Source organism: Eisenbergiella porci (genome assembly GCF_009696275.1).
In the GTDB taxonomy this organism is placed as follows: Bacteria; Bacillota; Clostridia; order Lachnospirales; family Lachnospiraceae; genus Eisenbergiella; species Eisenbergiella porci.
This window is the reverse complement of sequence record NZ_VUMI01000050.1, coordinates 1-41,399: the sequence shown is the minus strand read 5'-3', so window position 1 is coordinate 41,399 and position 41,399 is coordinate 1. Positions and strand designations below refer to the sequence as shown.

Sequence of the window (41,399 nt, the reverse complement as noted above, 5' to 3'; positions counted from 1 at the left end):
TACCTCACTGTTTTAATAAGATTTTTTACTAACCCGCAAAGTCAGTAATCTTATTTTACTCTGAGGTATTTTTTTCTCAACCCTCTTTCTCGGAATTCCCTATATTTGAATTATACAGGAAGCTCCTTTACCTGCAATCAGGACACCCCATTTACATATCTGCCATGTGTTATGAAAAGTATAGCATATCCGGCTTTCCTATTCCATGTTTTCCGGCCTTTTCCGTTTTTGCTATTTATAGATCAGGGTAAGAAAATTTACGAGCCATCCGGGAAGCCCCGGATTGTAGGTTAGGATAAAATCCTTCATGGCTTCCTTTGATGTGAGACTGTCCGTCACGGTCATATTCCATCCACTTATCCTGGCGCCCTGCATGCCGGCCGCCGTCTTTCCGCTTACCGACACTCCGGTGGCAACCTCCTTCCCCGCCGCCGCAACTCCGGTGGCATAAATCCCCACACTGGAAATACCGCCTGTCACAATTCCCATCGCAACCACTCCAACTGTCATCGCTCCCAGGGAAATAACCCCCAGGGAAAAAAGCAGTCCCAGAGACAGTACACCAAAACTGAGTACGCCAGCTGAAAAAATCCCCACGCTCACCACTCCAAATGCCAGATTACCCACTGCAATGATTCCCCATGCCGCATCCCTGAGCCTGACCTTCCCGTTTCCGCCTCCGAATTTCACATGAACCAGAGGAAGGCCAAAAACAGAAGCCTTGCTTTTATATTCAAAACCTTCCCTGCAGCCGATAAATTCCTTTATTTCATTCAGGGATTTCTTCATTTCCTCAGTTTCCCGCGATGAAGTCTCCGGCCATCCGGCATCCATTTCCCACTGTCCGCTATCCTGCTGCCTCTTGATATCACTGCCTCCCAGGCCCTTCCCCGCACCGTAGTCCGGTACGTCTTCCACTCCTGGAAATCTTCCGTTCCGGTTTTCACAGTCATCAATCAACAGATAATCCAGGGACACCTGGAACAGTCCGGAAATTGCAATCAGCTTGCTGATTTCCGGCATGGTTTTATCCGCTTCCCATTTACTGACGGACTGCCTTGAGACCTCCAGGTATTCCGCCAGCTGCTCCTGGGACAATCCCTTTTCCCTGCGCAGCACAATCAGCTTATCACAAAATTTTTTCATAAACACTCCTATCCGCCGTCTGATTACGTTCTTCTTTTGCAACAGTTCATATAACTGGGCTGTTACCTTTTTTATAAGCTTATTTTTCCACAGAAGGCCTGTATTTACAAGAAATCAGCATATTGCAATTTGTCACCCACAGGTTGCATCCCTGTAAATCCGGCATTTTCATGTCTTTGTCTAAAAAATAAGACAGGGTCTCTTTTCAGATACCCTGCCCTGCACACCGCCCTTTTGCCGGTACTCATTCATTTTCTTTCCGTGCCGATACGATCAGCATCATCGGCCGGCGCATTTCGTCACGCATCCCCGGAACCGTATCCAGCATTTCCTCCGGCGGCTGCGGCTCCTGGACATCCATAATAGCAAAGCCTTTTTTTATCAAAGTGGAAATATATGTTGTCAGTGTCCTGTGATACTTGATTACAGGCTCCCCCAGGAAAACAGCATTTCTTTTTCCCTCATAATAGTAATTATCCACCGGAAAATGAAGAGGTTTTCCATTTTATCATAAAACCAGTCCTGGCTTCCCTCTGCGGTAAAAACAGGATGCTCCGCAGAAAAAATAAAATATCCACCAGGACGTAAAAATTTTCGGATCTTATCCACAATCTGATCATAATCCCTGATGTAATGAAGTGCAAGGGAACTTAACACAATGTCAAATTCGCCTTCCTCAAACTGCGCATCTTCAACAGGGCAGCACAGATACGTTATATTTTCTCTGCTGTGGCGGTTTTCTGCCTCCTTCAGCATCTTCTCTGAAATATCCACACCCACCACCTGCACAGCGCCGTGATCCGCCGCATATTCACAATGCCAGCCATAGCCGCAGCCAAGATCAAGAACTTTCTTCCCTGTAAAATCCGGAAGCATTTCCTTCAGGGTTTTCCATTCGCCTGCTCCCTCCAGCCCTTTCTTCGACCGCTCCATCTGACTGTATTTATCAAAAAAAACATTCTCATCATATTTATTTTCTTTCAAGATTATCCCTCATCTTCTCTTCCCATTCTTTTTCCTTAAAGCCTGTCAGTATAAAATCCTCCGCCACAATGAGAGGGCGCTTTACCAGCATGCCATCCGTGGCAAGAAGCTTCAGCTGATCCTCCTCACTCATTTCCGGCAGCTTGTCCTTCAGCCCCAGCTCCTTATATTTCAGGCCGCTTGTGTTAAAAAACCTTTTTAACGGCAGCCCGCTTCTTTTATACCATTCCTTCAGTTCTTCCTCCGTAGGATTATTCTGGGCTATATGCCTGTCCTCATAGCTTATTTTTCTTTCATCCAGCCATTTTTTTGCTTTCTGGCAGGTGGAACACTTGGGATATTCTATAAATAACATGGCTTTACACTCCTTTTTACCTATTTTGTTTTTACAGCTGCGGCACAATCACATCCATACAGCAGTTCATCATGCTTATTGCATCACGGGCTTCCGCATTGATTGCAATCACGGCATTTTTTTCAGGAAGCTCAATGGCGAACTGTCCGTACTTACCGTCTGCGCGGTAGGAATCATAAGGGCCTCTCCAGAAAAGATAGCCATAACCATCTTCCCCGTTTTCCACCTGTTTTCTCACGGCTTCCTTCATATATGCCCTGGGAATCAGCTGCTTTCCGTCCCATTCCCCTTCCTGCAGGCAAAGCTGGCCGAACTTCATCAGCTCCGTCACACATAAGAACAAACCGCCCGCGCCGAAGCTATATCCAAAAGGATCCGTTTCCCAGGTCGGCCTTCTGATTCCCATGGGCTCAAACAGCCTGGGCATCAGATAATTTATCAAATCGCAGCCCGCTCTTCTCTGCACCAGGATACCGGCCAGATAAGGCCCCACATTATTATACAGGAAACAGGTTCCCGGCTCCTGTGTGAAAGGCCGGGACAGACTGTAGCGCACCCAATCCTTTTCTTCCATAAACGGACGCTGTTCCCCCATGAGATAAGCGCCGTCCTGTCCGAGGCACATGGTAAGCAAATCCCGCACCGTGGCCTTCTGCAGATTTTCTGAAGGATTTTCAGGGACTTCCTCCCGGAACACATCGCAGAGCTTTTCCTCCAGGCCAAGCAGCCCTTCCCGCTCCGCAATTCCCACCGCTGCGCTGGTAAAGCTTTTGCTGGCGGAATACTGGTTTCTTCGCATCTCCACGTCCCAGTCCCTTTTCAGAATCACCTGTCCGTCCTTCATGACAGCCAGATTTACGATCCTCATCTCTTCCGCTTTGTACTCAATTTCCCTGATATCCATTTTCATATCCCCTTGTTTTGCAGGGCAGAATTTGGTTTTTCCGCCGCTTCCGGCTTTTACCCTTTTTATCAAATTATATATTATCAAACAGGCTCAGCTGCGTACATTCATAGCCCCGCTTATAAGCCCTGACAATGTGCTTCATCTCATAAAGAATCCCGAATTTGCTGCATTCCTGGGTAAATACCTCCCAAAGTGCGGCGGCTCTGGGACTGGTACATTTATAGCGGATCCCATACCTTTTCTGATACCGGGATACATAATCTTCTTCCGGAAAAATCTCCTTCAGCTTAGCATAATACCATTCCCGCTGCCGTTCCCTCATTGTCATGCCAAACGCCGGGTAAATGAATTTTGCCCCGGCCTCATGGGCCTTTCGTACAATGGAAACCACATTTTCCTCATTATCCTCCAGAAAGGGAAGGACAGGCATCAGAAGAATGCCCGTAAAAATCCCCGCCTCACTCAGCCTTTTTACCGCTTCAAAACGGGCGGAGGAGGGGCATACCCCCGGTTCCAATTTGGAGGCAAGCCCATCCCCTGCAGCAGTAATTGTAATCTTGCATAAAACCGGGGAATGCTCTTTGATATCTGAGAGGATATCAATATCCCTCAAAATCAAATCGCTTTTTGTTGCAATCGCCGCTCCAAAACCAAATGCGTCCACCAACTGGAGCGCATGTTTCGTCAGCTCTTCCTTTTTTTCAAAAGGATTGTAGGGATCACTCATAGCCCCCGTGCCTACCACACCGGTTTTTACCTTCCGCCGCAAATCATCCCGTATGATCCGCAGCGCATCCTCCTTGGCCCTTACCGTATCAAAATGATCAATCTGATAGCAGGCGGAACGGCTGTCACAGTAAATACACCCATGGCAGCATCCCCTGTAAATATTCATATTGTAATCAATACCAAACCATGCCGTGGACTTTGTCCTGGTCACAATTGTTTTCGCGGGTACGTATTCCAAATTAAGCCACTCCCATGTACTGCATGCAAAAGCCTACGGCCTCCTCCAGCACTCCGCCAAAGAATCCTGCGCTTTCCGCCGTCATAAAACCCGCAGCCATTAAAGCCGCGCCCAACACTAATACACTGCCGCAAAGCAGTGCCTTTTTCTTTTCCATAGATAAATCTCCTCATAAACAGAACAACCAGTGTAACTGACGGCCTTCTTCAATGATCCGGCCTCTGCCTGAACGGCAAATTTCAGTACTTCTCCTCAATATATTCTTTATATTCTCTTTTTCCGAATTTGTCTATTCTTTTTTACAATTTCCATGCAAATTATGTAACAGTTCAGCCTTCGGCCAAACTGTTACTGCATCCGCCCATGATAAGCGCCTTCGGCGAGGGGTGGATGCCTGCTGCCACCACGTTTTCTCACGGTTTGCGCAGTGAATGCGCAAACCTGCCTGAACTGTTACCAAATTATGAACCTGTGGATTTATAATGTTTCAGGCCGATCCGGAAGAAAATATAACAGGGAAGAAGAAAAAGAAGGGATATTACGGGCATTAACATATAAACCGGACTCTGCTTCCTGTCCATCAGATAAAGAAGCGGATAATATTGAAAAAGCGCCAGAGGAATCACAAAGGTCAGAACCTTGAGAATACCACTGCCATAGACGGAAAAGGGATATTTTCCAAACTCACGCGCCCCGTAGGTGAATATATTCATAAAATTGAGATTCTGAATTGTAAAAAAAGTAAATGTGGCCTTCAGAAGAAAAAGGCTGAAAAATAATATGCTTCCGCAAAGTATCATGAGAAAGAGGGTTACGATTTTTTTCCAGTCCCAAAGGATACCGCTTCCCGGAACCGCGTAGCACAGCACAATTACAGCCTGGATCAGCAGGCCGAGACGTGTGAAATCCATATTGGGAACCAGTATCTGCAGAATAATGTTTCTCGGGCGGACGAGGGCGCGGTCAAATTCACCATTTCCCATAATTCTTGGAAATACGGCCAGGCCGCCGCCGAACATTTCTCCAATGGCAAAAGCCATCATTACTACGGCAAAGCACAGTAATACCTGGTTATAGTTAAAATCATCAATAGCATTTACCCTGGAGAAAATAAAATACAGCCCAAAAAAGGAAGTGAAGGCCGTAATAAACTGCCCCAACGTTGTCAGCAGAAAAGAAACCCGGTACTGCATCTGGCTTTTCAGATTCATGGCCACCAAATTCATATAAAGCTTCATACTTCTCACCCTCCCTGTACCACGACTTTTTTAAGAGACGCCCTCATAAAAAGCTGTCCGGTTAAAACCAGGGCAGCCAGCCAAAATAGCTGGAAAAAGACACCCTGCATGGCATCCATACCGGTCAGCTTTCCGCAGAATATCTGCAGCGGCATATTCTGCATCGCCGCAAAGGGAAGTACCCTCACCACAGTCAGTACCTGATCCGGAAAAAATGGGAGCGGTATCACGCCGCCAGACAAAAATGTGGTGATCGCCGTCACTATGATTTTTATCCCTCTCTGCGATACTATGTAAAAAAGCGAAACATACATCAGCATGGCAAAGGCTACCACAACGCCCAGGGCAAGAGCCGCGGATATGAAGAAAAGAAGGATCTGCATCAGATTCTGGGGCAAAGCCATCCTGTACGGCTTCGGAAGGAGCGCCGCAATCAACAATACCGGCAGGCTGTTCACAGACATAAACGCCACCCGGTTCGCCGCGGACTGGGAAAACCAGCGGCCGTACAGCCCCATTGGGCGCACAAGCTCATAGGCTATGGAACCGCTGCCGATAGCCGTATAAATTTCCTCATCACCAAACACCACTGAATACATGAGAAATAATATCTGCTGCATCCAAACATAGGATACGGTCTGCGAAAACTCCATTGGAAAGGCATTTCCCGCAGTGCGGTAAAGGGCGGTATATGCCAGGATTTCCATAAATGCCCATGCGAAGCTTTTCAGAATTTCTCCAAACGCAGCGGCCCGGTACTGCAGACTGTTGATAAAACGGATGCGGAACACCGTAATGTATTTTTTCATGATGGTACTCCTTTTGATGGGGATGATTTAGAAGGTTTACTTTATTTCGGGGGATCTTTATCATACGCGTTGCGGTGATATTTTTCAAGTGATTAATAGTAGATAAAGGCAGAAAATAAAAAATTAAATTATTTTAAATATTGAAGTATTTTTTACGATATATTGCAAATCAACGTGAATAGTGCTATCATAATGATATAGAAGGTGCTACCTATAGACAGTTGTCCCATTCATTGAATTTGACTAGAAATAACCTCCAATCTTTCTCAGGGACGTGGTTGTTATTTCTTTGCTTCTATGTAAGCTATCAAAAGTGGAATTATGATTGCAAGAATGTAACAGTTCAGTCTTCGGCCGAACTGTTACTGCATCCGCCCATTATAAGTCGCCTTCGGCGAGTGGCGGATGCCTGCTGTCACCACGTTTTCTCACGGTTTGCGCAGTAAATGCGCAAACCTGCCTGAACTGTCACACAAGAATTCTTTAATAGCAGAAAAGATCTTGCAGAAAAGCGATAAAAGTGTTAATATATTTACATAAAAGGTGCTACCGATAGACGGTTGCCCCATTAAAATTTTAGCTGAAATAACCGCCAATCTTTGTTAGGGACACGGCGGTTATTTCTTTGCTTCTATGTAAGCTATCAATAGCGGAATAATGATTGCAAGAATCATTAACACCAGCGATAACAGTTCAAAGTCGCTCATTATCCATTCCCTCTTTCGTATCATATTCCTGAAAACAGGTTTCTATGTAATCAGAGGGTCACAAAGGATGCTGGCATCCTTTTCCCTCCGTAAGAGGGCAACCGCCTACCGTGTAGGGTAGCACCGTTTATAGTATATCAAAAAATAATAAATGAAACAATAACTATATCTATAAAATGTTTATAAACAATTACTTTGGAGAGTATTTTATATTATTTTCTATATTTCTTTCTATTAATCTTCCCCCATCCTTAAATCCTTTTTTTATCCAATCTGACAAAGCAACTGCTTCTAAAACCTCTTATTACTGCCTTTTCAAAAATCATTTCCAACCATCCCGCCCCCAACAAAAATAAGAAGCCCTATACCGTCAATCCAAACAGTACAGGGCCTCATACCATACATACGCCAGCCAGCGCACGTTTCCCATCAGCTAAACCTTTGCCAAAACTCTCAGATTTCCCCATTCAAGGAAAACTCTCAGCACTCCCCATTCAGTGAAAACATCAGCGTATCCCCCATACGCATCTCAACCTCCAGCTTTGTCACATTATGTCCGTAATACCTCTTCTCATACACCTCAAAGGGGCTGCATTCCTTTTTGAAATAAACCGTATGCTTTCCCTTATAAGAGGCATGGACCATCACAAAATTCTTATTGGCATAAAGCACATCATCATCCTTATTGTAAAGATGGCATCCGGCATACTCCGCCAGGGAAGCCAGCAGCTCAGACCGCATAATCTGGGGCGCGCAGTACACACTCGTCCAGCCGTCCATCTCCTTCAACCCATAAGCAGGAAGTCCCAGCTCGCAATAAGTGCCCAGAATCTCCGCCTCCGGATCATCAATATAAAAACCAGGATTCATATAGGCAGGCAGAATTACATTTTCCAGCCATACATTGGAATGCACATCCCTGTCAATATAGCCATACCTGCGATCCTCCACCGCGTACCGCACCGCCGGATGATCTAGCCTGCTTATCTTAAACCTGGGCGAACATGTATGATCAATCCGCCCCGTCTTAAACCCGGTCAGCTGCTCTATATTTTCATTGCACATCACAGCTTCTGCATCCGGGTTAATGAAGCCCGGCGCATACAGCCAAAGCACTACCGCATGATTTTTCCTGGCCTTCCGGATAATTGCTTCTCTTTCCTCATCCGTCAGCCGGAAAACATTCATCATCACATATAGCTTATAATCCGGCATATCGTCCCTGATACAGTCATTATGGAAATAATAATCCACCGGAGCGCCGATCCTTGCCAAATCGGAGGTTCTGTAATAATCCAGCATCAGCGTATTCGTATACATGGAAACCGTATGGCAGCTCTCCTGATCATAAATCAGGGCAATTTCATTTTCTTTATTTCTGTCCAGCCCATAGGCAAAACGCGCGATTTCCTCCTGCCTGCGAAACAGCTTATAAATCTCCTCATGCTGATAACGCCCGCCTTCCGCATGCTGATCAAACCACCATGCATAAATATCCTCGCACAGCACCCGTGCAAAATCCCTCTTCAAAGTTACAATACTGTCCCTCACATCATACAGCCCCATGGCATCCCGGTAAAAGCTGTCCTCCAGATGCGTCCTGCTGTCCTCCTCCGCCACAAACATCTGTCCGCGGAGCCTGAAGGAATCCTGCATCTCACGCTGCGCCACACAGCCGCCCGGCTCCCGGTTGTTATAGACCCCCGGCGCCGCCAGAAAATCCACATACCCGCAGTCGAGTATCGGAAGCGTGGAAGTAGCCGTACTGCTGTTAAAGAAATCCGTGCAACCATAAGAGCCATAAAACGCCCCTACGATTTTCCCTGCATAACGCTCCTTCAAAAGCCTGGCAAAATAAATGATTGCATCCGCCGTAACCTCATGGAAAGCGTCATAAAAGTCTGCCACATACCTGTAATCCTCCATATTCAGGAACACCCCAAGATTGGCAGCCTTCTCCGCGTCCATATCAATATTTTTCCCAATAATACGGTCCGCGCTCTCATAATACTTCATGGCATCCATGATGCCCTCTTCCATGAAAATAAAATACTGCTCCTGCACATTGGGAATCACCGGCTTATCAAAGGAAGCATCCTCCCTCTTCCAGGCTTTTTTCAGCTTTTCCTCCGAACCATATCTTTTTTTCAGAAACTCTCCATAAAACTTCACAAATGCAGGAGAGAAATCTCCATACTTATTTTTCGTTCTGTCACAAAGTACATTTACCGGATACCACTCCGAGGTTCCCCCCGCCGCCAGAAAATATCCGATTACCCTGTCTGCAAACGGAAGAGAATCCACCTCATCACAGAATTCCTTCAGCGCTTTTCCCGCCGCCTCCCTCCACTTTTCGGAAGCAAACGAATACATTCCCGGAATCTCATCCCGATGCACCTCAGAAGCCAGGATTGCAGGCTCATGGCTTCCATCCTGATAAGTAATCAGCTCATCCTTATTCTCCTCCATCCAGTCAACCGGAGGATGCAGTCCGATTCTCACAATAATATAAGCATCCGGCACCTCATTAAGAAGCGTCCGGGCGTTCTTTACAAACGCCTCCATCCCGCTGTCCTCATGCTGCTTTATTCCGGATTCATCCACAAAATCCCGCCCCGGCCTCAGCCAGTCCGTATTTGTCATCAAAAAGAAAACCTCCAGCCCCGACTCCCCCAGCCGTTTAATATATTCAGCCTTATGAAACCGCGTAGTCATAGCCATCGGCGGATATGCCCTGCCGTCAATCACCAAAGCCGGACTTCCATTCACCTTCTTAACCTCAGCAAAACTCATCTAAAGCCCCTCTCTTTCCTTCACATATCAGGCGCCTGAACTGTTACTTTCTTTATTCCTTTACAGATCCTACAGTGATCCCCTTTACAAAGAACTTCTGTAAAAACGGATAAACAACCAAAATAGGAATAATGGAAATAAACAGCTGTGCGCTTCTTACCGTTTTTTCACTGAGGCTGGACAGCAAAGCCAACTGCTCAGGAGTCATATTTGTCATAGTCTGGTTATTATTGATAATCTGCGTTGCCAGATAGGTTGCCATAGGATAATTATTCGGATTGTTCATATAGAACATTCCATCGAACCATGAATTCCAATGGCCGATCATGGAAAACAGCAGCAGCGAAGCCAGGGACGGTTTGGACATGGGCAGAATCACCTGAAACAGCGTCTGCCAGTGATTGGCCCCATCCACAAAGGCCGCCTCCTCCACCGCCCTGGGCAGCCCCCTGATAAAGTTCATCATGATGATTACATTCCAGATATTCATGGCGCAGGGAAGGATCAGAACCCAGAAGCTGTCCAGAAGATGCAGGTTTTTAATAATCATGTATGTAGGGATCAGGCCGCCGCCCAGGAACATGGTTATGGCAAAATACACCATATACCAGGTACGTCCCCTGAAATGAATCGGGGAACGGGAAAGCGGGTAAGCAGTCAGTATGATCAGAATCATATTCAGCGCCGTACCTATCACAACTCTTCCGCCTGCAATTCCCACGGAATGGAAGAAATCCTTCTTTTTCATCAGATATTCATAAGCGGAAAGGGAAAACTCCACCGGAATAAAGGTTACACGCCCTGCCATAGCGGCATTGCTGCTGCTTAAGGACATGGCAAGGACATGCAGAATCGGGAAAATACAGGTCAGCGCCACAAGCGTCAGGACGACCGTATTAAACACCTGATAAACATAATAAGAACCGGAACGTTTGATTTTCATCTGCCTGCCCCCTTTTAAAATACACGGTAATCGCTCTTTTTATAGAGAATCAGATAACTGGTTCCCACAAAGATCAGCGAAATTACCGATTTAAACAGTCCCATAGCCGCCGCGGCTGAATACTGGTGACTCGTCATACCAAGCCTGTAAACCAGGGTATCCAGAATATCCACAGTCCTTTCAACGGTAGGGTTATACATAATCAAAATCTGCTCAAATCCAGCATTCAGGATATTTCCCAGGCCAAGTACAGTAAGAACCGCCACCATGGGAAGTATGCTGGGAAGCGTTACATGAAGCACCTGTTTCCAACGACCCGCGCCGTCAACCTGGGCAGCCTCGTAAAGAGTAGGATCCACATTGGTGATAGCCGCCAGCAGCAGCACCGTATTATAACCCATCCCCTTCCATACATCTGAACCGATAATAATCGTTCTAAAGTACTTGTTGCTTACCAGGAAGGCCGTGGGCTCCATGCCGAACAGATGCATCATTGTGTTGTTGATAATACCGTCATAAGCAAAAATCTCAAGAATCATTCCCGCAAGTATCGCCCAGGAAAAGAAATAGGGAATGAATACGATTGTCTGCACAGAACGCTTGAACCAGCTTTTTGTTACCTCATTCAGCATCAGCGACAGTATCAGAGGCACCAGTATGCTTAATATGATTTTAAAAAAAGAAATGATCATAGTGTTTACAAAAGCCGTCCTGAAGCTTGGCATTGTAAAAATATACTGGAACTGCTTCAGTCCCACAAAGGGAGACTCCCGAAAGCCCATCAGGGGTTTAAAATCCTGAAATGCCATAACCAGGCCAAAGATTGGCAGATATGCAAAAACAGTGGTAAACACCACCGCCGGTATCAGCATGACATGAAGCTCTCTGGTCCTGTACAGGCTCTTTTTTTTCTTTTTCACTTTTAATTCCGTTTTCTGCTGTGCCATGGACATTTACTCCTCTCCAAGCCGATAAGGAAAATGCCATATTTTACATGTAAAATATGGCACACTTCCTTATTTGGGCTGCATTTTAAAACTATTTATTATTCTGATACCATTCATTTACTTCTTTTGCAATTTCATCGCCGCCCTGTGCTTTCCACTGCTCTACGAATTTGTCAAAGTCGGAGACAGGTGTTTCGCCCATTACCATGCTTAAGAAGGTGTTATTGCGCAGCTTGTCAAGCTCGGCTTTCCTGGATATCATTGCGGGTGTTGTAACATAAACCTCATCATAAATAATGTCTGCTGTTTCGATGGTATGAATCATATTGGCAACGCCGCCGTCCGGGGCAAGCCGGCTGAAATAGGTTCCCCAGGCAACTCCGTCATCCGGGTTTTCTTTATAGTTCAGATAAGAAGCCCAGGAACCCCAGAACTCATTATTCTTTGCTGCATCTGCCTCTGTAATTTCCGTCTTTCCCTCCTCTGCCAGCTTGTTGATAACCTCAAAGTTTGTTCTTAAGCAGGTAGGGGAATAGATACGGTAAGGAAGCCATGTATAAACGTAGCTGTGCCATTCTGTTTTTTCTTCCTCTGTCATTGCATTCTGTTTTTCAGGATTGCTGTTTTCAAGCGTATACTGTAAGGACCAGTACATCATCTTGAATACGGCTTCCGGATTCTTGCAGTCGCGCCCAACCACTACAAAGTTATTTACCGGATAACGGTCAACCATGACAGCGGGCTGCTTTCCATCAGGGGAAAGATTGGGCCCAATTACCCAGTTGGATTCGGGATGCTCCACCTTATTGGTATTTAACGGCCAGTTGGGAACCCACCAGGATGCGGGAACGATTGCATATTTCCCGGCCACGATGTCGTTTACAATCGGAGAATCCGCTGCCCAGATATCATATGCGGCAAAATCCTTCTGGAAATAGCCTTTGTTATACCACTCGTTCAGCTTGGTCAGAGTGGTCTTTATTCCTTCATCAATACCTGCATACTGCAGTGTTCCGTCTTTATCATACCAGCCATCGGCCCATGTCTCATAAGCATGGAAGAAAGGCTCAAAATCTGCAAGCTGCGCATCTGCGTAATTCTTGCAGGCAGGGATTACAGGTCCGCCGATCTTACCGTCGCCGTTATAATCAACTTCCATCAGCTTGTCACAAAGCGCTTCAAACTCATCTATTGTTTTGGGAAGCTGATCAACGGATGTAATTCCCACACTCTCAAGCTGAGTCATATTATAAATCATCTGAGAGGTCGTCTGCGCAGGATCCGTGCCCATGGGCAGACCATAAATTTTTCCGTCTTTTTTCGCAACATTGATGAAATTTCCGTCATAATTGAAAATGTTGTCCAGATCATCACAACGGTACTTCTCGTAATACTCAGTCAGATCCGCAAGGCCGCCCTGGCTTGCCAGGTCTTCAAAATCGTTGGGATTTACCATGAATACATCCGGCAGATTTCCGGCTGCCAGCTCGGCGCCGAACTTCTCTTCGTACTGATCCGCATTCACGATCCAGTCATAAATTAGGTTAATGTTCATTTCTTCCTTCAGAAGCTTTACTGCTGTAGACGTTTCAGGCGTGCAATCCGTAGGTGTTTTGGGATCCTCGGATTCCCTGTACTGAAGTACGATATGGATGTCCACCGGTTCTTCATAAGGCTCCAGCAGAAGCTCCTCCGCGCTCTTTGCCGACTCACCGGAATCTGCTGGCGCAGCGGTGTCATTTGCACCTGAAGCTTCCGTACTTGCAGCATCCGCTCCGGCCGAAGCGCCGCCGCCTGATGAAGCGGACTTACTGTCTCCGCATCCGGCCAGACATCCGGCTACCATAGCTGCTGAAAGAAGTACTGCAATCAATTTCTTCTTCATACTTTATCCCCCTTATTATGATCGTTTATTTACTGTTTATAATTATATCAATTATAATTATTATTTTAAGGTTCTTTTGTACATAAAAACGGGATAATTGTATTTTTTCATTTTTTCAAATACAATTATCCCCTTTTTGTAATACAATTGTGCACTTTTACTATTTAAATAATAATTTCATTTCTTTTTTAGTTATTTTCACGGTACTGTCTTGGATTTTCTCCCGTTCTTTCCCTGAAAATCCTTCGGAAATAGTGTTCATCCATATAACCAACCTGACTTGCAATCCAATAAATGGGTTGTTTTGTCTCCACCAGGTATTTTTTTGCCGATTCAATACGCATATCATTCAGATAAGTCACAAATGTCTTTCCTGTAACCTTCTTAAAATTCTTGGAAAAATGGCTTTTGCTCATACCGGTCAGACGGAGAAGCTCCTCCAGCGTAATATCCCTGTCCATATGCTCCCTGATATAATTCATGGCCTTATGTATGGCCTCCATCGTGCCGATTTCCTCATCGCCTTCCCCAATCTTTTTCAGCACCAGGCCCCGTACTTCATCAAACCATTCCCGCCACTGATACCACCACCTAAAGCCGCCCACCTCCTCAAAATATCTGGTAAAATCCTTCCCGGAGAACTCCGACCAGTACAGGCTGAACTGATAAAAAACAGCCGTCCTTTCTTCCCTGGAAAGCGCCGCGTGACGGATTTTGGCCATTCCCGCTTCATAGCATTCCTCATGTAGCATGAACTCCATCCGGAGGCTTAAATCCAGAAGTTCCTTCCTGGAAGCCCCGGGCTGCTCCTGCAGCAGCTCCGGATATAGATATGCATAGGTAAAACAGGAGGGCTTTCTATCCTCAAACAACTTTCCCGCCACCACCGTTTTCATCAAATCCTCCAGCTGATCATAGGGAACCCCTTTTACCTGTTTGATCTCCAGGAGCGAGCATCTGTCTGCCCCGAAATCCTCTATCAGGGATTTCAGCCGGATGATATTGCACTCCCCGGAAAAAAGAAGATGAGTCTCACTTAAGAATTCAAAAGGAATATTATTCTTTTCCAGAAGCTTAACCGCCTCTCCTCCCTGCTCCTTTTCCTCCGTCTCCCAGACATAAACCTCATTATAAAGCACATTCCTTTTGCCAAGCTGTGTATGGCGCATCGTCTCCTGATAACGTATTTTAATCCCGTTCATCAGGGCGTCCACGTTCTCCTCCTCTATCTGCGCCTTTGTGATATAATCCAGGATCCCGATTCTCACGGCCTGCTGAATCAATTCAAATTCCTGGTGCATGGTGAGAACTACGATCTGGATTTTCGGACTGACCCGCTTCACCTCCTGAAGAAAAGGAATCCCGGAAAGCCCCGGCATTTCCAAATCCGAAAAAAGAAGATCCACCTCTTCCCGCTTCAGGAATTCCACTGTTTCCTCCCTGCTTCCCGAATCACCCACGATCTCCATACCGAACCTTTCCCAGTCAATCAGTCCGATAATCCCCCGGCGGACCAGTTTTTCATCATCCACTACAAATACCTTAATCATTTTACTGATGCCCCCTCTCAGATCTGTCCGGGCCTGCGCCTATCTTTGCCGCCTCAAATGGAATTTGGATTTCAACCACATTCACCCCGTCCTCTGTCCGTTCCGCCCGCAGTCCAAATCCGTCCCCAAACCGGTTTTCCAGCATACGCGCCACATACTGCAGGCCGATTCCATTGGAAGAGATATCATTCTTCTGAACGAGAACCTCCTTAATCTTTTCCGGATTTATCGGCGTCCCGTCATTTTTTACCAGAACCGCAATTTTTCCATTGGCAAGCAGCTCCACCTCTATCCAGATATCCCCCTGGTTCAGTCCACTGTGCAGGATAGCATTTTCCACAATGGGCTGCAGAACAAAACGCGGCATATCCGCTTCCAGAATTTCCGGATGCTTCCCTGTATCCATATGGAATCTGATATCATACTTCAGCTGCTGAAGCACAATATAGGCGCTGACTGCCTCCAGCTCACTTTTCAGGGTGGTTTCCCTCGTTTTTGACATATTATATAAAAGCAGCTTATTCAGAGCCGTAATAAAATGAACCATCTCCTTATCCTTTTTCCCCGCCGCATACCATTTCAGCGTATCCAGCGTGTTGTAAAGGAAATGAGGGTTTATCTTCCCCAGCATCACCCTGATCTCCAGCTCTGATCTCTTTTTCTCCTCCTCCTGCACCCGGTTCAAAAGAAGAAGGATGTTGCTTTTCATCTTATCAAGCAAAGCAAAATTATCATCAAACTCCTGGATATTCATCTGCTCCACCTTGGTTTCCACGTCATTGTCCGATGCGATCAGCTGAAGCCTCTTTTCAAACTTTGTAAAAGGAGTATAAATACTCCTCCACTGCAGGACCGAGGCCAGAATACAGGCAAAAACCGCCAGAAGAGTGACAACGCTCAAATTCAGCGCCATTCCGTAAATCTGTCTGTAATATTCCTTTACGGGAACCCACAGATGGATTTTCCAGCCCCCTTCCTCCGTCCGTTCATAGGTTTTATAACGGCGGGAATTTTCTGAAAGCTCTTTTTTACAGGACTGAAGATCCGAAAAAAGAGGGACCAGGTTTTCATCTGAGCAATACATGGTACGCCCTTCCGCCGATTCAATCAGAAAAACGGTATCCATGCCCATCACACTGCCCGGCATCAGCTTTTGAAGATACTTATACCCGGATTCCAGATAAATATAGATATCTCCATACTCCTGTTCCACTTTATAGGTACGCAGAAGTGAAAGACAAGGATAAGAGGCCACCTTTGACTTTGACTCATGCGGCCCGTAGAAGTTCATTTTCTGCCACTGGCAGAGAAAATACTCGTCCCCCGGAAGCTCCCCGTTTGCAAGTGAGGTCTGGTTTATTTTGACAGGCGCTTTCCCATCCTTAGGGACAACAATATACGTAAGATTTCCTATGGATGGATTGGCGATCTCATAATTGGCGATCTGCTCCCTCAGATAAATCAGCAGATCCCCCTTTTTAATCGTATCCTCCTCATCAAAATACAAATGAAGATTCTTACCCACAGTACCATCAGCTTCCAGCAGCCAGGAAATAGAATTCATACTGTTCATAAGATCCTTCATATCACTTGACACCTTATTCAGGCTGTTATTAATTTCCTCATCCACATCATTATGGTTGATCCTGTAAAACTGCAGCAGAATCAAAACCTCCACCACAAGAAGAGGAACCAGCATCCCAAAAACCCAGACCTTAATGATCCGCCTAGCAAAAGACTTCGAAGCCTTCCTCTTCCCCTTCCCCTCATCACGCATCCTCAAACATCCTCCTCCGCCCCAGAATCAGCACATTCCCCTAAATTTATTTACAGTATAACATAACCCCCTGTCCCGTTCTACCAGAATATCCTATACGCCCCAATTTCTGCAACTGTCCAATTTCTTCCTATTCACCGCCAAAATCCTCTTTGTTTTTTTAATGGCTATCCGGGTCACGCTGGCGCATTTGTGTGATATAAGCGCCATGCTCTGTTTACTGACATACGACAATGTTCCAACAGAATGGGTCGAAGACATTGAGAATGATATTTTATGTGCAATTAAAGAGGCCAGCCGGATCCGGCCATAACATACAAAAGGAATCAACTCCGGCTGTTAAACAGCAGGGGCAATTATGAGGGCGTGGAAAAGGCCTCTCAGTCCGAGAGGCCACAACTCCCCTTATTCCTCACGAAGCATTTCCACTACGCTTTCTTTATCCGTCACTTTAATCGTAATATAAGGCACCACAATTCCGATAACCACCATAAAAGGCAGAACCATCATCATCGGCCAAATAATGAACCGGTAAGTGGTAAACCAGAAAATTACGAAGTTGCCGATAACTACATAAGAAAACAAGGTTCCCAATACAAGGCTGAACAGAATCACGCCTGCCGCATAATATCCGCCTTCCATGCATACCATTCTCCGGATCTGACGCTCTGTCATACCGATAGCCTTTAAAGCGGCAAATTCCTTTTTCCTTGTAATGATACTTGTAATACAGGCATTCACAAAGTTCAGTATGCCGATGATGCCAATAATCAGTGCAAGGACACTACCGACCATTGTGAATGTGCCTTTCAGGTTTTCAAAATTCTTCACATACTTTACTTTTGATTCCCCTTTTTACAGGATCACTGTTTTTCCGCCGGGAATACCTGAAATAAAGAGCCTTTTCCGGGTTCTGATTTGAGGCTGATATAGCCTCCCTGCCTGGCAATGATCTCCCTTGCCAGGTACAGCCCCAGGCCGATGCCCTTCATGCCGTTTACCCTCTCCGAACGGTAGAACCGCCGGAAAATTGCCGCCTGCTCTTCCTCCGCAATCCCGATTCCATTATCCTGAACCAATACCGCCGTAAAGCTGCTGTAGGGCTTTAAGGAAATTTGGATAACACCGTTTTCATCCGTATATTTCAGCGCATTCTCTATGATATTTGAAATGGCCTCCACCGTCCATTTCAAATCATAAAATGCCTCTACGCTTCCGGCTTCCTTATAACCGGGATCAAATATGATCTTTTTCCCGATCCTATTGCCATAGCTTCCTTCCAGGCTTTCCATCAGCAGGGCAATATCCTGCATCTGCGGATGCACTGCCACAATGCCATTTTCCAGACGGGACATTTTAACCAGGTTTTCTATCAGAAAGGCCATCCTGTCATTTTGATCCACGATCTGGTTAACCAGATGCTTTTCTTTTTCCTCCAGGTCACATTCCGCCAACAGGCCGGAATACAGCTTGATGGTTGTAATCGGCGTTTTTGTCTGATGGGAAATGTTGCTGATCAGCTCTTCTATTTTTCCCTTGTCTTCCTCCACCTTCTTTCTGCCAAGAAAGCTGGATGATATAAATTGATACATTTTATTCTACAGCATTGATAATCTCTGCTCATCAAAGCTTTCTTCCTGAAAATTACCGTCTATGGCGCTGTCTATCATCTGTTCCAGCTTCTTATATTCCCTGAGAACATAAAGGATAAGATATACAGAAAAGATAAGAAGAATTACCGTTATGATCAGGAGCGCCCCTAAAATATAGGTTATATAAGGACTATTTAAAAGAAATGACATGCCGTTCCTCTCAGTCTGCCTGGAAGCGGTATCCGATCCCATAAACCGTCTGAATATAACGGGGGTTCCTGGGATCCTCCTCCAGCTTGTCCCGCAGCCTTTTTATGGATACGGACAGCGCATTTTCGTCTACAAAATCACCGTCGCTTCCCTATACCTTTTCCATCAGGGTTTCTCTGCCCAGAACCATATTTTTATTTCTCATCAGGGTAATCAACAGCTTCTGCTCCGTTTTGCTCAGCAAAACCTCCTCATCCCCCCGGTAAAAGCTCTGTTTCTCCAGGTCTGCCGTAAAAGGCCCTTCCTTCAGAAGCGTAACGCTGTCTTCAGCGGACTGATATCTTTCGGCCCTCCGTAAAGCGGCCATAACCCGTTCCCTCAATACCGCAAGGGAAAAGGGCTTGGTGATATAATCATCCGCCCCTGCCTGGAAGCCCGTGACCTCATGAAGCTCCGTATCCAGGGCTGTTAAAAAAATAACAGGATCATTTCTTCCTTCTTTTCTGAGCCGGCGGCAGATATCAAGGCCGCTTCCATCAGGCAGATTAATATTCAGAAGGACCAGATCAAAGAACTCCGTTTCCAGCATTTTACGCGCTTCCTTAGCGCTGTGGCAGCAACGGAATACAAAGCCGTCCTGCTGCAGTACAAGGACAATTCCTTCAGCCAGCGCTTTATCATCCTCAACAATCATTTTTCATTTATTTTTACCACCGTATTTCCCTGTTCTGTGCTTTCTGATGGACGAAGCCGGTTTTAAAGACTCACCGCCCGTATAAAAACCACCCTATGAAATAAGCAGATAACTTAATGGTTATCTGCTTATTTCTTCCGGACATCTGCTGTTTTCAACTGCAGATGCCGCTTTCTCTTTTTTTATTGGAACTTATAATTATTCATCCTCTTCTTCCGTAGGGAAAATCAGATTTTCATCTTTGTCCGCGCTGCTTACATATCTTTCTTCCTCCGGAATATCCTCCATGGCATCATCCGGATTATCGAATTCCTGGCTTCCATCAGAAACTCGCTCTCTTACCTTGGCTATCTGCGCTACCTTCACGCCCTTATCCAGATTGATCATCTTCACGCCGGAGGTGATTCTTCCCAGAATGGAAATATCCTCTACCCTCAGCTGAATGATAATTCCTTCGGTGGTGATCATCATGATCTCATGATCGTCATTTGTGGCTTTCACGCCCACCACATAGCCCGTCTTCTCTGTAATCTTATAGCACTTAACGCCCTTTCCGCCTCTCTTCTGCACGGAGAATTCTTCAAGATAGGTACGCTTGCCCATACCGTTCTCGGACACGATTAACAGGGAATCGCCCTGGCTGTCAAGCTGCATGCCCACGATTTCGTCGCCGTCGTCCAGGTTCATGCCGATAACACCCATGGACATTCTTCCGGTCGCCCTCACATCAGTTTCCTTGAAGCGGATACACATGCCATGTCTGGTTACCAGGAAGATTTCCGTATCCGCGTCAGTGATTTTAACCTCAATCAGTTCATCGTCATCGCGCAGATTGATCGCCGCAAGGCCGTTTTTACGTACATTGCTGTATTCCATAACCGGAGTTTTCTTCACGATACCGTTTCTGGTTACCATGAACAGGTTCTTATTGTCCTCATAATCCTTCACAGGGATAATGGCCGAGATCTTTTCTCCCGGATTCAGCTGGAGAAGGTTAATGATGGCCGTTCCCCTGGCCGTCCTGCTTGCTTCGGGGATTTCATAGGCCTTCAGCCGGTACACCCTGCCGTAGTTGGTAAAGAACATGACATAATGATGGGTGGTGGTCATCAGCAGATCGGCGATGAAGTCCTCCTCGATGGTCTGCATTCCCTTAATTCCCTTGCCGCCGCGGTTCTGGGATTTGAAATTATCAACGGTCATACGCTTGATATAGCCCAGATTGGTCATGGCAATTACGGTGTTGTCCCTGGGGATCATATCCTCCATGGAAATATCATACTCGTCATAGCCGATGCGGCTCCTTCTGTCGTCACCATACTTCAGGGCGGTTATCTGGATTTCCTCACGGATAACACCCAGCAGCAGCTTCTCATCTGCAAGGATCGCCTTCAGCTCCGCGATCTTTGCCAGCAGCTCCTTATGCTCATTTTCCAGCTTCTCTCTTTCCAGACCTGTCAGAGCGCGCAGCCTCATATCTACGATGGCCTGCGCCTGTGCATCGGAAAGTTCAAAGCGGTTCATCAGGTTTTCCTTGGCAGCCTGGGTATTCTGGCTGGAACGTATGATGCGGATCACTTCTTCAATATGATCCAGGGCAATCAGCAAGCCCTGCAAAATATGATCCCGCTCTTCCGCCTTATTCAGATCATACTTTGTCCTTCTTGTTACCACATCCTCCTGGTGCTTCAGATACAGCTTCAGCATTTCCAGAAGGTTGAGCACCTTAGGCTCATTGTTGACCAGCGCCAGCATAATAATTCCGAAGGTATCCTGCATCTGCGTATGCTTGTAAAGCAAATTCAGGATTACGTTGGCATTGGCGTCTCTTCTGAGTTCAATAACAATACGGGTTCCTTCTCTGTTGGATTCATCCCTCAGATCGGTAATTCCTTCAATTTTCTTCTCTTTATGCAGCTCCGCGATCTTTTCGATCAGACGGGCCTTGTTCACCATATAGGGAAGCTCAGTTACGATAATCTGGCTCTTACCATTGGGAAGCGTCTCAATATCGGTTACCGCGCGCACCCTGACCTTTCCCCGGCCGGTACGATAGGCTTCTTCCGCTCCCCTGGTTCCCAGGATAATGCCGCCCGTAGGAAAATCGGGCGCCGTTATGATCTGCAGAACCTCTTCTATATCCGTATCCCTGTCTTCATTTACCCGATTGTCAATCAGCCTGACAACCGCATTCACTACCTCCCTTAAATTGTGGGGAGGGATATTGGTAGCCATACCTACGGCAATACCGGAGGTACCGTTTACCAGAAGATTGGGATAGCGGCTGGGGAGTACGGTGGGTTCCTTTTCCGTTTCATCAAAGTTGGGTACGAAATCTACCGTATCTTTATTGATATCAGCCAGCATCTCCATGGAAATCTTGGAAAGCCTGGCCTCTGTATAACGCATGGCGGCCGCACCGTCGCCGTCCTCGGAACCGAAGTTTCCGTGTCCGTCAACCAGCGGATATCTTGTGGACCACTCCTGGGCCATATTAACCAGCGCCCCGTAAATGGAGCTGTCGCCGTGGGGATGGTACTTACCCATAGTATCGCCGACGATACGGGCGCACTTTCTGTGCGGCTTATCCGGACCGTTGTTCAGCTCTATCATGGAATAGAGAACACGCCTCTGCACCGGCTTCAGGCCGTCCCTGACATCAGGAAGCGCACGGGATGCTATAACGCTCATGGCGTAATCAATGTAGGAATTTTCCATGGTTTCCTTCAGATCGACGTCATGGATTTTATCAAAAATATTATCTTCCATTCTTTAATGACTCTCCGTTTCTCCAGTAACTGTCATCAGATATCCAGATTCTTGGCATACTTGGCGTTCTCTTCAATGAATTCGCGCCGGGGCTCCACTTTGTCTCCCATCAGGGTGGTAAAGGTAAGATCAACCTCAGACTCCGCCTCTTCATCCATATTTACACGGATAAGAATACGTTTTTCAGGATCCATGGTTGTCTCCCAAAGCTGCTCGGCATCCATTTCTCCCAGTCCTTTGTAACGCTGTATCTTGTTGTTCTGATCTCTTCCCACCTCAGAAAGAATATGATTCAGCTCTTCATCGCTGTATGCATACCACTCTTTTTTATTTTTTTCCAGCTTATAAAGAGGAGGCTGCGCCAGATATACATGCCCCTGCTTAATCAGATCAGGCATAAAACGATAAATAAAAGTAAGCAGGAGAGTTGCAATATGGGAGCCGTCAACATCGGCATCCGTCATGATAATGATCTTATGGTATCTGAGCTTGGAAATATCAAAATCGTCATGGATTCCCGTGCCAAAGGCTGTGATCATTGCTTTTATTTCCGCATTGGCATATACCTTGTCAAGCCTTGCCTTTTCTACATTCAGAATCTTACCGCGCAGAGGCAGGATGGCCTGTGTGGCACGGCTTCTTGCCTTTTTGGCGGAACCGCCGGCGGAATCTCCCTCTACGATGTATATTTCACAGTTTTTAGGATCTTTATCGGAGCAGTCAGCCAGCTTTCCGGGCAGGGACATGCCCTCCAGAGCTGTTTTTCTTCTGGTCAGCTCCCTTGCTTTTCTGGCAGCCTCCCTGGCACGCTGCGCCAGAATGGATTTCTCACAGATGGTCTTGGCCACGGCAGGATTCTGCTCCAGGAAATAGGTAAGCTGCTCGCTTACCACGCTGTCCACCGCGCCCCTGGCCTCGGAATTTCCAAGCTTCTGCTTGGTCTGTCCCTCAAACTGGGGATCCTCTATCTTCACACTGACAATGGCAGTCATACCTTCCCGGATGTCTTCTCCGGTAAGGTTCGTCTCATTGTCCTTTAACAGCTTTTTATTTCTTGCATAATCATTAAAGGTCTTGGTTATTGCATTCCGGAAGCCAACGAGATGCGTCCCGCCCTCCGGCGTATTGATGTTGTTGACAAAGCTGTAAACGCTTTCCACATAGGAATCGTTGTGCTGCATTGCCACTTCCACGTATACGTTATTCTTGCTTCCCTCAAAATACATGACATTTTCATAAAGAGGGGTCTTGCTCTTATTCAGGTAAAAAACAAATTCCTTGATCCCGCCCTTATAGTGGAAGGATTTCTCCTGGGGATTCTCTTCCCTGGTATCTCTGAGTATGATCTTAAGGCCCCTGGTGAGAAATGCCATCTCACGCAGACGCTGCTTGAGCACGTCAAAGTCATATTCCGTGGTTTCCTGGAAGATCGTGGCGTCAGGCTTAAAGGTAACCTTAGTACCCGTCTTATCCGGATCACATTCGCCAACAACCTTCAGGGTATAGACTGCCTTTCCCCTTTCATAACGCTGTCTGTAAACCTTGCCTTCCTGGCAGATCTCTACCTCCAGCCAGTCAGAAAGGGCATTCACTACGGAAGCGCCTACTCCATGGAGACCTCCGGATACCTTGTATCCCCCGCCGCCGAACTTTCCGCCCGCATGAAGGATGGTAAATACCACTTCAACAGCGGCAATGCCGGCTTTATGGTTGATACCGACAGGAATACCACGTCCGTTATCTATAACCGTAACGGAATTATCCTGATTAATTGTAACATCGATGGTATCACAATAGCCGGCAAGAGCTTCATCCACCGCATTATCTACGATTTCGTAGACCAGATGGTGGAGTCCCCTGCTGGATGTAGTACCAATATACATACCAGGTCGTTTGCGGACCGCTTCCAAACCTTCCAGTATCTGTATCTGATCCGCGCCATATTCGCTGTGGCTTTCTGTGTTTTCAGTACCCATATATTCCTCCATTTCACTGCAAAAGGCCAAAATTAAACAAAAAGAGCACAAATAGATAGAAAAGCCTACAGACCCTTATGATCAGGCCCATAAGTTTTTCTACCTGTTTGCCTATTCTATTTTATTATATCATGAATTTGCGTTGTCCACAATAGACAGAATATCGACCGTTTCCGACTGTGAAGTCATACATAACAGTTCAGGCCTGTCCGGACTGTTACAGCTATACCGCGGCGATGGTTCCGCTCGTAACCTTGAACACTTTATTGATTTCAAACCGGTTATTGATAAATTCATCCAGACCGGTACAGGTAATAATCGTCTGAATATTCCCTATACTGTTCAGAAGATAATTCTGGCGGCTGCTGTCCAGTTCGGACAGGACATCGTCCAGAAGCAGTATTGGGGTATCGTTTGTCATTTTTTTAACGAGTTCGATTTCCGACAGCTTCAAAGAAAGCGCCGCCGTCCTCTGCTGTCCCTGGGAACCAAATCTCCGGATATCTATGTCGTTGGCAATAAAGGCAAAATCATCCCGATGCGGCCCTACAGTCGTCTGCTTCAGCCGGATATCCCTTTCCTGGCCGGCGCGGAGCCTGCTTTCGAAATCCTCCGCGGAAATATCCGGTTCATAGGAGATTACCAGCTTTTCCCTTCCGCCGGAAAGGCTGTCATGGATGCTGCCGATAATCCCGTTCAGCTGCTCCACAAAAGCAACGCGCCTTGCAATAATTTTTTTTCCGAATTCCACCAGCTGAATATCCCATACATCCAACGTCCCCCTCAGGGAGGGATTCATGTACATATCCTTGAGCAGCCGGTTTCTCTGGTTTACTATTTTATTATAGTTGTTCAGGTTATGCAGATACATGGGATCAAGCTGACAAAGCTCCATATCCACGAATCTGCGCCTTTCCGAAGGGCCATTTTTAATGATACCGAGATCCTCCGGGGAGAAAAAAACAACATTCATCAGCCCCAGAAGCTCTGTGGCCTTCTTCAGCTTTCTTCCGTCGATAGCAATCCCCTTTGTCTTATTTTTGCGGAGATGCATGTCGATTTTGATCTCATCCCCGTCCTTTTCCAGATAAGTCCTGATGTGAGCCTCTTCCTCTTCAAAGTTAACAATATCCCGATCCTTTGTTCCCCGGTGGGATTTTGTCGTGGCACACAAATAAACCGCCTCAAGGATGTTCGTCTTCCCCTGTGCGTTGTCCCCGTAAAGAATATTGGTGCCTTTGTCGAAGCTCATATCCAGAAAAGCGTAATTCCTGAAATTAGATAGCTCCAGTGATTTGATTACCATGAAAATTACCCGATACTGCCTTTCAAAACTGCAGCAGCCCATAACGTATAACGTCATGAACTGCCGCAGAAAAATTACTCAATTTTAAGAGTCTGTCCGTTAAATTCAACAAGATCCCCGGGAACCAGTTTTTTACCGCGCTGCGTTTCCACCTGGCCGTTCACCTTAACAAGCCCGTCCTGCACCGCATACTTGGCATCCACCCCGGACTCGGCAAGGCCGGCTGCTTTCAGAGCCTGTCCCAGCTTAATATATTCATCTTTTATTTTAAAAGTCTGCATTTTTATCCTTCCGCTTCCAAAACTGCCGTAAACGTCCTTCCACAGTTACACTGTTGTAAAGTTAACCGGCAGAATCAGATAGATATAATTATTTTCCTCATCCCTGATAAAGCAGGGAGCTTTCGGATTTACCAGATAGATAGTGATTGTTTCGTCGTCAATAACACGCAGGGCATCAATGAGGAACTTGGGATTAAAGCCGATCATGAGATCTTTTCCCACCTTGGTAATATCGATTTCTTCATCCATGCTTCCCACCGTGGAATTGATCTTAAGCTCTATGGATCCGTCTGTAATATTGATAATAATGGGCTTTTTATCCCCTTCCTTGATGAGCAAGGTCGCTCTGTCAATACAGTCAAGGAGCTCTTTTTTATTGATCTCAACCTTGGTTTCATAATCGCTGGAAAGCATCTGATCGATCTTGAAGTATTCACCCTCAATCAGCCTGGAAACCACCGTGGTATTTTCAAATTCAAAAACAATATGCTTATCTGTAAAGAAAATCGTTACGTCCTTATCCGCATCACCGCCCAGGATCTTGCTGATCTCATTCAGTGTCTTTCCGGGAACCACTACTTTTTGGGAAGGGTAGGAGTTCTTCAGATGGATCTTACGGATGGAAATACGATGCCCATCAAGGGAGATCACTCTCATTTCCTCACCGTTGATCTCAAAGAGTTCACCGCTCATCAGCTTATTGTTATCGTTGTCAGAGATGGAAAAGATCGTCTGGCGGATCACTTCCTTCAGGGTATACTGTGACAGGACAATGGATTCATTTCTTTCAATCATGGGAAGATAGGAAAAATCTTCTCCCGATTTTCCAATGATATTGAACTTTGCCTTTTCACAGGTGATGGTTGTTTTAAAATTACTGTCGGTTATGATGGTGATATCGTTGTCAGGCAGCTTCCTTACGATTTCCAAAAAGATCTTGGCATCCAGGGCAATGATCCCCTTTTCAACGATGTCGCCTTCAATAATTGTTTCAATGCCAAGCTCCATATCGTTGGCAGTCAGTTTAATTTCTCCTCCGGTGGAATCAATGAGGATACATTCCAGGATGGACATGGTGGTTTTATTCGGCACTGCTTTGGATACCACCTGAAGACCTGTTAACAGATTGCTTTTGGAACAAACTAATTTCATGTGTGCATAAACTCCCTTCTGCGAATTCACATTAACGTACCGGTTGCCACGCCGCGCGCGATCTTTTATTAATTAAAGTATTTAGTAATATTAAATAGTAGGGGGTGTAGATATGTGGATAACCCTTTTTATTATACATTTTGCAAGGAAAACTGAAAATAATAACTTGTTTAAAACTGACGGACAGGCTGAGGTTAATTGTCAGGATATTCACAAACGTTCTGAACCGCCGTTCCAGGGCATCCTGCCGTAAAAATTCCTATTCACAGCCTGTCCCCATACTGCCCACAGCTTGTCAACTTTTTTTAAACAAAGTTATACACATATCTTCTTCTTGATAATTTCAATGTTATTCTTAAGCTCTTCGTTGGTGGCAAGCTCTTCTGAGATCTTATTGGCCCCGTGGATTACGGTGGTGTGATCTTTTTTACCAAGCAGCTTGCCGATGTTGGCCAGTGAGGTTTCCGTCAAATCCCTGCACAGATACATAACGACCTGGCGGGGCAGTACGAATTCCGAGTTCCTCTTTTTGGAGGTGATGTCTTCAGGATTGACACCATAGTGCTCGGCAACTACCTTAATAATAAGTTCAGGCGTGATCTTGTCGGGCTTGTCCGGATTGATGATATCCTTCAGCGCATCCTCCGCCAGCTCCATCGTGATCTCAGGCTGGTTCTCAATCTTGGATTTGGCGATAATACGGTTGAAAGCGCCCTCCAGCTCACGGATATTGGATTTAATGTTGGTTGCAATATACTGGAAAATGGAGTCGTCGATCTTTTTATCATAGTTCTCCGCATTCTTGCGCAGAATTGCCATCCTGGTCTCATAATCAGGGGGCTGGATATCTGCGATCAGGCCCCATTCAAAGCGGGAACGGAACCTTTCATCCAGGGTTTCCATTTCCTTGGGCGGTTTATCGGAGGACAGAACAATCTGTTTTCCGGCGGCATGAAGGACATTGAAGGTATGGAAGAACTCCTCCTGTGTACTTTCTTTTCCTATTATAAATTGGATATCGTCGATCATGAGGACATCCACCGTACGGTATTTGTCACGCAGCTTGGTCATGGCAGCCGCATTACCGCTTCGGATGGATTCAATTACTTCATTAGTAAAGGACTCCGAAGTAACATAAATAACCTTCATGTCCGGATTCTGTTCCAGGACAAAATGGCCGATGGAATGCATAAGGTGGGTTTTGCCCAGTCCGGCCCCGCCATAAATATAGAGGGGATTGTAAGCGTCACCGGGGGATTCCGCAACGGCAAGACAGGCGGAATGGGCGAATTTATTGTTGCTTCCTACAACGAAGGTATCGAATTTATACTTCGGGTTCAGGTTTGCATTTTCATAATTAATATTAAAGGTGCCGCTGAAGGGGGACTTCAGATCCTCAGCGGAGGACTTGTCCTTCCTGGCGTCCTTCTCCAATATAAAAGAAACTTCATAATAATGATCCATCATTTCTGTGATGGTAACACGGAAGAAGTCTTTATATTTGGAAGAAATATAATTAAGTGCATGTGACTGGTTCGATGTGATAAGAATGATTACCACATCATCCTGTACATCGAAAAACTTCAGTGGTTCTATCCACGTATGATATGAAACATCGGAGAGATCATATTCTTTTCTGATGGTTTCCTTAATTTCATCCCATCTGGCCTCGATTGCCTGCATCCCTAAACCTCCTAAACTAACTGAAAATACATCTATCTTATCTTACTCTAAAAAAATGCAAATATCAAATGTTAATTCTGGGGATAAGATTTTTCCACAGGGTGTGAACGGAAGGGGGTGGAAGTTAACATATTTGGGGTTTGGGATGTGTAAATGTGGATAAGTGGAAAAGTGAAATCAACATATAAACATCCAGATTTTATGCGGCTTTGATAATAATTTTTAAATTGAGAATAAAAATTAAGCTGAGTTTATCCACAAGTTATACACAATTTGTGGATAATGTTATGTTAAGTGGAAAGAATCGTTGGCAGCGTGTGGATTATTTTTCCGGGGCTAGATATTGTATAAAAAATGAAATTTTAGTAACTACATATTGTATTAGTGAAAAACACGATTTTTACCGCCTTTTTTCAGCGTTTTTTTTATTGGGGAAAATGCGCGGTTTTGCTTGACTTGCGGGGTTTCTTCCTATATAATCGGTAATGATATTTTCTGACACAACATCAGAAACCCAAGTGAAGGAGGTGCATCTTTAATGAAAATGACATTTCAGCCTAAGAACAGGCAGAGAAATAAAGTTCACGGCTTCAGAGCCAGAATGAGTACTCCGGGAGGAAGAAAGGTACTGGCAGCAAGAAGAGCAAAAGGAAGAAAGAGATTATCCGCATAGGCCGCAGTTTTGTGGCCTTTTTTTCTCTTTCCAGGAAAGATTGGATGTAGAATGAATTTTTCGGAAAGCTTGAAGAAAAACCAGGATTTTCAGTCTGTTTACCGGAAGGGCAGATCTTATGCCAATAAACTGTTGGTCATGTATGTGTTGGAAAATAACATGGAAAGAAACAGACTTGGAATTTCTGTAAGTAAAAAAGTAGGGAACAGCGTTGTGCGTCATCATGTCACAAGGCTGGTGCGCGAAAGCTACAGACTGCAGGAGAATATATTTAATAGTGGTTTAGATATAGTAGTCATAGCCAGAGCGAATGCAGCTTCGGCTTCCTATGCGGAAATCGAGAGTGCATTGTTGCATTTGGGTAAGCTTCATAAAATTATAAGCTGAATTGGATATGAAAAAGATTGTAATTGCCCTGATTAAAGGATATAGAAAGTATATATCACCAATGAAAAGTACAAAATGTCCTTATTTTCCCACCTGCAGCGAGTATGGGCTTCAGGCTGTGGAGAAGTACGGTGTCATTAAGGGCGGCTTGCTTGCTTTTTGGAGAATTTTGAGATGTAATCCCTTTTCCAAGGGAGGCTATGACCCGGTTCCTTAAAGAGGGCGCCGGTTTAAGGAGGAAATAAGTTTTGCCAGGAATTATTTTGACCAAAAGTGCGACTCCTGTTATCGGGTGGGTTGCCACGTTGCTCGGTTATATTATGGAGGGTATCTTTTATATCCTCAACCTGATCGGGATTCCCAACATCGGTATCGCCATTATCATTTTCACCATTGTTATTTATATGCTCATGCTTCCTCTGACAATTAAGCAGCAGAAGTTCTCAAAGCTGAGTAATAAGATGAATCCTGAGCTGCAGGCCATCCAGAAGAAATACAATGGAAAGAAAGACAATGATTCCATGATGGCCATGCAGAATGAAACGCAGGCCGTTTATGCAAAATACGGTGTTTCACCTATGGGCAGCTGTGTCCAGATGCTGATTCAGCTACCTATTATCTATGCTTTGTATAAGGTTATTTATGCCATTCCTGCTTATATCGGACAGGTTAAGGAGGCGTTCTTCCCCCTGGTGGACAAGCTGATTGCCCAGCCGGGAAGCGCGGAGTTTATTCAGGGCTTCCGTAATGCGGGGATGTATATGAAGCAGTTTTCCAATGAACTGTTTACTGCCGGGGATACAACCTATGTACAGAATACGTTTATTGATGTGCTGAATAAAGCGTCAACTCCGGAATGGGCGACTCTTGCTGAGAAATTTCCCAATTTATCAGCGGATATCGCTGCCACTACGGAAAAGCTTGCTTCCTACAATAATCTGTTTGGCATGAATATCGGGGATTCCCCTTCTTATTATCTGTCCAATGCGATGCAGGCCAGGAATGTACTTCTGATTATTGCAGCGCTTGCCATTCCTGTACTTGCTGCAGTTACCCAGTGGCTGAACGTTAAGCTCATGCCCCAGCCGGAATCCAATGGCGAACAAAACAGCATGATGTCTTCCATGAAGATGATGAACAATATCATGCCCATCATGTCTGCTGTATTCTGTTTCTCACTTCCTGCCGGTGTTGGTTTATACTGGGTTGCCAGTGCTGTGGTAAGAAGTATTCAGCAGGTGCTTGTTAATAAGCATATTGATAAGACTGATTTTGACCAGCTGATTGAGAAAAACAAGGACAAGGCCAAGAAAAAGCAGGAAAAACGGATCAAGCGGATGGAAAAGGCTGGAATTGATCCTAAGACCATAAACCAGTATGCCAGCATGAATACACGTAATGTGCAGCCTTCCACGAAGCCTGTGACAGCTGCAAGCACTTCTTCTAAAAAGCCCGCGGGATCAAAAGCGCCCATGACGGCGGAGGAGAAGGAAGCGGCCGTGAAGAAGGCGACGGAGATGTATAACAAGAACGCGCCGAAGCCCGGAAGTATTGCTGCAAAAGCAAATATGGTTAAGGTTTATAACGAAAATAATAACAGCAGGCCGGAAAAGGACAGCACCGGTAAGAAATAGGATGCAGCAAAGCCGGAGGGCGGACTGCAGTAAGATAAGATGTTATGGAACTGTGAAGCAACGGTTCCTGTGATGATTGCCGCGCCCGGCGGCAGAACGGAGGAAATTATGGAGTTCGTAGAATTTACTGCCAAGACAGTGGATGATGCCATTACCGCAGCATGCCGTAAATTTCTTGTGACCAGTGATAAGCTGGAGTATGAAGTGATAGAAGAAGGTTCTACCGGTTTCCTGGGATTTAATGCCAAGCCCGCGAAAATCAGGGCAAAGGTTAAGGGAAGCGTTGAAGATACGGCCAGAGAATTCTTAAATGATGTATTTGCCGCAATGAAGATGACTGTTGTGGTTGATGTGAAGTTTGATGAAACAGACGGATTTCTTGACATCGATTTAAGCGGCGATGACATGGGAGTTCTTATTGGAAAAAGAGGACAGACCCTCGATTCCCTCCAGTACCTGGTTTCCCTCGTAGTCAACAAGGAAGCGGAAGAGTATATCCGTGTTAAGGTTGATACTGAAAATTACCGTAAGAGAAGAAAAGAAACGCTGGAGAACCTGGCAAAGAACATAGCATATAAGGTAAAGAGAACGAAACGCAGTGTTTCTCTTGAGCCTATGAATCCGTATGAAAGAAGAATTATTCATTCTGCCCTTCAGAATGACAAATATGTTACAACCCACAGTGAAGGGGAAGAACCTTTCCGTCACGTTGTAGTTACCCTGAAGAAATAAACAGGGACAGAGGTAGATGGATTTATGAAACAGACTGAAACAATTGCTGCAATTGCAACGGCACTGTCTGATTCAGGAATAGGAATTGTCCGTATCAGCGGAGAAGAAGCAATTGAAATTGGAAACAGGGTTTATAAATCAAAGAATGGCTGCCATAATCTTAAGGATTATGGCAGCCATACCATTCACTACGGTTTTATTGTGGATGGAGAAGAAATCCTGGACGAAGTAATGGTAGCCATTATGAAAGCGCCTAGCAGCTATACTAAGGAAGACACCGTCGAGATCAATTGTCATGGCGGTGTTTTAATCATGCAGAAAATTCTTGAAGCTGTTCTGAAGCAGGGCGCCAGGCTGGCAGAACCGGGCGAGTTTACAAAGAGGGCATTCCTGAACGGAAGAATTGATCTTGCAAGGGCGGAGGCTGTCATGGATTTGATCCATTCCAGAAATGAATTTGCCCTGAAATCTTCCGTAAAGCAGCTGAAGGGTTCCGTATCCGACTGTATCCGGAAAATGCGGGAGGAAATCCTTTATGAAATTGCTTTTATAGAATCAGCACTGGATGATCCGGAGCATATCAGCACGGAAGGCTATCCTGAAAAGCTTCTTCCAAAGATCCAGGATCTTCTGGGCAGGTGTGAAAAACTGATTAATTCCGCTGATAACGGCAAAGTCCTGAAGGAAGGGATCAATACTGTCATCGTTGGAAAGCCCAATGCGGGTAAGTCATCTCTTCTTAACATCCTGGTAGGTGAGGATAAGGCCATTGTAACGGATGTGGCTGGAACCACAAGGGATGTTCTGGAGGAATCGATACGTCTGCATGGAATCGGTCTGAATATCATCGATACCGCAGGGATCAGAGCCACTGAGGATGTGGTGGAGAAAATAGGAGTGCAGCGCGCCCTGAAATATGCAAAGGATGCAGATTTGATCCTGTACGTGGTAGATTCCAGCGTGGCGCTGGATGAAAGCGATGAGGAAATACTTGATTTATTAAAGGATAAGAAATGCATAATTCTTCTGAATAAAACGGATCTTGAACCTGTGGTTACGGAAGAGATGCTGCGTGAAAAAATAGGAGATCCCAGGGTCTGCATGATACGGACTTCCACAAAGGATAATACGGGAATTGAAGCGTTTGAAAATACGATAAAGGATATGTTCTTCGGCGGGATGCTTTCTTTTAATGAGGAAGTGGTCATTACCAGCATGCGCCATAAGCAGGCTCTGGAAGAAGCAAGGGACAGTCTGCTTATGGTGAAGAAAAGTCTGGAGGATGAGATGCCGGAGGACTTTTATTCTATTGATCTGATGAGCGCTTATGCTTCATTGGGTCTTATTATCGGTGAGGAAGTGGGAGAAGATCTTGTTAATGAGATTTTCAGCAAGTTTTGTATGGGTAAATAATTATGAAAATGGAGCAGATGTCATTATTTGATGACAACAGGATCACCTATGATCCCCTGGCGAGCAGGCTCAGACCGTCCGGGCTGGATGAGTTTGTAGGACAAAAGCATCTGATCGGTGAAGGAAAGGTATTGCGCAGGCTGATCGATCAGGATATGGTTTCCTCCATGATTTTCTGGGGACCGCCTGGGGTTGGAAAGACGACTCTGGCAAGGATTATCGCAAGAAAGACAAAGGCTGAATTTATTGATTTCAGCGCGGTAACAAGCGGGATCAGGGAGATTAAGGAAGTCATGAACCAGGCGGAAAGCGCCCGGCAGATGGGAATGAAGACCATTGTGTTTGTTGATGAAATCCACCGTTTCAACAAGGCGCAGCAGGATGCATTTCTCCCTTTTGTGGAAAAAGGAAGCATTATACTGATTGGCGCCACTACGGAAAATCCTTCCTTTGAAATCAATGCCGCTTTGCTTTCCAGATGTAAGGTTTTTGTGCTGCAGGCCCTCACCACCGATGATGTGGCGCAGTTGCTCCGCCATGCGCTTAGTTCTCCCACCGGCTTCGGCTGTCAGAAGATAGTCATATCGGATGATATGATAGAGATGATAGCGGCTTTTGCCAACGGAGACGGACGTACGGCGCTGAATACACTGGAAATGACGGTATTGAACGGTGAAATACAGCCCGACGGAACCACGGTGATAACAAAAGAAATCCTGGAGCAGTGTACCAGCAAGAAATCATTGCTTTATGATAAGAAGGGGGAGGAGCATTACAATCTGATCTCCGCCCTTCATAAATCCATGAGAAATACGGATCCGGATGCCGCGGTGTACTGGCTTTCCAGAATGTTGGAGGCAGGAGAGGATCCGCTTTATGTGGCAAGAAGGCTGGTGCGCTTTGCCAGTGAGGATGTGGGTATTGCAGACAGCAATGCGCTTGTGGTCGCAGTGGCTGCCTATCAGGCCTGTCATTTTAACGGTATGCCTGAATGTAGTGTGAATCTGGCACAGGCAGTGGTATACCTGTCAATGGCTCCCAAGTCCAATGCACTATATGCGGCTTATGAAAACTGTAAAGAGGATGCTGTTAAAATGCTGGCGGAGCCGGTTCCGCTGCAGATACGCAATGCCCCTACCCGGCTCATGGAAGAGCTTCATTACGGAGAAGGTTATATCTATGCCCATAATACGGAAGAAAAGGTTACTGCTATGAGATGTCTGCCGGATTCCCTGAAGGATAAAAGATATTATATACCTACCGGTGAGGGAAAGGAAGCAGAGGTTAAGGAGAAGCTTGACCGTATTCTGAAGTGGAAGAGGGAACAGGAAAATAAGAAAAGACAGGGGAATAAGGAAAGTAAGGAAGAGTAAGAAAAACAGAAAAAAAACAGGGAGCACTGACAGCGCGATCTGCCGGTGCTCCCGCAGGTAATCAGGTATTGGCTGAGGGAATGGCCGGCCTTCGTTTCTCTGTCTTGCTTAAAAGAGATTCAGACAAAGGAAAAGCTGGCTTTAAAGGCTTTTGAGGCAAACGCTTTTTCAAAATCCTTTAATTCATAAAGCTCTATTTCCGGAAGATGGATTTTGTTATCGTTAAGAAGCCTGAGTGCGGGTTCAAATGGGCCGCAGCGGCTCCCGACGATAGTAAGTTCATTTACCGCCACCATGCTCATGTCGATACTGAGTTTTCCTGAATAGGTACTTTTCAGCAGAATAGTGCCTTTTTTACGGACAAGTTCCATTGCCTGGGGAAGCCCTGTCTCGGAACCTGTACATTCTGCCACGATTTCATAGCCTTCCTTTTCCCCGCAGGTTGTAACCCTGGCGAAGGGACGGAAAAGCTCCAGTTTCTCTGGATGGCGGCCGATTACCGTAAGATCAACACCAGTGAGCGCCAATACCTGCGCGGTGAGAAGCGCCAGCCTGCCATCTCCTAAAACAGCTGCATTTTTATCCGGTGAAATATGCACCTGGGTAAGGATTTCCAGGGCGGCGGCCAGCGGTTCGGTAAAGATGGCCCGGGTATCCGGCAGTTCGTCCGGCACCAGATGAAGAAGAGAGGTATCGATAGTCATATATTCTGCAAAACAACCATCTTTATTGTCCATACCCAGAACCCGGCGGTTGGAACAGTGTGTGGGCCTGCCGGTCCGGCAGTAGATGCATTTGCCGCAGGCTGCATTCAGTTCACCTACCACGCGGCGGCCTTTTAGCTTTTCATCCGGGGACTCCACAACCTCGCCAACAAATTCATGACCCATAATGCCGCGAAATGAGGGGCGGTATCCTTTCCGCACTTCTTTGTCCGTATTGCATACGGCGCTGTAGTGTATTTTTATCAGGCTTTCGCCTTCTTCAGGAACCGGTATGGGAAGATCTTCCCGGTAAACGGCGCCGGATCCGTCATAGTATAATCCTTTCATTCAATTCCTCCTTTTCTGTCGCTTTCTATGAAAAATATTGTGCTGCAGTTCGTTTTTTGCAACTGTCCAGCGGGGCAGCGTATTTAGCTGCGCAGGCCAGTGCTTTGCATTGATCGTAAGACAGGCTTATGTTTTCATAGTATCATTTATTTTGTGTATTTTCTATTAATTTTTTTTGTGGTATGATGAATCCATAAGTATGCAGAAATCGTTTTAAATATTGCAGTTTACAGAAATCAGGGGGACAGGGCAAGATGAAAAAAGAATCAAATATGGGATTGCTTTTTTTAATGGCTGTTGGTATTGTAGGACTTGGACTTTATTACGGTGCGACAGATAATTATGGAAGCGGGGAAATACAGCTGTATCATTTTATCTGCTGGGTAGTACTGATAATTGCTCTGCTGCGGGCGCTGGAGCTGGTGTGGGAGCCGGTGAAGTTTTTCTGGGATCAGGCCTGGGGAAAGGTACAGGAAAACCGTAAAAATGCTGCGGATTCTATGGGGAATGCACCCAAAGATGTCCTTTCCGGCGAAGAGATGCAGACTGCCATAATTGTTCCTGAAGCAGGCCGGCGGGTTTTTGCAGAAAGAGAGTATGCAGGGCCTGTGAGGGAAGCAGCGGCTGCACGGGAAAGTGTTCTGAGGGAGGAACCTGTCCGTGAAAGTGTAATTCGTGAAAATACTGTTTGTGAGGATGCCGCTCGCGAAGGTGTTGCACGTGAAGGCATTGTTCGGGAAGGCGCTGTTTGTGAAAGCGCTGCTGCGCCGGCTGTTATTATTACGCCTCCTCCGGCCATGGCTGATGTGTATTCAGAAGAAAAGAAGAAAAAAAACAAAAAAAAGAAAAAATAGAAGGAGTTATTCATTATGCCGCAAATCAGGGAATGCTATGATGTTTGTGTGGTGGGGGCGGGACATGCCGGATGTGAGGCAGCGCTGGCCTGTGCCAGAATGGGATTGGAGACAGTGATCTTTACGGTCAGCGTGGACAGTATCGCGCTGATGCCCTGCAACCCCAATATCGGCGGTTCCTCTAAGGGCCATCTGGTCCGGGAAGTGGATGCCCTGGGCGGTGAGATGGGTAAGAATATAGATAAGACTTTTATTCAGTCCAAGATGCTGAATGTTTCCAAAGGGCCGGCAGTCCATTCTCTCAGGGCGCAGGCCGACAAAGCGGAGTATACCTGGCAGATGCGTATGATACTTGAAAATCAGGAGCATCTGACAATTAAGCAGGCGGAGGTATGTGAGCTTCTGGCGGAGGATTTGCCGGGTACGGATGATGGTTCAGGAAAATGCAGGAAGAAAATTACAGGAGTAAGGATTTATACGGGCGCTGTTTATGAAGCAAAGGCGGTCGTATTATGTACGGGAACCTATCTGAATGCGCGGTGTCTGTGTGGTGAGGCTATTACCTATACAGGGCCGAATGGCCTGCAGCCCGCAAATCACCTGACGGATTCCCTGAAGGCGCTTGGGGTTGAGATGAGGCGGTTTAAGACCGGGACGCCGGCGCGTATGGATAAGCGGACAATTGATTTTTCCAAAATGGAAGAACAGCGGGGAGATAAAAAAGTGGTTCCTTTTTCATTTTCTACCATACCGGAGAGTATCCAGAAGGATCAGGTTTCCTGCTGGCTGACTTACACCAATGAGGAGACTCATGATATTATTCGCGCCAACCTTGACAGATCACCGATTTATGCGGGAATTATAGAAGGGACAGGGCCAAGATACTGCCCGTCCATTGAAGATAAAGTGGTAAAGTTTGCGGATAAGAAAAGGCACCAGGTATTTCTGGAGCCGGAAGGTATCCATACAAATGAAATGTATGTGGGAGGTATGTCATCATCTCTTCCGGAGGACGTTCAGCTGGCAATGTACCGAAGTGTTCCTGGCCTGGAACACTGTAAAATAGTGAGAAATGCGTATGCAATTGAATATGATTGTATTAATGCAAGGCAGCTGTATCCTACCCTGGAGTTTAAAAATATTGAAGGCCTGTTCAGCGGCGGGCAGTTCAATGGAAGCAGCGGTTATGAAGAAGCGGCGGCACAGGGACTGATAGCCGGAATGAATGCGGCCCTTTCCATACAGGGAAAGGAGCAGATAATTCTGGATCGTTCCCAGGCTTATATCGGGGTGTTGATTGATGATCTGGTAACCAAGGATAATTTCGAGCCATACAGAATGATGACCTCCCGCGCTGAGTACAGACTTCTTCTCCGTCAGGATAACGCGGATATCAGACTTCGTGAAATAGGATATAAAGCTGGACTGGTAGGAAAAGAAGAATATGAAGCAACCATAAATAAGCAGAAACAGATCCAGGAAGAAATGAACCGTCTGAAAAAAACGACGGTAGGAGCTTCCGCTTCAATCCAGTCATTTCTTGAATCACATGGAAGTTCACCTTTGAAAACTGCCGCAAGCCTTTCGGAACTGATCTGCAGGCCTGAACTGGATTATGAAATTTTAGGGGAGATTGATCCCGACAGAAAGCCCTTACCTGCTGATGTAATCGAGCAAGTGGAAATAGAACTGAAATATGAAGGATATATATCCAGACAGCTGCGTCAGGTAGAGCAGTTTAAAAAGATGGAAAAGAAAAAGATCCCGGAATGGATAGATTATAATGATATTTCCAGCCTCCGTCTTGAAGCCAGGCAAAAGTTGATTTCCTATAAGCCGGTATCCGTAGGACAGGCATCAAGAATTTCAGGAGTTTCACCGGCTGATATTTCGGTTCTTCTTATTTATCTGGAGCATCTGGGAAAGCAGGAAAAAGCATGAAAAGCTATAATTTGACACAATTCAGAAAAGATCTAAGTGAACTGTCGATAGAACTGGATAAGAACCAGGAAGAACAGTTTATGCAGTATTATGAACTACTGATCCAGTGGAATGAAGTAATGAATCTGACAGCTATTACTGATTTTGATGAAGTTTTAAAAAAACACTTTGTAGACAGTCTTTCTTTAATAAAAGCGGTGCCGGAGCTGTCGAAGGAAGGGTACTCAGTCATTGATGTGGGGACAGGCGCCGGTTTTCCAGGAATCCCTTTGAAAATCGCATTTCCGGGGTTAAAGGTAACACTTCTGGATTCCCTGAATAAGAGAGTAAAGTTTTTGAATGAGGTGATTGCCCAAATCGGACTGGCGGATATAGATGCAGTTCATGGAAGAGCGGAGGACTATGCGAAGCCGGGCTTGTTCCGCGAAAAGTATGATCTGTGTGTGTCACGGGCAGTTGCTAATATGGCCACATTATCCGAATATTGCCTGCCGTTCGTGAAGGTTGGGGGAAGGTTTATTCCTTATAAATCCGAAAAAATAGAAGAGGAAGCGGCTGTCGCAAAAAAGGCCTTTTATCTCCTGGGCGGGGAAGTGGTGGAAAATATTGAGTTTAATTTACCGTATAGTGATATTTACAGATCCCTTTTTATTATAAGGAAAAAGACTCCTACGCCCGGAAAATATCCCAGAAAGGCGGGACTTCCGGCAAAGGAGCCAATCAGTTAATTTTTTTTCATATCCAGGTATCCCATGAGAACTACCCATACGTAAGCACAGGTTTTGGGGATCATGAGCATGCCTATCAAAGGAATCATATCAGCCCATAATACAACCGGGATATAGAAGCCGAAGCTTAAGGTGATTGCAAGCCACATAAAGCGGAAGTTTCTGTCCCGGTTTTCTTTTGCTTCCTGATAGAATAGAACAATAATCAGTATTCCCATCAGGGCGAAAGGAATGTTCCGGTAAATTCCCCAGGATAATGGTGCATCGGCACTGACCCATTTGTTTTGGGGAAGCAGACAGAGTATAATTCTTATCAGGGCAAGCCCGTACATGGCAAAATTCAGCGATTTCGTGTCCGCCTTATGATATCTCATTTTCCAGATTTCAAAAAGAATCAGATAAAATATGGTCATTGTTATTGAGGTAATCAGTTTTCCAACGCCGAGGGCAGCTGTATGGGCGGCAAGTCCGTCAGTGCATAGGGAATAGGCTCTTGGGATCAGATGAAAGGCATCACCGCAGCCAAGTATGACAGCCATAATTCCAAATAGTTTATATTCTTTTCTTTCTTTTGATTTGGTTATCATGATGATCCCCAGTGTGATGACAGTAATTAAATATACTGCATCAAAAAATGTTTCCATAATTGCCTGCATTAATATTTCTCCTAGTATTAAATGATTATCAATATGAACTTTGTTCATTATAGACTTATTATACATGGATGTCAACGGTATTTTTTATTTTTTGTTTGAAAGTAGTCGGGTGCTAATTGAGCATCCCCAGCGTTTTGTGCGCTCTGATTATTGATAGATTGATTGTTAGGATAGATTGTTAGAAGTACGTCGTGGGTAATAATATAGCGTTTTAGATATGCCTTATACTGAATCTATTATAGATAAATGTGGTAAGCATTGAGACCACATATTTAGCTCCTGTATAGGAGAGTAGTGATCCGGTATAAAAGATTCTGGGAAATTGGGTGTAATGTCATTATTGAAAGAAAGATCAAATCGTCAGCTGTTGATCTTTATTGAGAGAAAGATTGAATCCTCTGCTGTTTGTAGAGAAATACTGTCCACTATCTATTACAATCTATAATTTCATGATAAACGATATGGATAATATATTCATAACCTACGTATAAGTATACCTTTCATGTAATCTGTTTCGTTATGGGTTTGGTAAATGAATTCTTTTTCATTCTCTGTACATCCAATTAATATCTTTATTTCCGAATCACGTTTCATTAAATCAACGATACACATAATCGCATCAACTTGCTTTCTTTCATCTGTTCCCACCCATACATCAATGCCGTCACCATCCATTGAAGAGGTATTATCTAAATAGCCATAGTCAACTCTGTAAATAAAGTCAGAAAACTTAGGATGAACAGCTCCCTTAGGCCTATCTATTATGATTTTTGATTCACTCACTATTCTATCTATTGCATTCCAAAAGCTATCATTTGTTTCCATGACTTCACCTCATAACATATCTTTTATAAATTTATTTTTTAAGTATATGTTTGTAAAATAAATCCATATTATTTATACTGTTCTTATAATTCTATATTTTATATGAATATTAACCAGGGGATTATTTCTACATTTACAAATCAAGACGTATTTTATTAAATCTGGTAACTATAATTATATTGTTATTTATATTGTTTCACGTGAAACATAATATATTTGTTTAATAATATATGCTTAGTAAATTTTAATATTAGTATTTTGAATTACTGATATATGTTTTGCATTTTTTTGCTTAAAGAAAAGGAATAAATATCAATACTAAATATATATTTAGATGTTGGGGTCAAAAGCCCTATAATAGTACCTTGAAAATTTTACACAAACACTCTATTTCTTGCTCGGTGTGATATACTGTGTTTATCAAGTAAAGGTGGTAAATACGAATGGCATTCAGAATAAA

36 protein-coding genes and 2 pseudogenes are annotated in these 41,399 nt (G+C 45.2%); 10 read left to right on the top strand and 28 right to left on the bottom strand.

What is annotated here, in order from left to right; genetic code table 11:
* Positions 1-231: 231 nt before the first annotated feature.
* The 25 genes and pseudogenes from FYJ45_RS22635 to dnaA form a co-directional block, all read right to left on the bottom strand.
* Complete coding sequence (locus tag FYJ45_RS22635) at positions 232-1,146, bottom strand: helix-turn-helix transcriptional regulator (protein ID WP_021640093.1); 915 nt, start codon at positions 1,144-1,146, stop codon at positions 232-234.
* Between the two features lie 244 nt (positions 1,147-1,390).
* A pseudogene (locus FYJ45_RS22630) lies at positions 1,391-2,130 on the bottom strand (class I SAM-dependent methyltransferase).
* Positions 2,117-2,485, bottom strand: coding sequence for an arsenate reductase family protein (locus FYJ45_RS22625; RefSeq protein WP_021640089.1), 369 nt, complete (start codon positions 2,483-2,485; stop codon positions 2,117-2,119). The pseudogene FYJ45_RS22630 and the gene FYJ45_RS22625 overlap by 14 nt, the downstream one beginning before the upstream one ends.
* A 31-nt stretch (positions 2,486-2,516) precedes the next feature.
* Positions 2,517-3,389, bottom strand: coding sequence for a serine hydrolase domain-containing protein (locus FYJ45_RS22620; RefSeq protein WP_035324298.1), 873 nt, complete (start codon positions 3,387-3,389; stop codon positions 2,517-2,519).
* Between the two features lie 73 nt (positions 3,390-3,462).
* A complete protein-coding gene (locus FYJ45_RS22615) occupies positions 3,463-4,359 on the bottom strand; it encodes an SPL family radical SAM protein (protein WP_154467337.1) in 897 nt (298 codons plus the stop codon).
* A 1-nt stretch (position 4,360) separates the two neighbouring features.
* A complete protein-coding gene (locus FYJ45_RS22610) occupies positions 4,361-4,516 on the bottom strand; it encodes a hypothetical protein (protein ID WP_154467336.1) in 156 nt (51 codons plus the stop codon).
* Positions 4,517-4,820: 304 nt separating this feature from the next.
* Positions 4,821-5,597: an ABC transporter permease gene (locus FYJ45_RS22605; RefSeq protein ID WP_195841942.1), complete on the bottom strand. Its 777-nt coding sequence runs from the start codon at positions 5,595-5,597 to the stop codon at positions 4,821-4,823.
* Positions 5,598-5,602: 5 nt separating this feature from the next.
* Positions 5,603-6,406, bottom strand: coding sequence for an ABC transporter permease (locus FYJ45_RS22600; protein WP_154467335.1), 804 nt, complete (start codon positions 6,404-6,406; stop codon positions 5,603-5,605).
* Positions 6,407-7,593: 1,187 nt separating this feature from the next.
* A complete protein-coding gene (locus tag FYJ45_RS22595) occupies positions 7,594-9,906 on the bottom strand; it encodes a hypothetical protein (protein ID WP_154467334.1) in 2,313 nt (770 codons plus the stop codon).
* A gap of 52 nt (positions 9,907-9,958) precedes the next feature.
* Positions 9,959-10,849: a carbohydrate ABC transporter permease gene (locus FYJ45_RS22590; protein ID WP_154467333.1), complete on the bottom strand. Its 891-nt coding sequence runs from the start codon at positions 10,847-10,849 to the stop codon at positions 9,959-9,961.
* A 14-nt stretch (positions 10,850-10,863) separates the two neighbouring features.
* Positions 10,864-11,796, bottom strand: coding sequence for an ABC transporter permease (locus FYJ45_RS22585; protein ID WP_154467332.1), 933 nt, complete (start codon positions 11,794-11,796; stop codon positions 10,864-10,866).
* A 91-nt stretch (positions 11,797-11,887) separates the two neighbouring features.
* Entirely contained in the window at positions 11,888-13,681 is a 1,794-nt protein-coding gene (locus FYJ45_RS22580; protein WP_154467331.1) for an extracellular solute-binding protein, read from the bottom strand.
* A 188-nt stretch (positions 13,682-13,869) separates the two neighbouring features.
* Positions 13,870-15,231: a response regulator gene (locus FYJ45_RS22575; RefSeq protein ID WP_154467330.1), complete on the bottom strand. Its 1,362-nt coding sequence runs from the start codon at positions 15,229-15,231 to the stop codon at positions 13,870-13,872.
* A gap of 1 nt (position 15,232) precedes the next feature.
* Positions 15,233-17,008, bottom strand: a complete 1,776-nt coding sequence (locus FYJ45_RS22570; RefSeq protein WP_235930963.1) for a sensor histidine kinase — start codon at positions 17,006-17,008, stop codon at positions 15,233-15,235.
* 405 nt (positions 17,009-17,413) lie between these two features.
* Positions 17,414-17,839: an FtsX-like permease family protein gene (locus tag FYJ45_RS31510; RefSeq protein ID WP_154467328.1), complete on the bottom strand. Its 426-nt coding sequence runs from the start codon at positions 17,837-17,839 to the stop codon at positions 17,414-17,416.
* Between the two features lie 32 nt (positions 17,840-17,871).
* The gene (locus FYJ45_RS22560) at positions 17,872-18,558 is read right to left on the bottom strand and encodes a sensor histidine kinase (protein WP_207708446.1); all 687 of its coding nucleotides are present in this window, start codon (positions 18,556-18,558) and stop codon (positions 17,872-17,874) included.
* 48 nt (positions 18,559-18,606) lie between these two features.
* Entirely contained in the window at positions 18,607-18,810 is a 204-nt protein-coding gene (locus tag FYJ45_RS22555; RefSeq protein ID WP_154467326.1) for a hypothetical protein, read from the bottom strand.
* Between the two features lie 10 nt (positions 18,811-18,820).
* Positions 18,821-18,940 (bottom strand): annotated as a pseudogene (locus FYJ45_RS32835) (winged helix-turn-helix domain-containing protein); the annotation flags it as partial.
* A 21-nt stretch (positions 18,941-18,961) separates the two neighbouring features.
* Positions 18,962-19,504 (bottom strand): response regulator transcription factor, encoded by a 543-nt coding sequence (locus FYJ45_RS22550; RefSeq protein WP_321170291.1) that lies wholly within the window; start codon positions 19,502-19,504, stop codon positions 18,962-18,964.
* 198 nt (positions 19,505-19,702) lie between these two features.
* A complete protein-coding gene (gene gyrA / locus FYJ45_RS22545; RefSeq protein WP_154467325.1) occupies positions 19,703-22,273 on the bottom strand; it encodes a DNA gyrase subunit A in 2,571 nt (856 codons plus the stop codon).
* A gap of 35 nt (positions 22,274-22,308) precedes the next feature.
* Positions 22,309-24,249, bottom strand: coding sequence for a DNA topoisomerase (ATP-hydrolyzing) subunit B (gyrB, locus tag FYJ45_RS22540; protein WP_154467324.1), 1,941 nt, complete (start codon positions 24,247-24,249; stop codon positions 22,309-22,311).
* Between the two features lie 223 nt (positions 24,250-24,472).
* Complete coding sequence (gene recF / locus FYJ45_RS22535) at positions 24,473-25,555, bottom strand: DNA replication/repair protein RecF (RefSeq protein ID WP_154467323.1); 1,083 nt, start codon at positions 25,553-25,555, stop codon at positions 24,473-24,475.
* Between the two features lie 74 nt (positions 25,556-25,629).
* Positions 25,630-25,836: an RNA-binding S4 domain-containing protein gene (locus tag FYJ45_RS22530; RefSeq protein WP_021634524.1), complete on the bottom strand. Its 207-nt coding sequence runs from the start codon at positions 25,834-25,836 to the stop codon at positions 25,630-25,632.
* Between the two features lie 45 nt (positions 25,837-25,881).
* Entirely contained in the window at positions 25,882-26,988 is a 1,107-nt protein-coding gene (gene dnaN / locus FYJ45_RS22525) for a DNA polymerase III subunit beta (RefSeq protein ID WP_154467322.1), read from the bottom strand.
* A 315-nt stretch (positions 26,989-27,303) separates the two neighbouring features.
* Positions 27,304-28,671 (bottom strand): chromosomal replication initiator protein DnaA, encoded by a 1,368-nt coding sequence (gene dnaA / locus FYJ45_RS22520; RefSeq protein ID WP_021634521.1) that lies wholly within the window; start codon positions 28,669-28,671, stop codon positions 27,304-27,306.
* A 538-nt stretch (positions 28,672-29,209) separates the two neighbouring features.
* Between dnaA and rpmH the strand changes: the two genes are divergently transcribed.
* From rpmH to FYJ45_RS22485, 7 genes are all read left to right on the top strand, one after another.
* Positions 29,210-29,344, top strand: coding sequence for a 50S ribosomal protein L34 (rpmH, locus tag FYJ45_RS22515; RefSeq protein WP_009255045.1), 135 nt, complete (start codon positions 29,210-29,212; stop codon positions 29,342-29,344).
* Positions 29,345-29,395: 51 nt separating this feature from the next.
* Positions 29,396-29,731, top strand: coding sequence for a ribonuclease P protein component (rnpA, locus tag FYJ45_RS22510; RefSeq protein ID WP_021634519.1), 336 nt, complete (start codon positions 29,396-29,398; stop codon positions 29,729-29,731).
* Between the two features lie 7 nt (positions 29,732-29,738).
* A complete protein-coding gene (gene yidD, locus FYJ45_RS22505; RefSeq protein ID WP_021634518.1) occupies positions 29,739-29,948 on the top strand; it encodes a membrane protein insertion efficiency factor YidD in 210 nt (69 codons plus the stop codon).
* Positions 29,949-29,979: 31 nt separating this feature from the next.
* On the top strand, positions 29,980-31,365 hold the full coding sequence (locus tag FYJ45_RS22500) for a YidC/Oxa1 family membrane protein insertase (protein ID WP_154467321.1): 1,386 nt from the start codon (positions 29,980-29,982) through the stop codon (positions 31,363-31,365).
* Positions 31,366-31,473: 108 nt separating this feature from the next.
* Positions 31,474-32,097 (top strand): RNA-binding cell elongation regulator Jag/EloR, encoded by a 624-nt coding sequence (jag, locus tag FYJ45_RS22495; RefSeq protein WP_025487946.1) that lies wholly within the window; start codon positions 31,474-31,476, stop codon positions 32,095-32,097.
* Positions 32,098-32,121: 24 nt separating this feature from the next.
* Entirely contained in the window at positions 32,122-33,510 is a 1,389-nt protein-coding gene (mnmE, locus tag FYJ45_RS22490; RefSeq protein ID WP_154467320.1) for a tRNA uridine-5-carboxymethylaminomethyl(34) synthesis GTPase MnmE, read from the top strand.
* Positions 33,511-33,518: 8 nt separating this feature from the next.
* Complete coding sequence (locus tag FYJ45_RS22485; RefSeq protein ID WP_154467338.1) at positions 33,519-34,883, top strand: replication-associated recombination protein A; 1,365 nt, start codon at positions 33,519-33,521, stop codon at positions 34,881-34,883.
* Positions 34,884-35,002: 119 nt separating this feature from the next.
* On the opposite strand, the gene FYJ45_RS22480 is transcribed toward FYJ45_RS22485, so the two are convergent.
* Positions 35,003-35,935 (bottom strand): MDR/zinc-dependent alcohol dehydrogenase-like family protein, encoded by a 933-nt coding sequence (locus FYJ45_RS22480; RefSeq protein WP_154467319.1) that lies wholly within the window; start codon positions 35,933-35,935, stop codon positions 35,003-35,005.
* A gap of 254 nt (positions 35,936-36,189) precedes the next feature.
* Here FYJ45_RS22480 and FYJ45_RS22475 point away from each other — a divergent pair, with 254 nt between their 5' ends.
* The 3 genes from FYJ45_RS22475 to rsmG are packed head-to-tail and all read left to right on the top strand — an operon-like array spanning position 36,190 to position 39,458.
* Positions 36,190-36,789: a hypothetical protein gene (locus FYJ45_RS22475; RefSeq protein ID WP_154467318.1), complete on the top strand. Its 600-nt coding sequence runs from the start codon at positions 36,190-36,192 to the stop codon at positions 36,787-36,789.
* Between the two features lie 15 nt (positions 36,790-36,804).
* On the top strand, positions 36,805-38,730 hold the full coding sequence (mnmG, locus tag FYJ45_RS22470) for a tRNA uridine-5-carboxymethylaminomethyl(34) synthesis enzyme MnmG (protein WP_154467317.1): 1,926 nt from the start codon (positions 36,805-36,807) through the stop codon (positions 38,728-38,730).
* A complete protein-coding gene (rsmG, locus tag FYJ45_RS22465) occupies positions 38,727-39,458 on the top strand; it encodes a 16S rRNA (guanine(527)-N(7))-methyltransferase RsmG (protein WP_154467316.1) in 732 nt (243 codons plus the stop codon). Before mnmG ends, rsmG begins: the two co-directional genes overlap by 4 nt.
* Here rsmG and FYJ45_RS22460 read toward each other — a convergent pair.
* Together FYJ45_RS22460 and FYJ45_RS22455 are read right to left on the bottom strand one after the other, a co-directional pair.
* Complete coding sequence (locus FYJ45_RS22460) at positions 39,455-40,114, bottom strand: hypothetical protein (RefSeq protein WP_154467315.1); 660 nt, start codon at positions 40,112-40,114, stop codon at positions 39,455-39,457. The two genes, rsmG and FYJ45_RS22460, sit on opposite strands and share 4 nt — an antisense overlap.
* Positions 40,115-40,588: 474 nt before the next feature.
* Positions 40,589-40,939, bottom strand: a complete 351-nt coding sequence (locus FYJ45_RS22455; RefSeq protein WP_154467314.1) for an inorganic pyrophosphatase — start codon at positions 40,937-40,939, stop codon at positions 40,589-40,591.
* Between the last annotated feature and the right edge of the window lie 460 nt (positions 40,940-41,399).

Excerpts from the sequence above, each read along its gene's own strand:
- FYJ45_RS22455 (WP_154467314.1), bottom strand. The coding sequence starts at position 40,939 with ATGGAAACAAATGATAGCTTTTGGAATGCAATAGATAGAATAGTGAGT.
- FYJ45_RS22580 (WP_154467331.1), bottom strand. The coding sequence starts at position 13,681 with ATGAAGAAGAAATTGATTGCAGTACTTCTTTCAGCAGCTATGGTAGCC.
- FYJ45_RS22480 (WP_154467319.1), bottom strand. The coding sequence starts at position 35,935 with ATGAAAGGATTATACTATGACGGATCCGGCGCCGTTTACCGGGAAGAT.
- dnaA (WP_021634521.1), bottom strand. The coding sequence starts at position 28,671 with ATGCAGGCAATCGAGGCCAGATGGGATGAAATTAAGGAAACCATCAGA.
- FYJ45_RS22590 (WP_154467333.1), bottom strand. The coding sequence starts at position 10,849 with ATGAAAATCAAACGTTCCGGTTCTTATTATGTTTATCAGGTGTTTAAT.
- FYJ45_RS22530 (WP_021634524.1), bottom strand. The coding sequence starts at position 25,836 with ATGCAGACTTTTAAAATAAAAGATGAATATATTAAGCTGGGACAGGCT.
- mnmG (WP_154467317.1), top strand. The coding sequence starts at position 36,805 with ATGCCGCAAATCAGGGAATGCTATGATGTTTGTGTGGTGGGGGCGGGA.
- FYJ45_RS22555 (WP_154467326.1), bottom strand. The coding sequence starts at position 18,810 with ATGTCATTTCTTTTAAATAGTCCTTATATAACCTATATTTTAGGGGCG.
- FYJ45_RS22585 (WP_154467332.1), bottom strand. The coding sequence starts at position 11,796 with ATGGCACAGCAGAAAACGGAATTAAAAGTGAAAAAGAAAAAAAAGAGC.
- rnpA (WP_021634519.1), top strand. The coding sequence starts at position 29,396 with ATGAATTTTTCGGAAAGCTTGAAGAAAAACCAGGATTTTCAGTCTGTT.
- FYJ45_RS22570 (WP_235930963.1), bottom strand. The coding sequence starts at position 17,008 with ATGCGTGATGAGGGGAAGGGGAAGAGGAAGGCTTCGAAGTCTTTTGCT.
- rsmG (WP_154467316.1), top strand. The coding sequence starts at position 38,727 with ATGAAAAGCTATAATTTGACACAATTCAGAAAAGATCTAAGTGAACTG.
- FYJ45_RS22460 (WP_154467315.1), bottom strand. The coding sequence starts at position 40,114 with ATGCAGGCAATTATGGAAACATTTTTTGATGCAGTATATTTAATTACT.
- FYJ45_RS22635 (WP_021640093.1), bottom strand. The coding sequence starts at position 1,146 with ATGAAAAAATTTTGTGATAAGCTGATTGTGCTGCGCAGGGAAAAGGGA.
- yidD (WP_021634518.1), top strand. The coding sequence starts at position 29,739 with ATGAAAAAGATTGTAATTGCCCTGATTAAAGGATATAGAAAGTATATA.
- FYJ45_RS22610 (WP_154467336.1), bottom strand. The coding sequence starts at position 4,516 with ATGGAAAAGAAAAAGGCACTGCTTTGCGGCAGTGTATTAGTGTTGGGC.
- gyrA (WP_154467325.1), bottom strand. The coding sequence starts at position 22,273 with ATGGAAGATAATATTTTTGATAAAATCCATGACGTCGATCTGAAGGAA.
- FYJ45_RS22620 (WP_035324298.1), bottom strand. The coding sequence starts at position 3,389 with ATGGATATCAGGGAAATTGAGTACAAAGCGGAAGAGATGAGGATCGTA.
- jag (WP_025487946.1), top strand. The coding sequence starts at position 31,474 with ATGGAGTTCGTAGAATTTACTGCCAAGACAGTGGATGATGCCATTACC.
- rpmH (WP_009255045.1), top strand. The coding sequence starts at position 29,210 with ATGAAAATGACATTTCAGCCTAAGAACAGGCAGAGAAATAAAGTTCAC.
- FYJ45_RS22625 (WP_021640089.1), bottom strand. The coding sequence starts at position 2,485 with ATGTTATTTATAGAATATCCCAAGTGTTCCACCTGCCAGAAAGCAAAA.
- mnmE (WP_154467320.1), top strand. The coding sequence starts at position 32,122 with ATGAAACAGACTGAAACAATTGCTGCAATTGCAACGGCACTGTCTGAT.
- FYJ45_RS22600 (WP_154467335.1), bottom strand. The coding sequence starts at position 6,406 with ATGAAAAAATACATTACGGTGTTCCGCATCCGTTTTATCAACAGTCTG.
- FYJ45_RS22550 (WP_321170291.1), bottom strand. The coding sequence starts at position 19,504 with ATGATTGTTGAGGATGATAAAGCGCTGGCTGAAGGAATTGTCCTTGTA.
- dnaN (WP_154467322.1), bottom strand. The coding sequence starts at position 26,988 with ATGAAATTAGTTTGTTCCAAAAGCAATCTGTTAACAGGTCTTCAGGTG.
- FYJ45_RS22575 (WP_154467330.1), bottom strand. The coding sequence starts at position 15,231 with ATGATTAAGGTATTTGTAGTGGATGATGAAAAACTGGTCCGCCGGGGG.
- FYJ45_RS22485 (WP_154467338.1), top strand. The coding sequence starts at position 33,519 with ATGGAGCAGATGTCATTATTTGATGACAACAGGATCACCTATGATCCC.
- FYJ45_RS22595 (WP_154467334.1), bottom strand. The coding sequence starts at position 9,906 with ATGAGTTTTGCTGAGGTTAAGAAGGTGAATGGAAGTCCGGCTTTGGTG.
- recF (WP_154467323.1), bottom strand. The coding sequence starts at position 25,555 with ATGGTAATCAAATCACTGGAGCTATCTAATTTCAGGAATTACGCTTTT.
- FYJ45_RS22605 (WP_195841942.1), bottom strand. The coding sequence starts at position 5,597 with ATGAAGCTTTATATGAATTTGGTGGCCATGAATCTGAAAAGCCAGATG.
- gyrB (WP_154467324.1), bottom strand. The coding sequence starts at position 24,249 with ATGGGTACTGAAAACACAGAAAGCCACAGCGAATATGGCGCGGATCAG.
- FYJ45_RS22475 (WP_154467318.1), top strand. The coding sequence starts at position 36,190 with ATGAAAAAAGAATCAAATATGGGATTGCTTTTTTTAATGGCTGTTGGT.